General features: G+C 67.7%; 47 protein-coding genes and 2 pseudogenes (1 of these 49 running past the window's edge). 26 read left to right on the top strand and 23 right to left on the bottom strand.

The features are described 5' to 3' along the window. Positions 1-600 (top strand): annotated as a pseudogene (locus tag BMZ25_RS20750) (hypothetical protein); the annotation flags it as partial. Positions 601-682: 82 nt separating this feature from the next. On the opposite strand, the gene mdh reads toward BMZ25_RS20750, so the two are convergent. Further along, on the bottom strand, positions 683-1645 hold the full coding sequence (gene mdh / locus BMZ25_RS05875; RefSeq protein ID WP_092690021.1) for a malate dehydrogenase: 963 nt from the start codon (positions 1643-1645) through the stop codon (positions 683-685). A gap of 154 nt (positions 1646-1799) precedes the next feature. Between mdh and BMZ25_RS05870 the strand changes: the two genes are divergently transcribed. The 11 genes from BMZ25_RS05870 to BMZ25_RS05820 all read left to right on the top strand — a co-directional run bounded on the left by BMZ25_RS05870 (position 1800) and on the right by BMZ25_RS05820 (position 9629). Next, complete coding sequence (locus tag BMZ25_RS05870; protein ID WP_092690018.1) at positions 1800-2552, top strand: sulfite exporter TauE/SafE family protein; 753 nt, start codon at positions 1800-1802, stop codon at positions 2550-2552. Between the two features lie 248 nt (positions 2553-2800). Beyond that, the gene (locus BMZ25_RS05865) at positions 2801-3673 is read left to right on the top strand and encodes an HpcH/HpaI aldolase/citrate lyase family protein (RefSeq protein ID WP_092690015.1); all 873 of its coding nucleotides are present in this window, start codon (positions 2801-2803) and stop codon (positions 3671-3673) included. After that, on the top strand, positions 3673-4233 hold the full coding sequence (locus tag BMZ25_RS05860) for an NnrU family protein (RefSeq protein ID WP_092690012.1): 561 nt from the start codon (positions 3673-3675) through the stop codon (positions 4231-4233). Before BMZ25_RS05865 ends, BMZ25_RS05860 begins: the two co-directional genes overlap by 1 nt. A 4-nt stretch (positions 4234-4237) precedes the next feature. Next, on the top strand, positions 4238-4441 hold the full coding sequence (locus tag BMZ25_RS05855; RefSeq protein WP_092690009.1) for a DUF1737 domain-containing protein: 204 nt from the start codon (positions 4238-4240) through the stop codon (positions 4439-4441). Further along, positions 4441-5475 (top strand): MaoC family dehydratase, encoded by a 1035-nt coding sequence (locus BMZ25_RS05850; protein ID WP_092690004.1) that lies wholly within the window; start codon positions 4441-4443, stop codon positions 5473-5475. The genes BMZ25_RS05855 and BMZ25_RS05850 overlap by 1 nt, the downstream gene beginning before the upstream one ends. A 185-nt stretch (positions 5476-5660) precedes the next feature. Then, the gene (gene sdhC, locus BMZ25_RS05845; RefSeq protein WP_092690002.1) at positions 5661-6044 is read left to right on the top strand and encodes a succinate dehydrogenase, cytochrome b556 subunit; all 384 of its coding nucleotides are present in this window, start codon (positions 5661-5663) and stop codon (positions 6042-6044) included. 11 nt (positions 6045-6055) lie between these two features. Continuing rightward, complete coding sequence (gene sdhD, locus BMZ25_RS05840; RefSeq protein ID WP_092689999.1) at positions 6056-6427, top strand: succinate dehydrogenase, hydrophobic membrane anchor protein; 372 nt, start codon at positions 6056-6058, stop codon at positions 6425-6427. Between the two features lie 12 nt (positions 6428-6439). Beyond that, the gene (gene sdhA / locus BMZ25_RS05835) at positions 6440-8242 is read left to right on the top strand and encodes a succinate dehydrogenase flavoprotein subunit (protein WP_092689997.1); all 1803 of its coding nucleotides are present in this window, start codon (positions 6440-6442) and stop codon (positions 8240-8242) included. Next, a complete protein-coding gene (locus BMZ25_RS05830) occupies positions 8239-8535 on the top strand; it encodes a hypothetical protein (RefSeq protein ID WP_235859795.1) in 297 nt (98 codons plus the stop codon). Before sdhA ends, BMZ25_RS05830 begins: the two co-directional genes overlap by 4 nt. An 8-nt stretch (positions 8536-8543) precedes the next feature. Beyond that, positions 8544-8840 (top strand): hypothetical protein, encoded by a 297-nt coding sequence (locus BMZ25_RS05825; RefSeq protein ID WP_235859794.1) that lies wholly within the window; start codon positions 8544-8546, stop codon positions 8838-8840. Positions 8841-8849: 9 nt separating this feature from the next. Then, a complete protein-coding gene (locus tag BMZ25_RS05820) occupies positions 8850-9629 on the top strand; it encodes a succinate dehydrogenase iron-sulfur subunit (protein WP_092689991.1) in 780 nt (259 codons plus the stop codon). A gap of 5 nt (positions 9630-9634) precedes the next feature. Here the strand turns inward: BMZ25_RS05820 and BMZ25_RS05815 are convergent, their stop codons facing one another. Continuing rightward, complete coding sequence (locus BMZ25_RS05815) at positions 9635-10069, bottom strand: hypothetical protein (protein ID WP_092689986.1); 435 nt, start codon at positions 10067-10069, stop codon at positions 9635-9637. An 81-nt stretch (positions 10070-10150) separates the two neighbouring features. Here BMZ25_RS05815 and BMZ25_RS05810 point away from each other — a divergent pair, with 81 nt between their 5' ends. Both BMZ25_RS05810 and BMZ25_RS05805 read left to right on the top strand, forming a co-directional pair. Further along, a complete protein-coding gene (locus tag BMZ25_RS05810; RefSeq protein ID WP_092689983.1) occupies positions 10151-10348 on the top strand; it encodes a hypothetical protein in 198 nt (65 codons plus the stop codon). Positions 10349-10368: 20 nt separating this feature from the next. After that, complete coding sequence (locus tag BMZ25_RS05805) at positions 10369-11220, top strand: urea carboxylase-associated family protein (protein WP_092689981.1); 852 nt, start codon at positions 10369-10371, stop codon at positions 11218-11220. Positions 11221-11574: 354 nt separating this feature from the next. Here the strand turns inward: BMZ25_RS05805 and BMZ25_RS05800 are convergent, their stop codons facing one another. Beyond that, a complete protein-coding gene (locus BMZ25_RS05800; RefSeq protein WP_092689978.1) occupies positions 11575-11886 on the bottom strand; it encodes an H-NS histone family protein in 312 nt (103 codons plus the stop codon). Between the two features lie 125 nt (positions 11887-12011). Then, positions 12012-13979, bottom strand: coding sequence for a methylmalonyl-CoA mutase family protein (locus BMZ25_RS05795; RefSeq protein ID WP_092689975.1), 1968 nt, complete (start codon positions 13977-13979; stop codon positions 12012-12014). 235 nt (positions 13980-14214) lie between these two features. Between BMZ25_RS05795 and BMZ25_RS05790 the strand changes: the two genes are divergently transcribed. The 8 genes from BMZ25_RS05790 (at position 14215) to BMZ25_RS05760 (ending at position 24216) form a co-directional block, all read left to right on the top strand. Continuing rightward, positions 14215-17238, top strand: a complete 3024-nt coding sequence (locus BMZ25_RS05790) for a calcium-binding protein (RefSeq protein ID WP_092689973.1) — start codon at positions 14215-14217, stop codon at positions 17236-17238. A gap of 104 nt (positions 17239-17342) precedes the next feature. Then, a complete protein-coding gene (locus tag BMZ25_RS05785) occupies positions 17343-18716 on the top strand; it encodes a 1-acyl-sn-glycerol-3-phosphate acyltransferase (RefSeq protein WP_092689970.1) in 1374 nt (457 codons plus the stop codon). Between the two features lie 113 nt (positions 18717-18829). Next, positions 18830-20122 carry a crotonyl-CoA carboxylase/reductase gene (ccrA, locus tag BMZ25_RS05780; RefSeq protein WP_092689967.1) on the top strand — a complete coding sequence of 431 codons (1293 nt, stop codon included), beginning with the start codon at positions 18830-18832 and terminating at the stop codon, positions 20120-20122. A gap of 214 nt (positions 20123-20336) precedes the next feature. Then, positions 20337-20552 carry a hypothetical protein gene (locus BMZ25_RS20745; RefSeq protein ID WP_177190399.1) on the top strand — a complete coding sequence of 72 codons (216 nt, stop codon included), beginning with the start codon at positions 20337-20339 and terminating at the stop codon, positions 20550-20552. Continuing rightward, entirely contained in the window at positions 20497-21210 is a 714-nt protein-coding gene (locus tag BMZ25_RS05775; protein ID WP_328586834.1) for a helix-turn-helix transcriptional regulator, read from the top strand. Before BMZ25_RS20745 ends, BMZ25_RS05775 begins: the two co-directional genes overlap by 56 nt. An 86-nt stretch (positions 21211-21296) precedes the next feature. Beyond that, positions 21297-21926, top strand: coding sequence for an acyl-homoserine-lactone synthase (locus BMZ25_RS05770; RefSeq protein WP_092689964.1), 630 nt, complete (start codon positions 21297-21299; stop codon positions 21924-21926). Positions 21927-21967: 41 nt separating this feature from the next. Continuing rightward, positions 21968-23503 (top strand): ATP-dependent DNA helicase, encoded by a 1536-nt coding sequence (locus tag BMZ25_RS05765; RefSeq protein WP_092689961.1) that lies wholly within the window; start codon positions 21968-21970, stop codon positions 23501-23503. Beyond that, positions 23500-24216: an SDR family oxidoreductase gene (locus tag BMZ25_RS05760; RefSeq protein ID WP_092689956.1), complete on the top strand. Its 717-nt coding sequence runs from the start codon at positions 23500-23502 to the stop codon at positions 24214-24216. The genes BMZ25_RS05765 and BMZ25_RS05760 overlap by 4 nt, the downstream gene beginning before the upstream one ends. Positions 24217-24222: 6 nt before the next feature. Here BMZ25_RS05760 and BMZ25_RS05755 read toward each other — a convergent pair whose 3' ends face one another. The 15 genes from BMZ25_RS05755 to trpS all read right to left on the bottom strand — a co-directional run bounded on the left by BMZ25_RS05755 (position 24223) and on the right by trpS (position 37674). Beyond that, positions 24223-24990, bottom strand: coding sequence for a TIGR02186 family protein (locus BMZ25_RS05755; protein WP_092689953.1), 768 nt, complete (start codon positions 24988-24990; stop codon positions 24223-24225). Continuing rightward, positions 24987-25904: a sulfite exporter TauE/SafE family protein gene (locus BMZ25_RS05750; RefSeq protein WP_092689950.1), complete on the bottom strand. Its 918-nt coding sequence runs from the start codon at positions 25902-25904 to the stop codon at positions 24987-24989. The genes BMZ25_RS05755 and BMZ25_RS05750 overlap by 4 nt, the downstream gene beginning before the upstream one ends. A 78-nt stretch (positions 25905-25982) precedes the next feature. Next, a complete protein-coding gene (locus BMZ25_RS05745) occupies positions 25983-26786 on the bottom strand; it encodes a purine-nucleoside phosphorylase (RefSeq protein WP_092689945.1) in 804 nt (267 codons plus the stop codon). Further along, the gene (locus BMZ25_RS05740) at positions 26770-27735 is read right to left on the bottom strand and encodes an ABC transporter permease (protein ID WP_092689942.1); all 966 of its coding nucleotides are present in this window, start codon (positions 27733-27735) and stop codon (positions 26770-26772) included. The genes BMZ25_RS05745 and BMZ25_RS05740 overlap by 17 nt, the downstream gene beginning before the upstream one ends. 4 nt (positions 27736-27739) lie before the next feature. Beyond that, on the bottom strand, positions 27740-28849 hold the full coding sequence (locus tag BMZ25_RS05735) for an ABC transporter permease (RefSeq protein WP_092689939.1): 1110 nt from the start codon (positions 28847-28849) through the stop codon (positions 27740-27742). Then, positions 28846-30468 carry an ABC transporter ATP-binding protein gene (locus tag BMZ25_RS05730; protein ID WP_092689934.1) on the bottom strand — a complete coding sequence of 541 codons (1623 nt, stop codon included), beginning with the start codon at positions 30466-30468 and terminating at the stop codon, positions 28846-28848. Before BMZ25_RS05730 ends, BMZ25_RS05735 begins: the two co-directional genes overlap by 4 nt. 6 nt (positions 30469-30474) lie before the next feature. Beyond that, on the bottom strand, positions 30475-31473 hold the full coding sequence (locus tag BMZ25_RS05725) for a BMP family lipoprotein (protein ID WP_092689929.1): 999 nt from the start codon (positions 31471-31473) through the stop codon (positions 30475-30477). A gap of 182 nt (positions 31474-31655) precedes the next feature. Beyond that, entirely contained in the window at positions 31656-32075 is a 420-nt protein-coding gene (locus tag BMZ25_RS05720) for a GNAT family N-acetyltransferase (RefSeq protein WP_092689927.1), read from the bottom strand. Continuing rightward, positions 32072-32743 (bottom strand): tRNA (adenosine(37)-N6)-threonylcarbamoyltransferase complex dimerization subunit type 1 TsaB, encoded by a 672-nt coding sequence (gene tsaB, locus BMZ25_RS05715; protein WP_092689924.1) that lies wholly within the window; start codon positions 32741-32743, stop codon positions 32072-32074. Before tsaB ends, BMZ25_RS05720 begins: the two co-directional genes overlap by 4 nt. Next, on the bottom strand, positions 32743-33303 hold the full coding sequence (locus BMZ25_RS05710) for a NifU family protein (RefSeq protein WP_092689922.1): 561 nt from the start codon (positions 33301-33303) through the stop codon (positions 32743-32745). Before BMZ25_RS05710 ends, tsaB begins: the two co-directional genes overlap by 1 nt. Positions 33304-33389: 86 nt before the next feature. Continuing rightward, positions 33390-33845, bottom strand: coding sequence for a universal stress protein (locus tag BMZ25_RS05705; RefSeq protein ID WP_092689919.1), 456 nt, complete (start codon positions 33843-33845; stop codon positions 33390-33392). A 27-nt stretch (positions 33846-33872) separates the two neighbouring features. Next, positions 33873-34970 carry a hypothetical protein gene (locus tag BMZ25_RS05700; RefSeq protein ID WP_092689916.1) on the bottom strand — a complete coding sequence of 366 codons (1098 nt, stop codon included), beginning with the start codon at positions 34968-34970 and terminating at the stop codon, positions 33873-33875. A 1-nt stretch (position 34971) separates the two neighbouring features. Then, on the bottom strand, positions 34972-35835 hold the full coding sequence (locus BMZ25_RS05695; protein WP_092689913.1) for a branched-chain amino acid aminotransferase: 864 nt from the start codon (positions 35833-35835) through the stop codon (positions 34972-34974). A gap of 72 nt (positions 35836-35907) precedes the next feature. Continuing rightward, positions 35908-36387 carry a VOC family protein gene (locus tag BMZ25_RS05690; RefSeq protein ID WP_092689910.1) on the bottom strand — a complete coding sequence of 160 codons (480 nt, stop codon included), beginning with the start codon at positions 36385-36387 and terminating at the stop codon, positions 35908-35910. A gap of 264 nt (positions 36388-36651) precedes the next feature. Continuing rightward, entirely contained in the window at positions 36652-37674 is a 1023-nt protein-coding gene (trpS, locus tag BMZ25_RS05685) for a tryptophan--tRNA ligase (RefSeq protein WP_092689907.1), read from the bottom strand. Between the two features lie 77 nt (positions 37675-37751). Here trpS and BMZ25_RS05680 point away from each other — a divergent pair, with 77 nt between their 5' ends. After that, positions 37752-38438 (top strand): rhomboid family intramembrane serine protease, encoded by a 687-nt coding sequence (locus BMZ25_RS05680; protein ID WP_092689902.1) that lies wholly within the window; start codon positions 37752-37754, stop codon positions 38436-38438. Here BMZ25_RS05680 and murJ read toward each other — a convergent pair whose 3' ends face one another. The 3 genes from murJ to BMZ25_RS05665 are packed head-to-tail and all read right to left on the bottom strand — an operon-like array spanning position 38439 to position 43928. Then, positions 38439-39977, bottom strand: a complete 1539-nt coding sequence (gene murJ / locus BMZ25_RS05675; protein ID WP_092689898.1) for a murein biosynthesis integral membrane protein MurJ — start codon at positions 39975-39977, stop codon at positions 38439-38441. Beyond that, complete coding sequence (locus BMZ25_RS05670) at positions 39977-42784, bottom strand: [protein-PII] uridylyltransferase (protein ID WP_092689895.1); 2808 nt, start codon at positions 42782-42784, stop codon at positions 39977-39979. Before BMZ25_RS05670 ends, murJ begins: the two co-directional genes overlap by 1 nt. Beyond that, on the bottom strand, positions 42744-43928 hold the full coding sequence (locus tag BMZ25_RS05665; protein ID WP_092689892.1) for a penicillin-binding protein activator: 1185 nt from the start codon (positions 43926-43928) through the stop codon (positions 42744-42746). The genes BMZ25_RS05670 and BMZ25_RS05665 overlap by 41 nt, the downstream gene beginning before the upstream one ends. A gap of 94 nt (positions 43929-44022) precedes the next feature. Between BMZ25_RS05665 and rsmI the strand changes: the two genes are divergently transcribed. The 3 genes from rsmI to gshB all read left to right on the top strand — a co-directional run bounded on the left by rsmI (position 44023) and on the right by gshB (position 46253). Further along, a complete protein-coding gene (gene rsmI, locus BMZ25_RS05660; RefSeq protein ID WP_092689885.1) occupies positions 44023-44877 on the top strand; it encodes a 16S rRNA (cytidine(1402)-2'-O)-methyltransferase in 855 nt (284 codons plus the stop codon). Between the two features lies 1 nt (position 44878). Next, positions 44879-45232, top strand: a complete 354-nt coding sequence (locus tag BMZ25_RS05655; RefSeq protein ID WP_092689879.1) for a YraN family protein — start codon at positions 44879-44881, stop codon at positions 45230-45232. A 70-nt stretch (positions 45233-45302) separates the two neighbouring features. Next, entirely contained in the window at positions 45303-46253 is a 951-nt protein-coding gene (gene gshB, locus BMZ25_RS05650) for a glutathione synthase (RefSeq protein ID WP_177190398.1), read from the top strand. Here the strand turns inward: gshB and BMZ25_RS05645 are convergent. Then, positions 46250-46737, bottom strand: a pseudogene (locus tag BMZ25_RS05645) (YifB family Mg chelatase-like AAA ATPase) (its annotated part continues 388 nt past the right edge of the window); the annotation flags it as partial. The gene gshB and the pseudogene BMZ25_RS05645 sit on opposite strands and share 4 nt — an antisense overlap.

The raw sequence follows: 46737 nt of genomic DNA, 5'->3' as shown, positions 1-46737 counted from the left end.
TCGGGCGACGGGTCGCAATCGGGCGATCAGTCGGACCAGCAGTCGTCTGGGTCGGAGCAATCCGGCGAGCAGTCGTCGGACGGCTCGGATGACGGCGCCCAGGCGGGCGAACAGGAAGGCCAGCAATCGGGCGAGCAATCGTCCGGTTCGGACGACGCCCAGCAGTCCAGCGAGGGTTCGGAAGGTCGCGAAGAGGTGCAGGACACCGAGGGAGACGGCAGCGTCATCGAGGGCAACGCCTCGACCACGCCCGAGACCGAGGGCGACACATCGGGCGAGTCGAGCGCTCAGAACGACGGCGCCGTGCTGCCGATCCAGCCGGGCGACTACGCCCAGGGCACGCTGGTGGCGAGCTTTGCCCCCGATGGCAGCTTCGCGATGTCGGGCGGCGACCGGATCAGCGACATCACCGGCAGCTACAGCTTCGAGGGCGACAACATGCTGGTGCTGGAAGACGCGAGCGGGCAGGGCCCGACCGACGCCTTTCCGCTGGAATGCGAGATCACCCCGACCGGGCGCGGCTTCAACGTGATGGGGCCGAACGACGGGTGCGGCCCGCTGTCGGGCCTGGTGTTCGAGCGCGCGGTGGAAGGCCAGTAAGCCCCGGGCGCCGCGCCCCATTCTCAAACGAAAAAGACGCGCCGAGGCGCGTCTTTTTTTTGGTCAGGTCGTACGGGCCGGATCAGGCGAGGGTCTCGTCGATTCCCTTGCAGGCGTCGACAAGCCCGCGGACCGAATCGACGGAGCTGTTGAACATCTCCTGCTCGTCCTTGTTCAGGTCGATGTCGACGATGCGCTCGATCCCCTTGTCGCCGATCACCGCCGGAACGCCGACATAGAGCCCCTTGAGGCCGAACGAACCGTCGCACCATGCCGCGCAGGGCAGGACGCGCTTCTGGTCCTTGAGATAGGCCTCGGCCATCTCGATGGCACTGGTGGCGGGCGCGTAGAAGGCCGAGCCCGACTTGAGCAGGCCGACGATCTCGGCGCCGCCGTCGCGGGTGCGCTGAACGATCGCGTCGAGCCTGTCCTGCGTGGTCCAGCCCATCTTCACGAGGTCGGGCAGCGGGATGCCGGCGACGGTGGAGTAGCGGGTCAGCGGCACCATCGTGTCGCCGTGGCCGCCCAGCACGAAGGCCGACACGTCACGCATCGACACGTTGAACTCGAGGCTGAGGAAGTGGCGGAAGCGCGCCGAGTCGAGCACGCCGGCCATGCCGACGACCTTCTCGTGCGGCAGGCCGCTGAATTCGCGCAGGGCCCACACCATCGCGTCGAGCGGGTTGGTGATGCAGATCACGAAGGCGTCGGGCGCGTGCTGCGCGATGCCTTCGCCGACGGCCTTCATCACCTTGAGGTTGATGCCGAGCAGGTCGTCGCGGCTCATCCCCGGCTTGCGGGGCACGCCTGCGGTGACGATGCAGACATCCGCGCCGGCGATGTCGGCATAGTCGGTGGTGCCGGACATCTGCGCGTCGAACCGCTGGGACGGGCCCGATTCGGCGATGTCCAGCGCCTTGCCCTGGGGGGTGCCGTCGGCGATGTCGAACATCACCACGTCACCGAGTTCCTTGATCGCGGCGAGGTGTGCGAGGGTGCCGCCGATCTGTCCCGAGCCGATGAGGGCGATCTTGGGTCTGGCCATGAAACGGGTCTCCGATCCTGTGTCACATCGGCGCGATGGGTAAGCCGATACAGGCCACCGCGCAAGCGCCGCGGTGCGGCAGCGGGGGTGGCCGCCGTCCGGGAGAGGGGCTATGCACCCCGGACCGCACCGATTTTCCGGGGAATCGCCGTTCATGGAGCTCGACCTCACATTCTTCCTGATGGCTGTTCCGGCGGTGCTGTTCGCGGGAATCTCGAAGGGTGGGTTCGCGTCCGGCGCGGCGTTCGCGGCGTCTCCGTTCCTGGCGCTGATTCTCACGCCCGGCCAGGCGATCGGGGTGATGCTGCCGCTCTTGATGCTGATGGACGTCACTGCGCTGCGCCCGTTCTGGAAGCAGTGGGACAAGGGCGCGGCCCGGCGGCTGATCCTGGGCGGTCTGCCGGGGATCGCGCTTGGCGCGGCGCTGTATCGCGTGGCCGAACCGGACGTGTTCCGCTTGCTGATCGGGCTCGTCGCGGTGGGGTTCGTAGCCTATCAGATCGCGCGGAAACGGGGCTGGATCGCCACGGCCGCGCGCCCGTTCTCGCCCGCCGCGGGGTATGGCTGGGGCGGTGTTGCGGGGCTGACGAGCTTTATCAGCCATGCGGGCGGCCCGCCGGCGGCGGTGTATCTCCTGTCCCTGAATCTGACCAAGACGACCTTCCAGGCGACCACGGTGCTGACGTTCTGGATGCTGAATCTACTGAAATTCATTCCCTATGCCGCGCTCGGCATCTTCAGCCGCGAGACCGTGCTGGCGAACATCTTTCTCGCGCCGGTGGCGCCGTTGGGAATCATGCTGGGCGTCTGGCTGCACCGGCGCATCAGCGAGACGTTCTTCTTCCAGCTGACCTACGCTTTCCTGCTAATCACCGGCGGCAAGCTGATCTTCGACGCCCTGACCTGAGCCGTGTCAAGGAAGGGCCGCCACCACATGCAGCGTGGCGAGCAGCATCGGCCCGATGCCGAGCGAAAGAAGGAAGAAGTGGTGTGTCATGGCGTGGCCCCCTGTCCTGGAGGCCCCAGCGTTGCCGCGCACGGCTTCATGTCCCGTAACCCCACCGTACGGTGGGTCGGCCTTCCGCACCGCAGCGGGTTGCGAAATGCGTCCGTTTCGTGCTGTCTCGCGCAAGAATATTTCGAGGGGGTCGAATCATGAAAGCAGACCAACGCCCCTGGCGGTCGGTTCTCTATATCCCTGGCTCCAAAGAGCGTGCTCTGGAAAAGGCCAAGACGCTGCCGGTGGACGCGATCATCTTCGACCTCGAGGATGCGGTCGCCGCCGTGGAAAAGCCTGCGGCCCGGCACACGCTGGCCCAGACGCTCGGCGCGGGCGGCTATGGCCCCCGCGCGCAGCTTGTGCGGATCAACGGGCTCGAGACCGAGTGGGGGCGGGACGACCTGGGTGCGATCGCCGCGGCGGCGCCGCAGGCGGTGCTGCTGCCCAAGGTCAACTCGGCCGCGGATGTCGCCAATGTGGCCGCCCGGCTGGAAGCGCGGGCCGAGACGGCGGACACCGCGATCTGGGCGATGATGGAGACGCCCGAGGGCATCCTGAACGCCGCCGAGATCGCCCGCGCGCCGCGGATGGCGGGTTTCGTCATGGGCACCAACGACCTTGCCAAGGAGCTGGGTTGCCGGTTCCGGGCCGACCGTCTGCCGCTGATGCAGGCGCTGCAGACCTGCCTTCTGGCCGCACGGGCGGCGGGGATCGTCTGCGTCGACGGGGTCTACAACGCGTTCAAGGACGACGAGGGTCTGCGGGTGGAATGTGCCCAGGGCCGTGACCTGGGGATGGACGGCAAGACCCTGATCCACCCGGCGCAGGTCGGCGTCGCGAACGAGGTCTTTGCCCCCACGCCCGAGGAGATCGACCTGGCAGAACGCCAGATCGCCGCCTTCGAGGCGGCCGAGCGCGAGGGGCAGGGCGTGGCAGTTGTCGATGGCCGCATCGTCGAGAATCTGCATATCGTCACCGCGCGGGCGACGCTGGCAAAGGCCGCCCGGATCGCGGAACTGGAGGGATAATGACGATACTCGTTCTGGGCCTCGTCCTGTGGCTTGCGGCGCATCTTCTCAAGCGGCTCGCGCCCGAGGCGCGGGGCGCGATGGAACGGCGGATGGGCCCGGCCTCGAAAGGGGTGATCGCGGCGGTGCTTCTGGTGGCGCTGGTGCTGATCGTGCTGGGCTATCGCTCGGCAGAGTTCTGGCCGGTCTGGTCGCCTCCGCTGTGGACCCGCCACATCAACAACCTCGCGATGCTGTTCGCCGTCGCGCTGTTCGGGCTTGGACATTCCAAGTCGCGTCTGCGGCGGCGCTTTCGCCACCCGATGTTGTGGTCTGTCGTTGTCTGGGCCGCGGCGCACCTGCTGGTGAACGGCGACGTGGCCTCGATCCTGCTGTTCGGCACGATGCTGCTGTGGGCGCTGGCGGAACGGTCACTGATCAACCGCGCCGAGGCCGCGCCCGCGCCGTATGCCGGCGGCAGCTTGGCGGGCGACATCCGCCTCGCCATCATCACGCTGGTGATCTACGGCGTGATCGCGTACGCGCACGTCCTTCTGGGCGTCTGGCCATTTCCGGGGTGAAGACATGCAGATCTACCGACTTCTGACCGGCGACGACACGTCCGCCTTCTGCCACAAGGTGAGCGAGGCCCTGTCGAAGGGCTGGGTGCTGCACGGCTCGCCGTCCTATGCCTATGACGCGGCCAACGGCGTGATGCGATGCGCCCAGGCCGTGACCAAGGAGATCGACGGCGACTACTCTCCCGACATGAAGCTCGGGGCGCAGTGATGTCCAAGACCGATCCGGGCCGCTTCTTCGAGGATTACCGGCTGGGAGAGGTGATCCGCCACGCGGTTCCCCGGACGGTCGGGCAGGGGGAGCGGGCGCTGTACCATGCGCTCTATCCCGCGCGGGGGGCGCTTCACTCGTCCGACACGTTCGCGCAGTCCTGCGGGCTGCCAGTTGCGCCGCTGGACGACCTGATCGCGTTCCACACCGTGTTCGGTAAGACCGTTCCCGACATCTCGCTCAACGCGGTGGCCAATCTCGGCTATGCCGAGGGGCGGTTCCTGGCGCCGGTCTGGCCCGGCGATACGCTGACCTCGGATTCCGAGGTGATCGGGCTGAAGCAGAACTCGAGCGGGAAGACAGGCGTCGTGTGGGTGCGCACCACGGGTCGCAACCAGCAGGGGCGCCCGGTCCTGAGCTATGTCCGCTGGGTGATGGTGCGCAAGCGCGACCCCGAAGCGCCCGCGCCCGAGCCGGTGGTGCCCGACCTGGCCGAGTCGGTGACGCCCGATCATCTTACCGTGCCCGAGGGGCTGCGGTTCGACGGCTACGATTTCGACCGCGCGGGCGAGCCGCATCGCCTGGGCGACTACGCGCCCGGCGAGATCATCGATCACGTCGACGCCGTGACGGTCGAAGAGGCCGAGCACATGATGGCCACACGGCTGTGGCAGAACACCGCTCGCGTGCATTTCGACGCGACCCACCGCGAGGACGGGCGGCGGCTGATCTATGGCGGCCACGTCATCAGCCTGGCGCGGGCGCTGAGCTTCAACGGGCTGGCCAACGCGCAGATGATCGTCGGCCTGAACGGTGGCGCCCATGCGAATCCGTGCTTTGCCGGCGACACCGTGCGCGCCTGGTCCGAGGTTCTGGACTGCGCCGAGACCAATGTGCCGGGCGTCGGAGCGCTGCGGCTGCGGCTGGTGGCGGCGAAGGACGGACCGGGCGACTACGCGCTGAAGGACGACAAGGGCAAGTACCTGCCGCACATTCTGCTGGACCTGGACCTGTGGGTCCTGATGCCGGTGTGACGGTCGGGCAGCGTCCCCCAGCGGGCGGCGCAATTTGTGATCACGCCGCGTCATCAAGTGATCACAAAGGTCGCGAACCTGCGCCAAAGCCGCCCGTTATCGCTCGCCCCCCGTGACTCGGGCGCAAATCTTGCTATCACTCCCATGAAACGCCCTACACTGGGCGCCAGCGATAGGATGATCCAATGGCAGACGTGAACCGGGGCAACAGGCCCCTGTCCCCGCACCTTCAGATTTACCGTCCGCAGATCACCTCAGCCAGTTCCATCTTTACCCGCATCACCGGCAACGGCCTGCTCGTCGGTTCGCTGCTGATCGTGTGGTGGTTTCTGGCTGCGGCGATTTCGCCCGAGGCCTTCGCCGTGGCCGACGGCGTGATTACCTCGTGGTTCGGCGATGTTGTGATGACGCTGTCGCTGCTGGCGCTCTGGTATCACACGCTGGCGGGCGTCCGGCACCTGGTCTGGGACGCCGGTTACGGGCTGGAGCTCGCCACGGCCGAAAAGCTCGGCTGGGGCTGCATCGGCGGGTCGGTCGTGCTGACCATCCTGACGCTGTTCCTGATCTGAGGAGACGAGACATGGCCTTCATGACCGACCGCAAGCGCGCCATCGGATGGGGCTCGGCCAAGTCCGGGACCGAGCATCACTGGCACATGATCCTCAGCTCGGTCGCGCTGCTGATCCTGATCCCGCTGTTCGTCTTTACCTTCGGGCCGATGCTGGGCGAGCCGCACGAAGAGGTCGTCGCCTACTTCTCGCGCCCGTTCCCGGCGATCGTGGCCGGGCTGACGCTGGTCGTCGGCTTCATGCACTTCAAGAATGGGGTGCAGGTGATGATCGACGACTACGTCGAAGGATTGGCGCGCGAGATCGCGATCATCGCGATGACCTGCGTGAGCTATGCCGCCGCGGCGATCGGGGTGTTTGCCCTGGCCCGTCTGGCGCTGTGAAGGAGTGAGTTGATGGCTGCCTACGAATACGAGACGCATACCTACGACGTTGTCGTGGTCGGTGCCGGCGGCTCCGGCCTGCGGGCGACGCTGGGCATGGCCGAGCAGGGGCTCAAGACGGCCTGCGTCACCAAGGTGTTCCCGACGCGCTCGCACACCGTCGCGGCGCAGGGCGGGATCGCCGCGTCGCTGTCGAACATGGGGCCCGACCATTGGCAGTGGCACATGTACGACACGGTGAAGGGCTCGGACTGGCTGGGCGACACCGACGCGATGGAATACCTCGCCCGCGAGGCGCCCAAGGCGGTCTACGAACTGGAACACTACGGCGTGCCGTTCAGCCGGACAGAAGAGGGCAAGATCTACCAGCGGCCCTTCGGCGGCCACACTACCGAATTCGGTGAGGGCCCCCCGGTGCAGCGCACCTGCGCCGCGGCCGACCGGACCGGGCACGCGATCCTGCACACGCTCTATGGCCAGAGCCTGAAGAACCAGGCCGAGTTCTTCATCGAGTACTTCGCCATCGACCTGATCATGTCCGAGGACGGGCAGTGCCAGGGCGTCGTGGCCTGGAAGCTGGAAGACGGCACGATCCACGTGTTCAACGCCAAGATGGTCGTGCTGGCCACCGGCGGCTACGGCCGGGCCTATTTCTCGGCGACCTCGGCGCATACCTGCACCGGCGACGGCGGCGGCATGATCGCGCGGCAGGGCCTGCCGCTGCAGGACATGGAGTTCGTGCAGTTTCACCCCACCGGCATCTACGGTGCCGGATGTCTGATCACCGAAGGCGCCCGCGGCGAGGGCGGTTATCTGACGAACTCGGAAGGCGAGCGGTTCATGGAACGCTATGCGCCGACTTACAAGGACCTCGCCAGCCGCGACGTCGTCAGCCGATGCATGACGATGGAGATCCGTGAGGGGCGCGGGGTCGGGCCGAACTCTGACCATATCCACCTGCACCTCAACCACCTGCCGCCCGAGACGCTGAACCTGCGCCTGCCCGGCATCTCTGAATCGGCCCGGATCTTTGCCGGCGTCGATGTCACGAAAGAACCGATCCCGGTCCTGCCGACGGTGCACTACAACATGGGCGGCATCCCGACGAACTACTGGGGCGAGGTGCTGAACCCGACCGAGGACGATCCCGACCGGGTTGCGCCCGGCCTGATGGCCGTCGGCGAGGCGGGGTGCGCCAGCGTGCACGGCGCCAACCGCCTTGGCTCGAACTCGCTGATCGACCTTGTGGTGTTCGGCCGCGCCGCCGCGATCAAGGCCGCAGAGGTGGTCGACCCCGAGTCGCCGAACGTGCAGCTGAACCAGGCGAGCGTGGACAAGGCGCTCGACCGGTTCGACAGCCTGCGGCACGCCAAGGGCGGCACGCCCACGGCGGATCTGCGGGCCGAGATGCAGAAGGCCATGCAGGACGACGCCGCGGTGTTCCGCACCGAGGAGACGCTCAAGCAGGGGGTCGAAAAGATGACCACGGTCGCGGGCAAGGCCGACGACCTGCACGTCACCGACCGGTCGCTGATCTGGAACACCGACCTGATGGAGACGCTCGAATTGACGAACCTGCTGCCGAACGCGCTGGCAACCGTCGTGGGGGCCGAGGCGCGCAAGGAGAGCCGGGGCGCCCATGCCCACGAGGATCATCCCGACCGCGACGACGAAAACTGGCGGAAGCACACGCTGGCCTACGTCAACGGCAAGGTCGAGCTGAAGTATCGCCCGGTGCACCTGAACCCGCTCCTGGGGCACAACGAGGGCGGCATCGATCTCAAGAAGATCGCACCCAAGGCCCGCGTCTATTGAACCGCGCGGTCTCGTATATCGTCCTGTCGCTCGGCGCTCTTGCGGCGCTGGCGGGGTGCGGGACGATGTCGCCCGAAGCCGCGGCGCGCCTGTGCGAAGAGCAGGCCCGCCGCGCGACCGGGCCCTTCGGACAGGCTGCGATTGGCATCAACCAGGACGGCCCCGTGAGTGGCCTCGAGATCGGCGTGACCTCGGACTACATCCGGGGCCGCGATCCCATGGTGGTCTACGAGGAATGTGTCCGGTCGCGCTCGGGCCAGGGGCCGATCCGTCCGCCGAGGCTCGAGCCTTGAGGGGCGCGGTGCTGATCGCGCTCGGGCTGGCCGCATGCACGCCGGCGAGCCGCGACGACTTTACCCGCGCGGCGGCCCGCAGCGCCGTGCGCCCGGTCATTGCCGAGCGGTTCCCCGGTGTGCCGCTGCAGCCCGCGGTCGATTGCGTGATCAACGGCGCGACGACCAACGAAATCCTGGGCCTCGCCTCCGACAGCGTGACCGGCCCGACGGCGGCGACCGTCGAGACCGTCACGCGCGTCGCACAGAGGCCCCAGACATTGTCCTGCCTGGCATCCGACGGGGTGCCGGCACTGCTGCAATAGGAGAGCGACATGGTCCAGCTGACCCTGCCCAAGAACAGCACGATCAAGACCGGGAAGACCTGGCCCAAGCCCGACGGCGCGAAGAACGTCCGCAAGCTGCAGATCTATCGCTGGAGCCCGGACGACGAAGAGAACCCGCGTCTCGACACGTACTTCATCGACACCGACGATTGCGGTCCGATGGTTCTGGACGCGCTGATCAAGATCAAGAACGAGATCGACCCGACGCTGACCTTCCGCCGCTCGTGCCGCGAGGGGATCTGCGGATCCTGCGCGATGAACATCGGCGGCATCAACACGCTCGCCTGTATCCACGGCCTCGACGAAGTGAAGGGCGACGTGAAGATCTATCCGCTGCCGCACATGCCGGTGGTGAAGGACCTGATCCCCGACCTGACCCATTTCTACGCGCAGCATGAATCGATCATGCCGTGGCTCGAGACCAAGTCGAACACGCCGCAAAAGGAATGGCGTCAGTCCATCGAGGACCGTGAAAAGCTCGATGGGCTGTACGAGTGCGTGATGTGCGCCTGCTGCTCGACCGCGTGCCCGTCCTACTGGTGGAACGGCGACCGCTATCTCGGCCCCGCCGCGCTGCTCCATGCCTATCGCTGGATCATCGACAGCCGCGACGAGGCCACTGGTGAGCGGTTGGATGACCTCGAGGACCCGTTCAAGCTGTATCGCTGCCACACGATCATGAACTGCGCCAAGACCTGCCCGAAGGGTCTGAACCCGGCGAAGGCGATCCAGAACATCAAGAAGATGATGGTCGAACGCGCGGTCTGACACGCCTAGTCCAGCCGCGCGGCGGCGCCGGTCTGCGGATCGATGCGCCACCGCGCGGTGCCCGTCGGGCAGCACCGTGGCTCTCCCGGTTGCGGCATGGTCGTCGTCACCTCGATCCGGTCCGATAGAAAGGCAGCGTCCCTGGGGCGCGTGCCGAACAGGCCGCTGACGGGAACCGACAGGGCGAACCCGGTCGTTGTGCGCCGGAAGATGCCCGCCCGGATCTCGAAATTGCCGGCCGCGCCGACGATGACCGGATAGATCACGCCAAGCGCCGAACGCGCCTGCGCCGGATCCACGTTGTCGGGCAGCCAGTATCCGCCGGCTGCAAGGGGCCGGCCGTCGCCGAGGCTGCGGTCGAGCAGGCCGTCGAGGTCGCCCCAGTCCTGCGCGGCAGCACAAGTGGTCCAGAGGGCGAGCAGAATGGCGAGCGCACGCATGAGGAGGGCTCCGAGACAGATGCCACAGCATTTTCGGGCTATCGGCGATCCGGTCAATCCCGCCATTGACAGGGGGCGCCCATGCTTCCGGTTCTGATTGTCCTGGCGGTTGGCGCCTATGCCTGGCTCTACTGGCGCTGGTCCCGCACCACATTGACGCGGAACTGCCGCTGGCGCGAGGATCGGCGCAACGGCATCTGGGTCTGCGACTTCTGCGGGGCGACGACCGAGACCGATAATAACAAGCGCCCCCGCGCCTGCCTGCGCAACGGGGGCTGACGACGAGGAGACCCGCCCCGATGACCGACGCCCCGCCCGATGCCGAGGCCCGCCGCGCGGCGGCGCCAGTGATCTGCTATCCCGACGACACGTTGCCGCCTCCCGACATGGCGCTCTATCAACGGGCGCGAGAGGACATGTGGCTGGTCGACAGCGTGACCGTTCCACCGCGCGAGGCGCGTTGCTTCCGTGCCGCGGCGGGGCAGGTGGTGCGCATCGTCTCGACCGAGGGGCCGCAGGTGGGCGACCTGAACCTCTGGTCCGCATCGACGCTGGCCGAGCGGTTCTACTCCGGCAAGACGCGGGCGCTGCACGGCTCGCATGTCACGACCGGTGATCGTCTCTGGTCGTGCTTTCCCTATCTGCGACCGATGGCGACCCTGACCGCCGATACGCTCGACTGGTACGGAATCGACCCGCATGGCGGCGCGGTTCACGACGTCATCGGCACCCGTTGCGATCCCTATACGCACCGATTGCTGTCGGGCGATGCCTATCACCATTGCTGCCATTCGAACCTGACGCGGGCCCTGGCGGACGAGACGGGGCTTCCGCTGCACGAGGTCGAGGCGCATGTCCACGACGTACTGAACGTCTTCATGTGCACCGGTTTCACGCCCGACACCCAGCAGTATTTCATGAAGGCGAGCCCGGTGAGGCCGGGGGATTACCTGGAATTCCTTTCCGAGATCGACCTGCTCGGCGCCCTTTCGGCCTGTCCGGGCGGCGATTGCGGCAGCGAACATTCAAGCGATGCGGCAGCCTGTCATCCTTTGATCGCCGAAATCTACCAGCCCGCGTCTGGCGCACTGGAGGGGTGGGTTTCCCCCATGCCGAACGGTTACGACCGCAGCCACGGCGCTTTCGTTTAGGGGTGGAGAAACAGAAGTTCCGGCGAACGCATGGCCGCGCATGACGCTTTGAATTGCGCGCATTTGCCGCGAAAGCTTGCCCGAAAACGCACGCCATTTGCGGGTGTCATGTCCACGGTCAAACAACTTTGGCGACAGCGTTTCCTGTTGAATTTGGGGAAGAGAAAACGTGCAGACCCAAGTATTGACCGAAAGGGCAGCTCGGGGGTGCGCAATGCACATAGACGTATAAAAGCAGTTAATAGCTGGACGCAAAAGCCAGTCGCTACGGCCCGTTCCGGGCGGGGCGTCAGAGGCGTGCCGGGCCGCAAGGGCCCGGCGCGCCATCTGTGGCGGGCGCAGGGCGCCCGGCGATCAGATGCGGAAGTCCTCGAGCGAGCGTCCGCTGTCGAGCGCTTCCTTGATCCAAGCCGGCTGACGACCGCGGCCGGTCCAGGTCTTTTTCGGATCGTCGGGATTGCGGTATTTCGGCGGGTTCTTCTGGGCGCCCGTGACCTTTCCGCTCACAAGGTCGTCCAGCGAAAATCCGTGTACCTTGGCCGCTTCTTCGGCCGCTTTCCGGGCTTCGGCTTTCTTGCGGGCGTCGTAATCCTTCAACGCCTTGTCGACCGCGGCGCGCAGATCCTCGAGCTCTTTTTTCGACATCGATTGAAGATCGCGGTCCATGATATTCCTCTTTTCGTTGCAATCCGTCTCGGTGAATTATCTAATTCACGTTAGGTCACCGGATTGCAAGCGAAAAGGATTACGCGACCGTTGCGGTCGCGGAATCTTGTGCACGAAAGTGTAATTTATTGAGCGGGGACTTGCATCGTATCAATGAGGCCGACGAGATCGAACATGATGCGGTTCAATTCGAAGTCCTTGGGGCTGTATACTTTTGCAACCCCAAGGCGCTGCAATTCGACCGAGTCGGCATGGGGTATGATGCCGCCGACGATGACCGGAATATCCCGCAGCCCCGCGGCGTCGAGCCGGCGCATCGTTTCCCTGACCAGCGGAAGATGGCTGCCCGACAGGATAGACAGGCCGATGACGTCCGGCTCGATCTCGCGCGCGGAGTCCACGATCGCCTGCGGGGTCAGCCGTATCCCGTCGTAATGGATTTCGAAGCCGCAGTCGCGAGCGCGGGTGGCGATCTGTTCTGCGCCGTTGGAATGGCCATCCAGCCCCGGCTTGCCGACAAGGAAGCGCGGTTTGCGGCCTATCCGACCGGTCATTGCGTCGACCTCTTCGCGAACGTCGTCGAAAGCCTCGGTGCGGTTCGAGGGCGTGGACGAGATGCCGGTGGGGCCGCGGTATTCGCCGAACGCCTGCCGGACCATGTCGCCCCACTCTCCGGTGGTGGCGCCCGCTTTCGCCGCGGCGATCGAGGCGGGCATGATGTTCGCGCCCTCGGCCGCTGCGCGACGCAGGTCCTCCAGCGCCGCGCTGACGGCGGCGTCGTCCCGGTCGGCGCGCCAGGCTTCGAGACGGGCGATCTGGTCCGCCTCGGCGTCGGGGTCGGCCACCATCACGGCGTCCGGTCCCGACGTCAGGGGCGAGGGCTCTCCGGCGGCGTAGCGGTTCACGCCCACCACCGCCGTCTCGCCGCTTTCGATCTTGGCGATACGCTCAGCATTGGCGTCGACGAGGCGGCTCTTCATGTAGCCGATGGCGCTGACCGCGCCGCCCATCGCGTCGATCGTGGCCAGCTCGGCGCGGGCGTCGTCCTTCAGCGCCTCGACCTTCGCCGCCACCACGGGGCTGCCGTCGAAGAGGTCGCCGTATTCCAGCAGGTCGGTTTCGTAGGCGACGATCTGCTGCATCCGGAGCGACCATTGCTGATCCCACGGACGGGGCAGGCCGAGCGCCTCGTTCCAGGCGGGCAGCTGAACGGCGCGGGCGCGGGCGTTCTTCGAGAGCGTGACCGAAAGCATCTCTAGAAGGATGCGGTAGACGTTGTTCTCGGGCTGCTGCTCGGTCAGGCCCAGCGAGTTCACCTGCACCCCGTAGCGGAAGCGGCGATAGCGCGGGTCCTCGACGCCATAACGCTCGCGGCAGATCTCGTCCCACAGTTCCGAGAAGGCGCGCATCTTGCACATCTCGGTGACGAAGCGAATTCCGGCGTTCACGAAGAACGAGATGCGGCCGACCATTTCGGGGAAGTCGGCCTCGTCCACCTTGCCCTTGAGATCGTCGAGCACCGCCGTCGCCGTCGCCAGGGCGAAGGCCAGCTCCTGCTCGGGCGTCGCGCCGGCCTCCTGCAGGTGATAAGAGCACACGTTCATCGGGTTCCACTTGGGCAGATGCTGGCGTGTATAGGCCGCCACATCGGTGATCATGTGCAAAGAGGGCTCCGGCGGGCAGACATAGGTGCCGCGGCTCAGGTATTCCTTGATGATGTCGTTCTGCGTCGTGCCCTGCAGCTGCGAGACATCCGCGCCCTGTTCCTCGGCCACGGCGATGTACAGCGCGAGCAGCCAGGGGGCCGTCGCGTTGATCGTCATGGACGTGTTCATCTTTTCCAGCGGGATGTTGTCGAACAGCATCCGCATGTCGCCCAGATGCGCGACCGGCACGCCGACCTTGCCGACCTCGCCGCGGGCGAGGACGTGGTCGCTGTCATAGCCGGTTTGCGTCGGCAGGTCGAAGGCCACCGAAAGGCCCGTCTGCCCGCGTTCCAGGTTCGTGCGGTACAGATCGTTCGAGGCGCGGGCGGTCGAGTGGCCCGCATAGGTGCGGAATAGCCAGGGATCGTCGCGGTCGGTTTGGGTCATCCGGGGACTGCCTCTGTCAGCGCAATTTTGTTACGTATTTGTCTTGATATGTGGAATATTATGGCTGTGTCAATTCTCTGCATCGCGGCGGAGCGGCGAGATTTTGGGCAACATCACGCCGAAAACACGGTCTGAGCGGACATTTTCAGCAATCGAGAAGTTTATTCGCGAAACCGGCTGAAACTTTTCGGCTCCCCAGTCCGTGTCCAATGGTGCGTAACTAGGGAGAACTTCCATGCCGCAATCTGATCTGACGTATGACACCTTCGCCGGCTCGCTCGCCGAGGCCGAAGGACTCTGGAGTGTCAACCTCGACGCTCTCAACAGCTCCGGCGTGTCCGGGACTGCACTTCTGTCGGTCACGGACGACGGGGACGGCTCGCAGTCGCTCAACGTGTCCGTCTCGGCCCAGGGGCTTGCGCCCGACCAGGTGCATGCGCAGCACGTGCATGGGTTGTTCGACGGTAACGGCAACGCCGTGGACTCTGTGTCGCCGACGATCGCGGACGACGCGGACCGCGACGGGATGGTCGAGGTGCTCGAGGGCGTGGCCAAGTACGGCGACGTGCTTCTCCCGCTGGATGGCGTGAACGGGCAAATGCCCTCGTCGGACGCGAACGGCGACGTCAACTATGTGCAGTCGTTCGACCTGTCGGACAACAGCGAATTCTTCAGCCCGGTGACGAACACCGACTACACGGCTGACGACATCATGCCACTGGCGCTGCGCGAAGTCGTGCTGCACGGCGTGACGGTGCCGGACGGCATCGGTGACGGCACCGAAGGCGAGGTCGATGGCGGTGAGAACGGCTATACCGGGATTCTTCCCGCGGCCGCCGGCACGATCGAGGCCATCGACGCCGACACGGCGGCCCGCATCCTGCAGGACCATGCCGACCAGGCCGCCCCGAACCAGATCGTTCTAGAGGATGGCGGTGACAGCGTCTTTGCCGGCGCGGACAACGACGTCATCGTCGGCGGTGACGGCGACGACGTGGCCTATGGCAACGCGGGCAACGACCAGTTGAACGGCAATGCCGGGAATGACGAGCTTGGCGGAGGCGATGGCATGGACACGATCTATGGCACCGCTGGCGACGACACGATCTTCGGCGGCCAAGGCAACGACGAACTCGGCGGCGGTGCCGGTGACGACCTGGTCGCGGGCAACGGCGGCGACGACAGCGTCTATGGCGGTGAGGGGGACGACACCCTCAGCGGTGGCGCCGGGGCCGACCGCATCTTTGCCGGGGCCGGGCAGGACGTCGCGTCCGGCAGCTTCGGTGACGACAACATCTTCGCCGGCAATGCCGACATGAACATGGAGAACGCCGCCGACGACGGTGCCTCGGGCAGCCTGACCCTGTCGGATTACGACAACGGCTACGCCGGCGGCTATGGCGACGACTTCATCCAGGGTGGTGACGGCGACGACATCATCACCGGCGACTCCGACAGCCGAGTCAGCGCCGAGACGGGCGACGGCTTCGATGCCGACGCGGACGGTTCGGACGTCATCTATGGCGGTGCCGGCAATGACGAGATCCATACCGGCAGCTGGGCCGATGGCGACCAGGGCCTCGACAATGCCCAGACCGGCATGGCCAACGACACCGCCTCGGGCGGCATGGGTGACGACATCATCCGCGGCGCCGGCGGCGACGACCTGCTGCAGGGCGACATGGGCGACGACGACGTGGCCGGCGGTGATGGCGACGACCTCATCTATGGCGGCGCGGGCAACGACGTGCTGGCCGGCAATGCCGGTGACGACACGATCGCCGGCGGCCAGGGCGATGACTCGATGACGGGCGGCACCGGCAGCGATGCCATCGGCGGCAGCGTCGGCGCCGACGTGATCTTTGCCGGACCCGATGACGACAACGCTGAGAACGCCGCCGACGACGGCGCGTCGGGCGCCCTGTCGCTGTCGGATTACGACAACGGCTATGCAGGCGATTCCGGCGATGACGTGGTCTTTGGCGGCGACGGTGACGACATCATCACCGGCGACTCCGACAGCCGCGTGAGCGCCGAGACCGGGCTTGACTTCGACGCGTCCGCCGACGGGTCCGACACGCTGTATGGCGGCGCCGGCAACGACGAGATCCACACCGGCAGCTGGGCTGACGGCGACCAGGATCTCGACAACAGCCATACCGGCATGGCCGACGACACGGCCTATGGCGGTGCGGGCGACGACATCCTGCGCGGTGACGGCGGCAACGACGTCCTCGGCGCCGGAATCGGCGACGACAATGTCGGCGGCGGCGGCGGTGCCGACAGCATCTACGGCGGCGATGGCAGCGACATCCTGTTCGGCGGTGACGGCAGCGACGAGATCTACGGCGGTGCCGACAGCGACGCGCTCAGCGGTGGCAACGGTGACGATCAGCTGTTCGCGGGGCAGGGCGTCCAGAACATCGAGAACGCCGCAGATGACGGCGCCTCGGGAGCCCTGTCGCTGAGCGACTACGATGACGGCTATGCCGGCGGTGCCGGCGATGACGAGATCACCGGTGGTGTCGGCGACGACATTATCACCGGCGACTCCGACAGCCGTGTCAGTGCCGCGACCGGCGAAGAGTTCGACGCCTCGGACGACGGCAGCGACGTGATCTACGGGGGTGCCGGCAACGACGAGATCCACACCGGCAGCTGGGCTGACGGCGATCAGGGCCTCGACGACGCGCAGACCGGCATGGCGGATGACTTCGCCGACGGTGGCGCCGGCGACGACATCCTGCGGGGTGCCGGCGGCGACGACACGCTGCTTGGTGGGTTCGGCGACGACGACATCGGCGCCTCGGGCGGCGATGACGAAGCCTATGGCGGCGACGGCAACGACGTGGTCGCCGGCGGCGACGGTGTCGATACGATCGGCGGGGGCTCGGGCGACGACGAGCTTTCGGGCGGCGCCGGTGTCGACCAGCTGTTCGGCGGCGCGGGGGACGACCTTCTCGACGCCGGCGCTGGGGATGACTTCGTGTTCGGCGGTGCCGGCGCGGATTCGTTCAGCCATGACGGCTCGGCCGGAAACGGGCTCGACACCATCGCCGACTTCATGAGCGACGAGGGCGATGTCCTGGTCTTCACCGGGAACAACTCGGCCGACGGGGACGACTTCTCGGTCGACACCGCCAACGGCGACGCGACCGTCAACTACCAGGGCAGCGCGCTCTGGGAACTGGACGGTGGCGCGGATCTCGACAGCATCACGGTGCAGGTCGGCGATCAGAGCTACGATCTCATGGCCTGAGCCGCGCCTTTCGCGTAACACTTGGAGGCGTCCCGCAAGGGGCGCCTCTTTTTTGTGCGGTCCGCGTTTGCCGGCCCCCCTGGCCGGTGCAAGTATGGAGAGACATGCTCACAACCGTCACCATCCCGGTCTGGCTGCTGATCCTCGTTCTGCTGGTTCCCGGGCTGGCGGTGCTGGACCGTCTCGTCGGTCCGCCAGTGCGCTGGTATCTCCGGCGCCGGATGGAGCGGGTGGTGGCCCGCCTGAACGAGCGGCTCGAGCGTCCGATCCAGCCGTTCAAGCTGGCGCGGCGCCACGACATGATCCAGCGGCTGATCTACGATCCCCGCGTGGCCGAGGCCGTGGCCGACCACGCGCGCGAGACCGGCCTGCGCGAAGACGTGGCCTTCGATCTCGCCCGCCGCTATGCGCGCGAGATCGTGCCCTCGTTCTCGGCCAGCGCCTATTTCGGTGTCGCGATCCGGCTGGCGCGCTGGCTGTCGACGCGGCTCTACCGCGTGCGGCTGGGCTATGTCGACGAGGCCGGGCTGTCGGCGATCGACCGGCACGCGACGGTGATCTTCGTGATGAACCACCGCAGCAACATGGACTACGTCCTGGTGACCTACCTTGCCGCCGAGCGGTCCGCGCTGGCCTATGCCGTGGGCGAGTGGGCGCGGGTCTGGCCGTTGAGCCGGCTGATCCGGGCGATGGGCGCGTATTTCATCCGCCGCAAGTCGCGCAATCAGCTCTACCGGCGGGTGCTGGCGCGCTACGTGCAGCTGGCGACCCGCAACGGCGTGACGCAGGCGATCTTTCCCGAGGGCGGCCTGTCGCTCGACGGTCGGGTGGGGCCGCCGAAGCTGGGGCTGCTGAACTATATCCTCTCGGACCCGCCGACCGAACGTGACGTGGTCTTCGTGCCCGTGTCGCTGAACTATGACCGCGTGATCGAGGACCGCATCCTGACCGAGGCGGCGGCCTCGGGCGAACGGAAGTTCCGCGGGGGCTTCCTGACCGGCGCCGCCTTCGCGCTTCGCTGGCTGCGCCGCCGCCTGACCGGACGGGCCCGCAAGTTCGGCTATGCCGGCGTGGCCTTCGGCTCGCCGATCTCGCTGCAGCGCTTCTCCGAGGGTCGGAGCGGCGACATCACCCGGCCGCTGGCATCCGAGTTGATGGCCCGCGTCCGCGAGAACGTGCCGGTGCTGCCCGTGCCGCTTGTCGCGGCCATCGTCCTGTCCGCGCAGCGGCCGCTGACGCGCACCTGGATCACCCTCAGGGCGCGGACCGTGGTCGAGACCCTGACCGCCGCGGGCCGCCACGTGCACCTGACCGACGGAAGCGCCGATGCCGCGGCCGAGGCCGGGATCGACATGCTGCTGCTGCGCGGTGTTCTGGTCGAGACGTCCGAGGGGCTGGCCGCGGGGCAGGGGCAGGAAGCGCTGCTGCGCTATTACGCTGCGTCAGTCGGTGAGGTTTCGCCGGGCGGCCCGACATAAAATTACAATAGCGGCCTCCAGATGGTTGCATTGTTGCGAAAGGCTGCGTATCCCCGGGGAGACGCCGCGCGATTCTGCGGTGCGGCGTGCGAATTTCGTGGGAGAGCAGTGCAATGGCCCTGGACATCAAGACAGACGTCGTCCGCTACGACGCGCCGGAGAAGGATCTCTACGCGATGGGCGAGATGCCGCCCCTCGGCCACTTGCCCAAGCAGATGCATGCTTGGGCGATCCGGCGAGAGCGGCATGGCGAACCCGACCAGTCGTTCCAGCTGGAAGTGGTGGACGTGAAACGCCCCGACAGCCACGAGGTCGTCGTGCTCGTGATGGCCGCCGGGGTGAACTACAACGGCGTTTGGGCCGGGCTCGGCGTGCCGATCAGCCCGTTCGACGTGCACAAGGCCGAGTATCACATCGCCGGCTCCGACGCCTCCGGCATCGTCTGGGCCGTGGGCGACAAGGTCACCCGCTGGAAGGTGGGCGACGAGGTCGTCATTCACTGCAATCAGGACGACGGCGAGGATGAGGAGTGCAACGGCGGCGACCCGATGTTCTCGCCCAGCCAGCGCATCTGGGGCTACGAGACGCCCGACGGGTCGTTCGCGCAGTTCACCACGGTGCAGGCGCAGCAGCTGATGCCGCGGCCCAAGCACCTGACCTGGGAAGAGAGCGCGTGCTACACGCTGACGCTCGCCACCGCCTACCGGATGCTCTTTGGCCACCATCCGCACGAGCTGAAGCCGGGCCAGAACGTGCTGGTCTGGGGTGCGTCCGGGGGCCTTGGCTCTTACGCGATCCAGCTGATCAACACAGCCGGCGCGAACGCCATCGGCATCATCTCGGAGGAGGACAAGCGCGACTTCGTGATGAGCCTCGGCGCGAAGGGCGTGCTGAACCGCAAGGACTTCGACTGCTGGGGGCAGCTGCCCACGGTCAATACCGACGAGTACAAGACGTGGTTCACCGAGGTCCGCAAGTTTGGCAAGGCGATCTGGGACATCACCGGCAAGGGCAACAACGTCGACATGGTGTTCGAGCATCCCGGCCAGGCGACGTTCCCGGTCTCGACCTTCGTGGTCAAGAAGGGCGGCATGGTCGTGATCTGCGCCGGCACCACCGGCTATAACCTGACGATGGACGCGCGGTACGTCTGGATGCACCAGAAGCGCATCCAGGGCTCGCACTTCGCCCATCTCAAGCAAGCGGCCTCCGCGAACAAGCTGATGGTCGAACGGCGTCTCGATCCGTGCATGTCCGAGGTCTTTGCCTGGGACGAGATCCCGGCGGCGCATACCAAGATGCTGCGCAACCAGCACAAGCCCGGCAACATGGCGGTGCTGGTCCAGTCGCCGCGCACCGGCCTGCGCACCTTCGCCGACGCGCTCGAGGCCGGGCCGAACACCTGAACAAACTGTCCCTTACCGGGAAACGAGAGGCCCCGCGCGCGTCCGGCGTTCGCGGGGCCTCGTGTTTTCGAGGCCGGTATCAAGCGAAAACAGTGGGTTAAGGCCCGCACCCTCGCCATTTCTGGGGAGGTGCATAAAGCGAATTCACGCGACGGAATGTGTGGTGGTAGTCTGCAATTAATGCACGATTAACCCCTCTTCGAAAGGCTCTGCCATGGTGAACGACTGGTTGCTCCACGTACTCGCGGATCTCAGGACGTTCGCCGAAAAAAACGACTTTCGTGCGCTCGCGCAGCAACTCGACGACACCGCGCTCGTCGCCGCCTGCGAGATCGCCACGAAGGAAGGGCAGGGAAGTATCGGGGCTGGGACGAGTGCAGGCGAGATTGGATGCCTTCATCGCGCAGGTGCAGGCCGCAGGCTGTCTTGACGAATTGACACGATGCGTGGTCGCGCTGCGCGACGCGTTCGAGATCGATCATCTCGTCTATCACTCGGTGAATTCGGCCGCGGGGCAATACGCCGCCCACACCTATCGCGAGAGCTGGGTGCAGCAGTACGTGGCCGAGGATTACGCCCGCATCGACCCGGTGGTTCAGGGCTGCCTGCGCGGGTTCCACCCGATCGACTGGAAGGACCTCGACTGGTCCGGCAAGGTCTCGCGCGCCTTCCTGGGCGAGGCGATTTCGGCAGGCGTCGGCAACCAGGGATGCTCGGTCCCGATCCGGGGGCCGTCGGGGCAGTTCGCCCTGTTCTCCGCCAGCCACCGGGGCAGCGACAGGGAATGGTCGCTGTATCGGCAGGAGAATCTCGGCGCCCTGATCCTTGCGGCCCATTATCTCAATCAGAAGGCGCTGGAGCTTGAACGGGGGAGTGACCGGATCGACGCGGCCCGGTTGTCGCCGCGCGAGGTGGATGTGCTGTGCCTTCTCGCCTTGGGGCAGAGCCGTGCGCGCGCCGCCGAGGCGCTGTCGATCTCCGAGCACACATTGCGGGTCTACATCGAAAGCGCGCGGCTCAAGCTGAACGCGGTCAACACGACGCAGGCCGTGGCGCGGGCGATGTCGTCGGGGCTGCTGCTTCTGTGACGGTAAACACGACGGACGGTGACGAAGCGCGGCGGTAACTCCATGCGGCGAAGACTCCGGCGATCCACAGGCCAGGAGGTGCCCCGATGATCCGATTTCTCTATGCCGGCGGCCTGAACCGGTATCCGCGGTTGCGCGACAGCATGTTCCGCGACCGCGCCGCGCAGTTCGCCGACCGCTTGGGGTGGGAGGTCCATGTCGACGACACGGGGGCCGAGCGGGACGCCTACGACGCCGAAGACCCGCTCTACGTCATCTGGGAGGGGCCCGATGGCCGACACGCCGGATCGATGCGTTTCCTGCCGACCACGGGGCGGACCATGCTGTCGGATCATTTCGCGCATCTTCTGCCCGACGGCCCCGTCTGCAGTCCGCGGATATGGGAATGTACGCGGTTCTGCATCGCGCCGGGGGCCGCGGCGCATGTGCCGGCGGCGCTGCTGCTGGGCGCTCTGGAGATGGGGCTGGAACTGGGGCTCAGCCACGGCGTCGGCGTGTTCGACGCGCGGATGCTGGCGGTCTACAGGCGGCTGGGCTGGCCGCCTGCGCCGCTGGGGACGGCCGGGCCGGGACGCGCGGCGATCTCGGCGGGGATGTGGCGGTTCGCGCCCGAAGTTCGGCCCCGCCTGCTGCGCCGGGCGGGCATTTCACCCGCCGTGTCGCGCCATTGGGTCGAACGCGGATTCGGGCGCGGCAGACTGGTTCTCGCGGCCTGAACCTGCTGGGCAAGCGCGGGACGGACCGATATGGTCCGCTCATGACGCTGCCGCAGGTCACTTTTTCAGACGATCAGGCCGAGGCCTACGACCGCGTGACCGAGGTGCTGCGCGCGGCCGGGGTCGATCTCGACAACGAGGCCTTGCGCCGCATGAACGAGGATCGCCGCGCGGTCATGGCGGTGATCGGCAAGGCGGGGTCGGGTAAGACACTGCTCCTTGCACGCCTCTGGAAGGCGCTGGCCGAGGCCGGCGTCGATATCGTGTCGGGCGATTGGGAAGGCCGCCGCAAGAAGGATCGCCGGACGCTGGCGATTCTGGCGCCCACCAACAAGGCGGCCAGTGTCCTGCGAAACCGCGGCGTACCGGCCACCACCATTCATCGAATCCTGTATACGCCGGTCTACGACCCGGAATACGAGAAGATCGCCGAGTGGCTGGCGGGAACGGGCGATCGTCCCGATGTCGAGGGGCTGGACGACACCGCGCTGGACCGGGCCTGGGCGTTTTATCAGACCCATTCCTCGGTTCCGGGGGCGCTGGCCGCCGCCGGTCTGCGCGGATCGGACTTCATCAATGGCTGGAAGAGGCGGGACGAGCCGCTGGACATCGGGTTTGTGGACGAATCCTCGATGCTGGACACCAAGCAGTTCGAGGACCTCAAGGAAATCTTCCCGACGCTTCTGCTGTTCGGCGATCCCGCGCAGCTGGCCCCGGTGAACCAGTCGGGAGAAATGGTGTTCGACCAGCTGGCCGAGGATCGCCGCCTGATTCTGAACCGCGTCCACCGGCAGGACGAGGGCAGCCCGATCCTGGACCTCGCCCACGCGCTCGCCGACGAGTCGCTCACCTTCGAGGGGTTCGAGCGGATGGTCGAGGAAAAGGCGCGGGAGGACGATCGCGTGGTCGTGGGCCAGCGCGTGCAGGCCGACCTGATGGCCCGCTCGCCGGTGCTGGTGTGGCGCAATGCCACCCGTATCCGCCTGATCCATGCCTTCCGCGCCGCCTACCAGGCGCCGGGCGACGCGCTGTTGCCCGGCGAGCCGCTGATCTGCGACGGGCTCGAACTGCCGCTGAAGCACCGCAAGAAGCGGATCGACCTCGAGGCGCGCGGTCTGATCAAGGGGGCGCAGGTCGTCTACCTCGGGCCTGGCAAGAAGCCGGGTTTCTCGCGCCTTCACGTCGTCGGCGCCGAGGAGCCGCAGGTCAGCGCCGCCAGTATCGTGAAGATCGAGATGCCCGACGAGGAAGAACCCTTCATCCCCTTCGCGGCGCGGATGGGCGCGACCTTCCTGCACGGCGCGGCGGTCACGATCCACAAGGCGCAGGGCTCGCAATGGCCCGAGGTGCAGGTCTTTGCGCCCGATCTCTGGGCCGCGGCGCGGGCGGGCCGGACCGAGGCGGGGGTGCCCTTGTGGAAGCGCCTCGCCTATGTTGCGATCACGCGGGCCGAGACGCGGCTGCACTGGGTCGTGCGCAACCGCCTCGCCCGGCCGTCCGAGCCGCTGAGGACCGACGACCTCAAGGCCGATCCCGCGCCACTGGCCCTGGCCGCGCAAGGAGAGGAGGACGCATGAGCCGCACCATGCTGATCACCGGGGCAAGTTCGGGCATCGGAGCCGAGACGGCGCGCCGGGCGATGGCGGCGGGCTGGCGCGTTGGGCTGTTCGCCCGGCGTCGCGCACCGCTGGAAGAGATCGCCGCGGGCTCGGACGACGCGCTGGTGCTGCCCGGCGACGTGACCGACCTCGGCGCCCTGGAGGGTGCGGTTGCCGAGATGGCCGCGAGATGGGGGCGGCTCGACGTCCTGTTCAACAATGCGGGCATCTTCGCGCCCGCGGGCCTGATCGACGAGATCGACATCGCGGACTGGACGCGGTCGCTGGACGTCAACCTGACGGGCATGTTCCACGGCGCCCGCGCGGCCTTCGCCCAGATGCGGCGGCAGGAACCGCAGGGCGGGCGGATCATCAACAACGGCTCGCTCTCGGCGCATACACCGCGGCCCGGATCGGTCTGCTACACCTCGACCAAGCACGCGATTACCGGCCTGACCAAGACGCTCAGCCTGGACGGGCGGCCCTTCGACATCGCCTGCGGCCAGATCGACATCGGCAACGCCCGGACGCCCCTGGTCGAGGACCTGATCGCACGCGGCGGAACACCCGAGGTGATGGATGTGGGCGACGCGGCCCGCTCGGTGCTGCACATGGCCGATCTGCCGCTGGAGGCGAACGTGCAGTTCATGACCGTCATGGCGACGAAGATGCCGCATATCGGTCGCGGCTAGGTCGGCTCAGCGCAGCCAGCGGAACGCGGCCGACGCGCCCCAGCCCGCGATCGCCGCCAGTGCGAGCGACAGAAGCCCGTAGATCAGTGGCTGCTCGTGGGCGAGATTGTAGAGCAGCCGCTCCAGCCCGACCTTGCGGACATAGATTTCGGTGCGGTGCTCGGTTACGACACGCCCGCCGCGGGTCAGGAAAATCCGGGCCAGGTACTCGCCCTCGGTCAGGTTCGCGGGCAGCGAGATCGAGGTGTTGAACAGCGTGCTTTCGGTGATCTCCACCGTGCCGGGGTTCATCTGGTAGAGGCCCGCGCCCTTGCGGATGCGGATCAGGGCGTCGGTGAAGTTGGTGGGATCCTCGACCAGGCCGGCCGCGCCGACTGTGCGGATTGCCCGGCGGATCGAGATCCGGTTCCGCAGGTCCTCGGTGTCGTTGAGGATGTCCTCGAGCGGCGCGCTCGTGGCGACGGCATAAAAGCTCGGCGCAGCATCCACCTCGACCGAGTTCTGGTTGACCCAGATGCCCGCCAGCCGGTCCTTGCGTCGCACGGTGACGGCGCCCGAAGGCCCCACGACCGCGACGATCACGCCCAGTGGCGGCTGGCTGCGGATCGGGCTTTCCCGTTTGACGGCGCCGAAGACGAGGATTTCGGAGCCGTCGAAATTGGCGCTGATCGAGATGCGGCTCTGACTGAGGCCGGCCACGACCTCTTCGTCGTCCTCCTGCGCGGCGGCCGGGACGGCGAAACAGAGCGCGAGCACGAGCGTCCGCCAGCTCATGCCGCGACCGGCGCCAGCGAATAGAGCTCGGAGGGGCGCAGCAACAGGTCCAGCGCCAGCTTGCCGCAAACCAGCAGGACGAGCGCGGCCAGGAGGATGCGCAGTTGTTCGGCTTTCATCAGCAGGCCCACGCGCGTCCCGAGCTGTGCGCCCAGCACGCCGCCGAGGATCAGGAGCAGCGCCAGCAGCATGTCGACGGTATAGTTCGTCGTGGCATGCAGCAGGGTGGTGAAAGCGGTGACGAAGATGATCTGGAACAGCGACGTGCCGACGACGACCTTGGTGGGCATGCCCAGCAGATAGATCATCGCGGGCACCATGATGAACCCGCCGCCCACACCCATGATCGCCGACAGGACGCCGACCGACAGCCCCACCAACATCGGCGGCAGGACCGAGATATACAGCCCCGAGGTGCGGAACCGCATCTTGAGAGGCAGGCCGTGGACCCAGTTGTGCTTGTGCCGTTTCACCGGGCTCGAGGTGCCCTTGCGCGTCCGGCGCATGGCCTGGAGACTTTCCAGGAACATCAGGCCGCCGATGATGCCCAGGAAAACCACGTAGCTGAGCCGCACGAGCAGATCGACCTGCCCGAGGTCGCGCAGGATGTTGAATACCTGCACGCCGATCCCCGCGCCCAGCAGGCCCCCGGCCAAGAGGACGAGTCCCATTCGGAGATCCACCGTCCGTCGCCTGAGATGCGCGAGCACGCCCGAGACCGACGAGGCGACGATCTGGTTGGCCGAGGTCGCGACGGCAACCGCCGGGGGGATGCCGACGAAGAACAGCAGCGGCGTGATCAGGAAACCGCCGCCGACGCCGAACATGCCCGAAAGCACGCCGACGAGCCCGCCCAGCCCCAGAAGGAGGAACGCGTTGACGGAGACTTCGGCGATCGGAAGATAGACTTGCATCGGTGTTCCGCAGGCTGCAGGTCACAGTTGACCACCGGCGGCGCCGGAATGAAAGTCGGAAGGCGGCTGGCGCCGGCGCTAGAGACCGCCGAGGAAGTGCCGCAACACCTTCTCGAGCTTGGCGGCCCCCACGGGCGCCATCGCCTTGGTGTGGTCGTGGCTGATCGCCTCGTCGCTAAGCCCGGCTGCCATGTTGGTGATCGTCGAGATCGCGGCCGCCCGAAGCCCCAGGAACCGCGCCAGGATCACCTCGGGCACCGTCGACATCCCGACCGCGTCGGCGCCGAGGGTGCGGATCGCCCGGATCTCGGCCGGGGTCTCGAACGAGGGGCCGGAATACCAGGCATAGACGCCCCGGTGCATCTCGACCTCGGCAGCCTTGGCCGCCGTGTCCAGCCGCTGCCGCCAGTCGGGATCGTAGGCGTTCATCATCGGCACGAAGCGGGAATCCGTCGGCTCTCCGATCAGGGGGTTGAGGCCGGAGAAGTTCATGTGGTCCGTCAGGCACATGATCGAGCCCGTGGGCATCTCCGGGTCCAGCGAGCCGGCGGCGTTGGTGGCGATCAGGCCCTCGGCGCCGAGCGCGGCCAGCACCTCGAGCGGCAGCCGCATCCCGTCCGGCCGGCCGGATTCGTAGTAGTGCGACCGTCCACCGAAGACCGCGACACGCGTGCCTTCGAGCGTGCCGATCGTCAGGCTCGCCGCATGGCCGCTGACGCCGGTGCCTGGAAAGCCCGGCAGCTGGGCATAGTCGATCGATACCCCCTCGATCGCGTTGGCCAGACCTGAAAGGCCCGAACCCAGGATCAGGCCCAGGCGCGGCGGCTCGGCCCCGGCGCGGTCGCGGATGAAGGACGCGAGGTCGTCAGCGTTCCTTGACATAGGGCGTTCCTCCGGCGCGGGGCGGCACGGCGCGGCCGACGAAGCCGGCCAGGATGACCACCGTGAGAATGTAGGGCAGGGCCAGGACGAAGGCGTTCGGGATCTCGAAGAGGATGAGGTCGATCGAGTTGAAGCGGTTCGACACCGCCTGAAGGAACCCGAACAGCAGGCACGCGCCAAGCGCCTGCCACGGCCGCCACTTGGCGAAGATCAGCGCCGCCAGCGCGATATAGCCGCGCCCGGCCGTCATCTCCTGCGTGAAGCCGGCGGCGAGACCGGTCGACAGATAGGCGCCGCCCAGCCCCGACAGCAGGCCGCAGATCAGCACCGCGCCATAGCGCAGCCGCTTGACCGACACGCCCGCGGTATCGACCGCGCCGGGGTTCTCGCCCACGGCGCGCAGACGCAGGCCGAAACGCGTGCGGAACAACACGTACCACGTCGCCGGCACCGCCAGCAGCGCGACATAGACCAGGATCGTGTGGCCCGAGAGCATGTCGGAATAGATCGGCCCGAGGATCGGAACGCCGGAGAGTGCCTCGGCGAAGGGCAGGTCGAGCGAGGCGAACCGCGCATCGCCCGACAGGGAGGGCGTGCGGCCACCCTGGGCGAAGATGTCCTGCGCGATCAGCACCGACATCCCCGAGGCGAGGAAGTTCAGCGCCACCCCAGAGATCAGCTGGTCCCCCCGGAAGGTGATCGAGGCGAGCCCGTGGATCAGCGAGAAGATCACCGCTGCGGCGACCCCCGCCAGCAGGCCCAGCCACACCGAACCGGTCAGCGCCGCGACCGCGGCCGAGAAGAACGCCGAGATCAGCATCTTGCCCTCGAGCCCGATGTCGATGATGCCCGAGCGTTCCGAGAACAGCCCCGCGAGGCAGGCCAGCAGCAGCGGCGTCGCCAGGCGGATCGTGGAATCGCCGATCTGGATGATGGTCAGGAAATCCATGTCGTCACTCCGCCGGGGTGCCGGGCGCGGGTTTGCGTTTGCCGTAGCGCAGGAACAGGCCGGTCACGGGCTCTCGCACCATGTTGTCGAGCGCGCCGGTGAACAGGATCACGAGCGCCTGGATGACGATGATCATCTGCCGCGGCACGCTCGTCTCGAACTCGAGCTCGGCCCCGCCCTGGTAGAGCGCACCGAACAGGATGGCGGCCAGCAGCACGCCCACCGGATGCGAGCGCCCCATCAGCGCCACGGCGATGCCGACGAAGCCGGCGCCGAGGACGTTGTCCTGCAGCAGCCGCTCCTGTTCGCCCATCACGGCGTTGACCGCCATCAGGCCCGCCAGGGCGCCCGAGATCAGCATCGCGATGATGACGATCCGCGGCGGCGAGATGCCGGCATAGCGGGCGGCGGGCTCCGAGTGGCCGAGCGCCCGGATCTCGTAGCCCAGCCGCGTGCGCCACAGCAGCAGCCAGACCAGCCAGCAGGCGAGCAGCGCCACCAGGAACGACACGTTCAGCGGCGCGCGCGAGAACTCGATCCCGATCGAGGCGAACAACTCGCGCGCCGAGGGCAGCCACGCACCTTCGGGGAAGCGGGCCGACTCCGGCGCCATGCCCGGCGCCTTCAGCGTGCTCACCAGAAGGTAGACCAGCAGCGACGAGGCGATGAAGTTGAACATGATCGTGGTGATCACGATGTGGCTGCCGCGCTTGGCCTGCAGGTAGGCGGGGATGAAGGCCCAGGCGGCGCCGAACACCGCGCCGCCCACGATCGCCGCCGGCAGTGCCAGCAGCCAGTGCGGCCACGGCACCGCAAGGCAGACCAGCGCGACGCCCAGGCTTCCGAGCTGCGCCTGTCCCTCGCCGCCGATGTTGAACAGCTTGGCGTGGAAGGCGACGGCCACGGCGAGGCCGGTGAAGATGAAGTTCGTCGCGTAGAACAGCGTGTAGCCCCAGCCATAGGTCGAACCGACGGCGCCGCGCACCATGATCTGCAGCGCCTCCACCGGGTTCTGCCCGATGAACAGCAGCACGATCCCGGCGACGAGCAGGGCGAGGGCCAGGTTGATCAGCGGGATCAGGGCGATATCCGCCCAGCGAGGCATCTTGGTCATGTCATCACCTTGCCGCCGGAATGGGCGAGGTTCTCCTCGACCTCCTTGATCGAGTGCTCGCGGCTGGTGTCCGAGATGCCGGCCATCAGCAGGCCCAGTTCACGCTCTGACGTCTCGGAGGGCAGGCGCTCGCCCATGATGCTGCCGTCGAACATGACGGCGATGCGGTCGGACAGCGCCATGATCTCGTCGAGCTCGACCGAGACGAGCAGGACCGCCTTGCCCTCGTCGCGCAGGGCGACGATCTGCTGGTGGATGAACTCGATCGCGCCGATGTCGACACCGCGCGTCGGCTGGCCCACCAGCAGAAGGTCGGGGTTGCGCTCCAGCTCGCGGGCGATGACGAGCTTCTGCTGGTTGCCGCCCGAAAAGCTCTTGGCCGCAAGATCGGCATTCGCGGGGCGCACGTCGAATTTCTCGATCTTGCGCTCGGTGTCCTTCCGAAGCGCCGCGTTGTCCATGAACATCCCGCGGCAATAGGCGGGGTCGTCGTGGTAGCCGAAGCCGACATTCTCCCACGCCTGGAAATCCATGATCAGCCCTTCGCGCTGCCTGTCCTCGGGGACGTGCGCGATGCCGCGGCGCCGCCGCGTGCGGGCGTCGGACTTCGTGCCGCTGAGGTCCAGCTCCTGCCCGTTGAGCTGCACGCTGCCGCGCCCCTCGCGCATGCCGCCCAGCACTTCGAGCAGCTCGGACTGGCCGTTGCCGGCCACGCCCGCGATGCCGAGAATCTCGCCCTTGCGCACGTTCAGGGACACGCCGCGCAGGCGTTCGACACCCTTGGAATCGGTGACCTTGAGGTTGTCGACCTGAAGCACGGTCTCGCCCGGTCTCGCCGGGGCCTTGTCCACGCGCAGCAGGACTTTGCGGCCGACCATCAGCTCGGCCAGCTGTTCGGGGCTGGTTTCGGGCGTCTTGACGGTGGCCGTCATCTCGCCCAGGCGCATGACGCTGACGGTATCGGTGATTTCCATGATCTCGCGCAGCTTGTGCGTGATCAGGATGATCGTCTTACCCTCGCGCTTCAGCCCCTCGAGGATGCGGAACAGGTGGTCCGCCTCCGCGGGGGTCAGCACGCCGGTCGGCTCGTCCAGGATCAGGATGTCCGCCTGCCGGTAGAGCGCCTTGAGGATCTCCACCCGCTGCTGCATCCCGACGCCGAGATCCTGGATCAGCGCGTCGGGATCGACGTGCAGTTCGTATTCTTCGCTCAGCTGTTTCAGCAGCTTGCGCGCCTTTGACAGTGACGGTGTCAGGCGCGCGCCCTCCTCGGCGCCGAGCACCACGTTCTCGAGGACGGTGAAATTCTCGACCAGCTTGAAGTGCTGGAACACCATGCCGATGCCGGCGGCGATGGCGGCCTGGCTGTCGGGGATCTCGCGCCGCGCGCCGTGGACCCAGATCTCGCCCGCATCCGCCTTGTAGAAGCCGTAGAGGATCGACATCAGTGTCGACTTGCCGGCGCCGTTCTCGCCGATGATGCCGTGGATGGTGCCGGGCATCACGCGGATCGATATATCCTTGTTCGCCTGCACCGGGCCGAAGGCCTTCGAAATGCCTTTCAGCTCGATCGCGGGGGCGGCCGTATCCGGCCGCCCCGTATCGTCATGCGCCGCCATGCGGGATTACATCTCCACCGGGCAGCTGTCGGTCTCGGTGTAGTCGTGCACCTCGATCTCCCCGGCGATGATCTGCTGCTTCGCCTCGTCGATGGCGGTGCGCATCTCTTCGGTCACGAGGTCCTCGTTGTTCTCGTCCATGGCCAGGGCGACGCCCTCGGATTCCAGGTCCAGCACTTCCAGCCCGGTTTCGAGCGTGCCGGCCTCGGCGGCCTCGAACGCGTCGTAGACGGCATTGTCCACGCGCTTGACCATCGAGGTCAGCATCGTCTCGGGGTGCATGTAGTTCTGGTTGCTGTCGACGCCGATGGCATAGATGCCCTCGTCGGCCGCGGCCTGCAGGACGCCCACGCCGGTGCCGCCCGCCGCGGCATAGACCACGTCAGAGCCCTGCGAGATCTGCGAGCGTGTCAGTTCGCCGCCCTTCACCGGGTCGTTCCATGCCGCCGGCGTGGTGCCGGTCATGTTCTGGATGACCTCGATATCCTCGTTCACCGCCTTGGCGCCCTGAGCATAGCCGCAGGCGAACTTGCGGATCAGCGGCACGTCCATCCCGCCGACGAAGCTGACCGTGCCGGTTTCCGAGGCGATCGCCGCCATCATCCCGGCGAGGTAGCTGCCCTCGTGCTCGGCGAACTTGATCGACTTGACGTTCGGCTGGTCGACCTGCTCGTCGATGATTACGAAGTTGGTGTCGGGATAGTCCGGGGCGACCTTTTCCAGCGTCGAGGCGTTGGCGAAGCCCAGCACGACCACCGGGTTCGCGCCGCGTTCGGCCATGCGGCGCATGGTCTGCTCGCGCTGCGCCTCGGATTGAAGCTCGGTCTCGACATAGTCGCCGCCGGTCTCTTCGACCCAGCGTTGCGCGCCGGTATAGGCGCTTTCGTTGAAGGATTTGTCGAACTTGCCGCCGAGGTCGATGATGAGGCCGGGTTCGGCCAGCGCGGCGCCGGCGCTGAGCGCGAGGGTCGCAGCGGCACCGAGTATCTTGGACATGGACGTCATGGTGTCTCCCTGATTGAGAACGGGGCGTCCGCGCAGCCGTGAGCGGCGCCCGTGAAAACGGCGGATCTCTCATGGATCATGGGCGATTAAGGGCGCAGCAGGTCCAGAGGGTCAACCGCTTTCTCAGTCCCGATTGCCGCGTGACGGGGCGTCTGCCGGAGATTTGAGCGGCTGACGCGCGGTCACCCCGCGGCGAGCGTGCGCCGCATCAGGATGGCGTCGATCCGAGTGCCGTCGGGGGTGCGGTAATAGCGGGGGCGGCGGCCCGAAACCTCGTAGCCCGCGCTGTCGTAGAGCGCCCGCGCCGCTGCGTTGTCGGCGGCGACTTCCAGGTGCAGGATCACCGCGCCGCGCTGGCGGGTGGTCGCCTCGAAATCGGCGAGCAGGCGGCGCCCGCGGCCCTGCCTCTGGACGTCCGGCGACACCGCCAGCGTCAGCAGTTCTGCCTCGTCCGCGACGGTGCGGCCGAGCGCAATGCCGGTCGCGTCGCCTTCCAGGTAGACGCCCGGCATCAGCAGCAGGGTCGAGAAATCCCGCGCCGACCACGGGGCCGGCACCCGCATCGTGCGTGCGTGCAGGTCGGCAAGCATGTCCGGCGTCATGCGAGGATTTCGGGCGGGGCGTCGCGCGACGGCGCGGCGTCGGCCGGCCGGACGTAGAGCGGGGCAGGGCGCTTGGCCGGGGCACCCTCGGCCGCCTTGCGGGTCAGGACCGCGGCGAGGCGCGCGGGCAGATCGTCGATCTCGGCCTCGTCCCCGGTGGCGCCCGTCGCCCGCGCGATCGCCTGGGCCTCGTATCCGACCACCCGCGTCTCGGGCGGCAGTGTGAACTCGGTCGGTGTGCCGAGGTCGATCAACTCCGGCCCGTCCACGGGGCGCCCGTGGGCGAAACGCTGGACGTAGGCCCGGTCGCGCGGGGCGGCCACGCTCACCAGGTCGCTGGCCGACGGAAGCCCTGCGCCGTCGAGCATCAGTTCGAACGTGGACAAACCGATGGCCGGCACGCCGAGTCCCAGCGCGAGGCCCCGTGCCGCCGAGACCGAGATGCGGATGCCGGTGAAGTTACCGGGACCGATGCCCACGCCGATCGCGCCAAGGTCGCGCCACGCAAGCCGCTCGGCCTGCAGCAGCCGTTCGAGCAGCGGCATCAGCGCCTCGGCCTGGCCCCGCGCCATCGGCTCGAACGCCTGTTGGACGACGCGGCCCTCTCGCACGACAACGGCCGCGCAATGCGCGGCCGAGGTGTCGAAGGCCAGAAGCGGAGCGTCCATCACACGGTGACGGGTCGTACCTCGACCACTTCGGGAATGTAGTGGCGCAGCAGGTTCTCGATGCCCATCTTCAGCGTCAGCGTGGACGAGGGGCAGCCGGCGCAGGCCCCCTGCATGTGCAGGTAGACGATGCCGCGGTCGAAGCCGTGGAACGTGATGTCGCCGCCGTCCTGCGCCACCGCCGGGCGCACGCGGGTATCGAGCAGTTCCTTGATCTGACCGACGATCTCGCCGTCGGCCCCCTCATGGATGACGTGCTCCGTCTTGTTCTGTTCGCCTTCCATCACGGGCTGGCCCGACTGGAAGTGCTCCATGATCGCGCCCAGGAGGGCGGGCTTGATGTGGTCCCACTCGACGGGCTCGTCCTTGGTGACGGTCACGAAGTCGTTGCCGAAGAACACGGCCTTTACGCCGTCGACGGCAAAGAGACGTGCGGCGAGCGGCGACTTGTCCGCCGCCTCGGGCGCCGGGAAGTCTGCGGTGCCGCCGTCCAGAACCGTCTGGCCGGGCAGGAATTTCAGCGTCGCCGGGTTCGGCGTGGATTCGGTCTGGATGAACATGCGTAGCCTCCGTTGCCATCTCTACATGCGCCTTGCGGCAAGAAGCGTCAAGAGTTTGGAACTGTTCTAAAGTGCCGGCATCGCGGTCAGGTGATCGACTCGAGCCGCTCCTTCGACAGCTGACCGGGCACGATGGTCACCGGCACGGGAAGGCTGCCCGCGTTGCGCGACAGCTGCGAGACGAGCGGGCCGGGGCCGCCCTTCTCGTCGCTCGCGCCCAGCACGAGCACACCGATCGCGTCGTCGGCCTGCACCTGGTCGAGGATTTCCGGCACCGCCTCGCCCTCGCGGATGACGAGTTCGGGGTCGATGCCCTGGCGGTCGCGCATCCACTTGGCGAACACCTCGAAATGCGCCTCGATCCGCTCGCGAGCCTCCTGGCGCATGATCTCGCCCACGCCGATCCAGTGATTGAACTCTTCGGGCGGGATCACCGACAGGATCTGCACGCCCGCGCCCGTCTTGGCGGCGCGCATGGCGGCGAACCGCATCGCGTTCAGACATTCGCGGCTATCGTCGAGGATCACCAGAAACTTGCGCATGGACGCTGCCTTCCCGTTGCCGCGCGATCATGGACGAGGGGGTGCGGGCTGTCCACCGGGGCGCACCGTCGGTTCGATCCGGCGGCGCGGGCGGCGGCGAGCCGGCTTCGGCAACGCCCGGCGCAGGGCGAAGAGCACGAGCGAGAGAAGCTGCGCCAGCAGCAGGCCGATCAGCCCGATAGCCAGCAGCGCGAGGTCGGACAGCCGCGTCATCAGGCGGAACACCCGCGCCTTGCCGAGCGCGTGCAGCGCGGGCCGCGTCCCTTCGCCCACCGCGTCGGACACGCGGGCAAGCCGGGCCACGTCGTCGGGCCCGTCGGCATACCGCATCAGTGCCAGCGCGTCGGCGCGCGACGTGTTGCCGGCGAGACGGACCACGTCGTCGGCCATGCGCCCCAGGGCCGCTGCCCGCGCGGTGTCGATCAGCGCCTCGGCCGGGGCCCGGCCGGTCGCGACGCGGGGCAGCGCGTCCAGGTGCAGAAGGGCGGGCAGCGTGCGGGCCAGGTAGGCCTCCATCGGGCGGCTCAGGGCCCTGGCCCGGCGCGCGGTCCGCAGGGTCGCGCTGCCGGCCTTGACCGTCAGGCTGCTGCCGCCCGAGACGAGCGCGAGCGCGCTGGCGCTGAGCCCGGCGGTGGCCAGCGCCACGTCCACGCGGTCGATCTTGTCCCCCGTGGCCCAGTCGCGGCCCGCGCGGGCAAGGGCGCCGATATCCCCGAGCGGTGTAAGCTCGACCGGCAGGTTGCACTTGAGCACGAGGTCGAGGTCGGGGCAGGTCGCCGGATCGGCTGCGCAGCCTGCGCAGGCGGCAAGGCCGGTCTCGGCACGCTCCAGCGCGTCCAGCGCAGCGGCCTGTTCGGGGGCGATCGGCAGGTCGCGCTGCCGGGCCAAGGCCGCCGTCTGACGGGCGCCTTCGAGGTCCGCTTCGGACAACTCCCGTTCAAGCCGTCGCGCGATCCAGTCGGCATCCACCTGCCGCGCCAGGGCGGCGTCGACGGCCAGGTCGATTTCGTGGCTGCCCCGCTCGACGAAGGGCTGCGCGAAGGGATGCGTCGCCAGCACCGTCCAGTTCGCCCAGCCCGTTCCCAGCGCGATGCAGGCAAGGCAGGCACGGGCGAGGGCGATCATGTCACGGCTCCGAGTGGGCCCAGTCCCAGTAGAGGTCGCGCACGCGGCGGCTCATGGCACCGACCTGATACCGGGTGCCGTCGAACTCGGACACCGGCGTGACCTTCATCAGGTTGCCGGTCAGGAAGACTTCGTCGGCGGTGCGGAAATCGTCGAAGGTCAACACCGCCTCGTGCACCGTCACGCCGTCAGCGCGGAGGTTGGCGATATGGCGCGCGCGGGTGATCCCGGCCAGGAAGGTGCCGTTCGGGATCGGCGTGAACACCTCGCCGTCGCGCGCCATGAAGACGTTCGCCGTGGCGGCCTCGGCCACGTTGCCGAGCGCGTCGGCCACGAGCGCGTTCGCGTATCCCTTGCGCCGCGCCTCGGCCAGCATCCGCGCGTTGTTCGGATAAAGGCAGCCCGCCTTGGCATTGACGACCGCGTCGTCCAGAACCGGCCGGCGGAACCTGGTCGTGGTGAGATTGGCTGTCGCGTCGTCGGGCGCCATCGGCACCTCTTCGAGGCAGATGCAGAACCCGGCGGGCGCGTCGCCCGGCATCACCGCCAGGTGCCCACCCTCGATCCCCCAGTACATCGGGCGGACATACACGGCCGCCTCGCGCGGATACTGCGCGAGCCCGTCCCAGACGATCGCCTCCATCTCTTCCGGCGAGACGCTGGGCGTCATCATCAGGGCCTCGGCCGAACGGTTGGTCCGCGCGCAGTGGGCGGCAAGGTCGGGGGCCAGCCCGTTCACGTAGCGGGCGCCGTCGAACACGGTGGTGCCCAGCCATGCGCCGTGGTCGGCCGCCCGCATGACGGGAACGTCGCCCTCATGCCAGCGCCCCTCGAAATAGGTCCGGATGTTCTTGCCTGTCGCCATGCCGTCGCTCTCTTGCCCTTGGAGAGTGGTTAAACCACCGGCGGGCAATCGCGTCCAGCGGGGCCGTGCGGCTCAGGCGACCTCGGCCAGCAGGGCGGCGAGGTCCAGCCGCCGGGTGACCATCGCGAGGCCGCCATCGGCATCCGTCGGCCAGGCGGCACGCGCGCGGTCACGGTAGAGCTCTACGCCGTTGCCGTCCGGATCGCGCAGGTAGACGGCTTCGCTGACGCCGTGGTCGGACGCGCCGTCCAGCCGGATCCCGGCGTCGAGGACGGATTGCACCGCGCGGGCCAGCGCGGCGCGGTCGGGATACAGCACCGCCAGGTGAAACAGGCCCGTATGGCCCGGCGGCGGCGGCGTGGCGCCCTCGCTCTCCCACGTGTTCAGGCCGATATGGTGGTGATAACCGCCGGCCGAGAGAAACGCTGCCCGATCTCCCATGCGCTGCATGAGCTCGAAGCCCAGCACGTCGCGATAGAACGCGACCGCGCGGTCGAGGTCGGCCACCTTCAGGTGGACGTGGCCGATACGTGTTTCTGCCGGTGCTGACATCTAAGCGCCCTCCTGGGATGCGATGCCAAGGAAATTACACCTCTTGGCTCGCGCATAAATATCCGGAAAAGGCCATCTTCTGTGCGCCAGTGCGCAAAAGGCCCCCGGCCGGAGCCGGGGACCATGTCTCGGGGCCGTCCGTCCGCGCGGGACGGTTGCGCAGGGTGGGGACCTTCGGCCCTGTCGCGCGCCCTTGGGACGCTGGGGAGAGCAGGGCGCGCCGTACTCACCCCTACCGGACGGAGACGTCAGTTTCGTGACGCGTCAGGCGCCGACGAGGCCGACGATGCGATAGGTCTCCTTCAGGATCGGCTCGGCGATCCCGCGGGCGCGTTCGGCGCCGCGGGCGAGGATCGCGTCGATCTCGTCGGGCTGTTCCATCAGGCGGGCCATCTCGTTCGAGATCGGCGCCATCTTCTCGACCGCGAGTTCGGCCAGCATCGGCTTGAACTGGCTGAACTGTTGCCCGGCGACATTGGCGATGGCCCGTTCGGCCGAGATGTCGCTGAGCGCGGCGTAGATGTTGATGAGGTTCCGCGCCTCGGGCCGACCCTCGAGCCCGTCGAGCGTCTCGGGCAGGGGATCGGGATCGGTCCGCGCCTTGCGGATCTTCTTCGCGATCGCGTCGGCGTCGTCGGTCATGTTGATCCGGCTGGCGTCGGACGGGTCCGACTTCGACATCTTCTTCGAACCGTCGCGAAGCGACATCACCCGCGTCGCGGCGCCCTCGGTGACGGTTTCGGTGATCGGGAAGAACTCGGTCTCGTAGTCGTAGTTGAACTTCAGCGCGATGTCCCGCGTCAGCTCGAGGTGCTGTCGCTGATCCTCGCCCACGGGGACGTGGGTGGCGTGGTAGACGAGGATGTCCGCCGCCATCAGCGCCGGGTAGGCGAACAGCCCGAGCGAGGCGTTCTCTGCGTTCTTGCCGGCCTTGTCCTTCCACTGGGTCATCCGGCCCATCCAGCCCATGCGGGCCACGGTGTTGAAGATCCAGGCAAGCTGGACGTGCTCGGGCACCTGGCTCTGGTTGAACAGGACCGCCTTTTCCGGGTCGATGCCGCTGGCGATGAACCCGGCGCACAATTCGCGGGTGTTGCGGGTCAATGCCGCCGGATCCTGCCAGACGGTCATCGCGTGGAGGTCCACCATGCAATAGATGCACTCGTAGCCGCCCTCGTCCTGCATCTCGACGAAGCGACGGATCGCCCCGAGATAGTTGCCAAGGGTCAGCCCGCCCGAAGGCTGGATGCCGGAAAACACGCGCGGGGCGAAGCTGCGCTCGGCCATGGGGGACTCCCGTGCTGGAAAATACTGTCCGGCTCGCTTACCCATGCGCCCGGAAAGCGTCAAGAAAGGCCGCGCCGATGAGCCAACCGCATACAGCGCCCCCGTTCAACCCGATGCCGCCCGTGGTGGTGGCGCTCGCGGTGGTGATCTTCGGGATCGAGGCCGTCCTGTCGCTCGCCTCGCGCGGGCTTCTGGGCGGGGCCGAGGCGATCGGCTGGCGTGTCGACCTGATCAATCGCTTCGCCTTCTCGCCGCAGATCTTCGACCGGATGCTCGAATCCGGCACCTGGCCACTCGACCAGGCGATGCGGATGGTGACCTATCCGTTCATCCACCTGGCGTTCACCCACGTGCTGTTCGTACTGGTCTTCCTGCTGGCGCTCGGCAAGATGGTGGGCGAGATCTTTCATCCGCTCGCGCTCCTCGCGGTGTTCTTCGGCTCGGCCGCGGCCGGGGCGCTGGCGTATGCGCTGCTGATGAACGATCCCAATGCGCTGGTCGGGGGATACCCGGCGGTCTACGGCCTGATCGGCGCCTACACGTTCCTGATGTGGACTGGGCTGGGCGCGGCCGGTGAGAACCGGTTGCGCGCCTTCACGCTGATCGGCGTGCTGCTGGGGCTGCAACTGGTCTTCGGGCTTCTGTTCGGAGCCTCGAACTGGTGGGTGGCCGAGGTCGCCGGCTTCGTCACCGGCTTCCTGTTGTCGTTCGTTGTCAGCCCCGGCGGCTTCGGCCGCGTGATGCAGAAGCTGCGGCAGCGCTGATCAGCGGCGCACCGCCCCGCGGATGTCCGAGAGGGCGAAGGCCCCCATACGCGTGCCGAGCAGGTAGTAGACGCCCATGCCCAGCGTCACCAGCAGCGCCAGCGCGCCATAGCGCCAGGCGTCCGATTCGAGCAGCGGCGCACCGGCGCGGGCCACGAGGCCCAGCACGACGGCCATTCCGACCGAGGCGGCGAGGATGCGCCAGACGCGGCGGCGGAAACGGTCGTCCGGCATCGCCGCCGGGCCCATCGCGCGGCTGCCGCGCCACAGCAGAACCGCCATCGTCCATCCCGCCAGCGTCGTGCCGATCGCGGCGGCGACGAAGCCCAGCACCGGCGCCAGTCCGATGGCAACGACGGCATTCACCGTCAGCCCGACCAGCGCATACCTGAACGGCGTCGTGGTATCCTCTCGCGCGAAGTAGAGTGGCTGCAGCACCTTCTGTAGCACGAAGGCGGGCAGGCCGGCACCGTAGACTGCCAGCGCGATTGCCGTCGCCTGCGTGTCGGAGGCGTCGAACTGCCCCCGTTCGAACAGGACCGAGACCAGCGCCGCCGGGACCGCCAGGAAGGCCAGCGCGGCCGGCACGGTCAGGGTCAGCGCCATCTCGGCGGCCCGGTTGAAGGCGTGTCGGCCGCCCTCGGTGTCGTCGGCGCGCAGGCGGCGGGACAGGTCGGGCAGCAGCACGACCCCGATGGCGATGCCGATCACCCCCAGTGGCAACTGGTAGAGCCGGTCGGCGTAGCTGAGCCACGCGACGGCGCCCTCGAAGAAGCTCGCCACCTGCCGGCCGACCAGCAGGTTCACCTGCATCACGCCGCCGGCGAGCGCCGCGGGACCCGCGATCACCACCAGCCGGCGCATCTCGGGCGTCCAGCGCGGCCGTTGCAGGCGCATGCGGAATCCGGCGCGGGCGGCAGAGACCCAGACGAGCGCCAGCTGCGCCACGCCAGCCACGGGCACCATCCAGACCAGCGCGTCGCCCACGGGCCAGCCGCGCCACCCGGCCACCAGCATCGAGCCGACGAGGAGGATGTTCAGCAGGACCGGCGCTGCCGCCGCCGCGACGAAACGGTTGACCGAGTTCAGGACCCCCGACAGCAGCGCCGCGAGCGAGATGAACAGGACATAGGGGAAGGTGATCCGGCCATAGAGCACGGCGAGGTCGAAGCGCTGGTCGTCGACGAAGCCCGACGCCATCGCCAGCACCAGGACCGGCATCGCCACCTGCGCGGCCAGCGTGAACACGATCAGCACCGTGCCCAGCCCTGCGAACGCCTCCCGCGCGAAGCCCTCGGCATCCTCGCCGGCCTCGATCTTTTTCGAGAACATCGGGACGAACGCCATGTTGAACGCGCCCTCGGCGAAGAAGCGGCGGAACATGTTGGGCAGGGCGAAGGCCACGAGGAACGCCTCGGCCACCGGACCGGTGCCCAGCGTCGCCGCGATGATGATGTCGCGCGCGAAGCCCAGCACACGACTTGCAAGCGTCCAGACCCCGACGGTCAGGAAGCCCCGGATCAATCTGATTGGCTGCATCAGCGCCGCGCCCTTTCGGCCCCCTTGTCGATCGCCTCGCGCAGTTTCTTCTCGAGGCTCTGGCGTTTCTGCGCCGAATGGATCTTTAGACCGAACATGTCTTTCACGTAGAAGCTGTCGACCACCTGCGCGCCATAAGTCGCGATGACGGCCGACGATATGGAAATGTTGGCATTCGCCAGCGTGCGCGTCAGGTCGTAGAGCAGCCCGGCGCGGTCGCGCGTGTCGACTTCGATGATCGTGTAGATCTCCGAGCCGTCATTGTCGAACGTGATCGAGGTGGGCACCCGGAACGGGCGCTCGCGCTTCTTCATCTTGTCGCGGCTCTCGAGCGCCTCGCTCGCCACGACTTCTCCGTGCAGCGTGCGCTCGATCATCGAGCGCAGGCGCGGCAGACGGTCCTCGTCGTAGGGGCTGCCCTCGATGTCCTGCACCCAGAAGACCGCCGTGGCAAAGCCGTCCTTCGTCGTGTAGGTCCGCGCGTCGACCACGTTCGCCCCGACCAGCGCCAGGGCCCCGGCGAGGCGCGAGAAGATGCCGGGATGGTCGACCATGGCAAAGCAGACGCGGGTGGCGTCGCGGTCCTCGTCGGGGGTCAGGTCGATGCGGATGTCGCCGTTGCCCAGCCCCCGCAGCATGTGCGCGAAGGTGACGTGCGCCACGGTGTCCATGCCCTGCCAGTAGGGCGGGTAGTGCCGCTTGGTCTCGCGCTTGACCGTCGCGCGGTCCCAGTCTGAAAGCGCCTCGCGCAGTTGGCGCCGCGCCTCGGCGCCGCGCGTCTCGCGGTTGAGCGCCTCGAGCCCGTTCTCGAGCGCATGGGCGGTCTCGGAATAGAGCGTGCGCAGCAGCTGCGCCTTCCAGTTGTTCCAGGTGCCGGGGCCGACGCCGCGGATGTCGCAGACGGTCAGCACCGTCAGCAGGTCCAGCCGCTTGGTCGTGCGCACCGCCTTGGCGAAGTCGCGGATCGTGCGGGGATCGGCCAGGTCGCGCTTCTGCGCCATGTCGGACATCAGCAGGTGATACCGCACCAGCCATTCGACGGTATCGGTGTCGGCCTGCTTCATGCCGAGGCGCGGGCAGACCTTGCGCGCGATGCGGGCGCCCACGACCGAGTGATCCTCGGTCATGCCCTTGCCGATGTCGTGCAGCAGTAGCGCGATATACATGACCTTGCGATCGACGCCGTTCTTGAGGATGCGGCTGGCGATCGGCAGCTCTTCGACCAGTTCCTCGCGCTCGATCTGCGACAGGGTCGAGACGCACTGGATGATGTGTTCGTCCACCGTGAAGTGGTGGTACATGTTGAACTGCATCATCGCGACGATGCGCTCGAATTCCGGCAGGTAGGCGCCCAGCACGCCGATCTCGTTCATGCGGCGCAGGCCGCGCTCTGGGTTGCCGTACTTGAGCAGCAGGTCGAAGAAGATACGCGCGGCGTCGGGATCTCGGCGGACCGGATCGTCGATCAGCCGGAGGTTGGCGGCGATCTGGCGCAACGCGTCGGGATGGATGAAGAGCCCGGTCCGCAGCGCCTCTTCGAAAATGCGCAGGATGTAGAGCGGGTCGTCGAAGATCCGGCTGTCGGAGTCGAAGGCGAGACGGTTCTGCAACCGGCGGAAGCCCTTGCGCGTCCGTGGCGGGCGGCGAAGGATGCTCTTGAGCCTGGGCGCCTTGCGGACGTGGTCGGCCTCGAGCGCGCTGAGAAAGATGCGCGTCAGCTCGCCCACCGTCGTCGCGTGACGGAAATAGGCCTGCATGAAATGCTCGACCCCGCGGCGGCCGCCCTTGTCGACGAAGCCCATGCGCTCGGCCACCTCGATCTGCATGTCGAAGGTCAGCTGATCCATTGCGCGCCCGGCGATGAGGTGCAGGTGGCAGCGCACGGCCAGCAGGAAGTTCTCGGCCTCGATGCACTCGTCGAACTCGTCCTGTGTGAACAGGCCCTTGTCCACGAGGTCGGCCGCGTCCTGGACGTGGTTCACGTACTTGGCGATCCAGAACAGCGTCTGCAGGTCGCGCAGGCCGCCCTTGCCCTCCTTGACGTTGGGCTCGACGATATAGCGCTGTCCCCCCTGCTTGCGGTGGCGCTGCTCGCGCTCGGCGAGCTTCGCCTCGACGTAATCCGAGCCGGTGCCCTCGAAGAGATCGGACCACAGCTTCTCGCTCAGATCGGTGTCGAGCGCCGCGTCGCCGCCGAGAAAACGATGCTCTAGCAGGGCGGTCCGGATGGTGTAGTCGTCGCGCCCCAGCCGCAGGCATTCCTTCACCGTCCGGCTGGAATGGCCAACCTTCAGGTGCAGGTCCCAGAAGATGTAGAGCATCGATTCGATGACGCTCTCGGCCCACGGTGTCAGCTTCCACGGTGAGACGAACAACAGGTCCACGTCCGAGAACGGCGCCATCTCGGCGCGGCCATAGCCGCCCACGGCGAAGACCGACAGGTGCTCGCCCTCCGTCGGCGTGGGATTGGCGTGCAGCCGGGTCGTGGCCAGCTCGAACACCAGCGCGACGACGCGGTCCGTCAGGTAGGAATAGGACGAGACCGCCTCGCGCGCCGCGAAGGGGCGGGCGGCGAAGGCGGTCGCGATCGCCTCGCGTCCCGCCGCGAGCGCGTCGCGCAGATGCGCGACCGCGGCCTGCCGTACCGGCGTACCGTCGGCCGCGTCGCGGTCGATGGCCGCGGTCACGGCTGCGGTGTCGAAGATGTGGCGCGCCGGACAGATCAAGCTGTCCGGCGCGCGATGGGTGTCGTCCGGGGGGGCCGGTTCAGAAACCGGCGCTGCCGAAGCCGCTTGGGGCAGGGTCAATGACAACCACCTGATTGTTCTGGATCTGGGCGACGGCGAGGGCCCGTTCGACGGTACCGTTCGGCTGCAGGCGGAATGCGCCGCCGGCGCCCTGGAAGCCCTGGCGCTGGGTCAGCGCCCGGCGGGACAGCGCGTTCGCGTTCCCCTGGGCGACGAGGCTGCCGACGGCGGCCACGGCATCATAGGCGACCGTGCCGAGTGCGGGATTCGGGACGCTGCCGTAGGTGTCGGCATAGCGCTGCTCGAAGGTGCGGACGCGGCCCGGATCGGGCAGCGCGAACCACGCGCCCTGCAGGCCGTCGAGCCGCAGCGCGCTGGACGGCACGTCGAGCCGTTGCAGGCCGATGTAGCGCGTGGTCTGCGGCGACAGTCCCGCGGCGGGCAGCTGGTCGGCGAGGAACGGCAGCGCGCCCTCGCTGCCCGAGGTCAGGAACACCGCGTCGGCGCCTGCGTCCTGCGCCTCTTGGGCGAGGCGGGGCGCGGCGTTCTCGACACCCTGCTGGCTCAGCGGGAAGCTGCCGGTGCCGGCGAGATTGGCGCGCGAGGCGTTGATCGCCTGCACGATCGCGTCGCGGCCCTGGATCTCGGCCGAATCCTCGCCGTGGATCACGTAGATGTTCGAGCGGCCGTTCTGCGCGGCATAGCTGACCAGCCGGTTCGCCGTGTTCGCGAAGGTGTTGCCCAGGACGAACACGTTGCCGCCGGCGATGGCGGTGTTGTTCGACAGCGACAGGATGTTCACGTCACGGTTGGCCAGGGCGACGCCCGCGGCGTTCGCCGCCTGCGAGAAGACCGGGCCGATGACGATCTTGGCGCCCTCGTCGGCGGCGCGGGTGGCGGCCGCGCTGGCGGTCGAGGGATCGCCGGCGGTGTCGTAGACTCGCAGGTCGACCTGCGCGCCGTTCAGGTCCGAGACCGCCATCCGCGCGGCGTTCTCGACCGATTGCGAGATCGAGGCCCCGCCGTTCGACGCGCTCTGCGGGACCAGCAGCGCCACCTGCACCGGCGCGCCAGGGTCGATTCTCTGCCCCGAATTGCCCCCCGTCATCGGCGCCATCGGCGTACAGGCGGCTGCTGCGAGGAAGGACAGCAGCAAGGCGAGGCGGCCCAGCGGGTTGCGAAGGGCGGCGAAAGAGGCGAACATCTGCGGGCTCCGAGACAAGGGGCGTTCAAGCGTCGGTGAAGAGCCTATGCCGACGATCCGCCGGTGTAAATCGACCCCCGAACAGGACCAAGCGATGCCCGCCGAAATCCGCCCCCTCGCGCCGGGGCTCTATCTCGTGGCGACTCCGATCGGAAATGCACGTGACGTGACGCTGCGCGCCCTCGACATCCTCGCCTCGGCCGACGTCATCGCCGCCGAGGACACCCGCACCACGCGCAAGCTGATGGACATCCACGGCATCCGCCTGAGCGATCGTCCACTGATTGCCTATCACGACCACAACGGCCCCTCGGTGCGCCCGCGGCTGCTGGAGATGATCCGCGAGGGCCGCTCGGTTGCCTATGCCTCGGACGCCGGGACGCCACTGGTGGCCGATCCGGGCTTCGTCCTGACGCGTGAGACGGTGGCGGCCGGTCTGCCGGTGACCGGGGCGCCGGGGCCCTCGGCCGCGCTGGCCGCGCTCAGCCTGTCCGGCCTGCCGAGCGACCGGTTCCTGTTCGCGGGCTTCCTGCCAAGCGCCGCCGGTCCGCGCCGCGCGGCGCTGACCGAACTGCAGGACGTGCCGGCGACGCTCGTGCTGTTCGAGTCGCCGAAACGGTGTTCACGAACGCTTATGGAAATGAGCGATATCCTCGGGGAAGAGCGGCAGGCGGCGCTTTGCAGGGAACTGACAAAGAAGTTCGAGGAAGTGCGCCGCGGGTCGCTGGCCGAGCTGGCGGCGGGCGTCTCGGACGACCCACCCCGTGGCGAGGTCGTGCTGGTCGTCGATCGCAACCGCGCCGCGGCCAGCGCTGAGGACATGGAAGCGGCGTTGAAGGAGGCCCTGCAGACGATGCGTGTGAAGGATGCGGCGAACAGCGTGGCCGAGGCGTTCGGCCTGCCCAAGCGCGAGGTGTATCAGGCCGCGCTCAGACTGGGGGAGATGTAGGATGCCGGGCGGGGCTGTAGGATACCATGCCGGGCTCTCTGCCGAAGAGCAGGTCGCCGCGCACTACCGGCGCAGTGGCCACGAGATAGCCCATCGCCGCTGGCGCGGCCGTGGTGGCGAGATCGACATCGTCGCGCGGCAGGGCGACACGATGGTCTTTGTGGAGGTGAAGGCGGCCTGCAGCCACGGCCGGGCAGCCGATCGGATCGGACGCCGCCAGATCGAGCGGATCTACGCGGCGGCCGGAGAATACGTCGCCGGAAACGAGCGCGGCCTCGACACCGACATGCGGTTCGAGGTGGCGCTGGTCGACGGCGCGGGACGGATCGAGATCGTCGAGAACGCGTTCCTCTGATCGCGCGCATTGCATTGCGCGCGCCCGGCGGCTGGGCCATGTAGGTCGCGCCGAAGAGAGAGGATGCGCCATGGCCCTGAACGTCGCTTTCCAGATGGATCCGATCGAGTCGGTCGACATCGACGCCGACAGCACGTTCCGGCTGGCGGAAGAGGCCCAGTCCCGCGGGCACAGCCTGTTCGTCTACGGACCGCAGGCGTTGAGCTGGCGCGAGGGCCGGGTCGTCGCACGCGGACGGGACGTGCAGCTGCAGCGGGTCCGCGGTGACCATGTCAGCTTCGGCGCGTGGCGCGAGGTCGACCTTGCCGACATGGACGTCGTCTGGCTGCGGCAGGACCCGCCGTTCGACATGGGCTATATCACCTCGACCCATCTTCTGGATTTCGTCGCCGACGAGACCCTGATCGTGAACGAGCCGTTCTGGGTCCGGAACTTCCCCGAGAAGCTGCTGGTCCTGCGCTTTCCCGACCTGATCCCGCCGACCCTGATCGCGCGGGATCTGGGCACGCTGCGCGACTTCAAGGCCGAGCATGGCGACATCATTCTCAAGCCGCTCTACGGCAACGGCGGCGCGGGCGTGTTCCGCCTGACCGACAGCGACCGAAACCTCGCCAGCCTTCACGAGCTGTTCTCCGGCATCAACCGCGAGCCGCTGATCGCGCAGGCCTACCTGCCCGCTGTGACGAAGGGCGACAAGCGGGTGATCCTCGTCGACGGCGAGCCGGTGGGCGCGATCAACCGCGTGCCGGCCGAGGGCGAGACGCGGTCGAACATGCATGTGGGCGGCAAGGCGATGAAGGCCGAACTGACTGACCGCGACCGCGAGATCTGCGCCGAGATCGGGCCGATCCTGCGCGAGCGAGGGCAGGTCTTCGTCGGGATCGACGTCATCGGCGACCGGCTGACCGAGATCAACGTCACCTCGCCCACGGGCATCCAGGAGATGGAGCGGTTCGATGGCAGCAACGTCGCCGGCCGCATCTGGGAGGCGATCGAGGGCCGACTCGACTCGCGCGGTTAACCCTCGGCGGAAAACCGATAGCTGATCGCCTCGGCCAGGTGCGGCACCTCGACCGCGTCTGCACCTTCGAGATCCGCGATCGTGCGCGCCACGCGCAACAGGCGGTGATAACCGCGGGCCGTCAGCCCGAACCGATCGGCGGCGCGGGACACCAGCGTGCGCCCTTCGTCCGACGGCGCGGCGACCTCTTCCAGCAGCGGCCCGGTCGCATCCGCGTTGACCGCGCAGCCCTCGATCCCCTCGAAGCGCCGTGCCTGCAGGCGCCGCGCCACTGCGACCCGGTCCGCTACCTCGGCCGAGGTCTCGCCGCTCGCCGGGAGATCTAGGTCGGCAAAGCTCACCGGGGGCACGTCGACCCGGAGATCGAAGCGGTCCAGCAGGGGGCCCGATATCCTTGCCATGTATTCCTCACCGCAGGCCGGGGCGCGGGCACAGGCGCGGGCGGGATCGGTTAGATAGCCGCACCGGCACGGATTGGCGGCCG

The sequence above is a fragment of the Tranquillimonas rosea genome (assembly GCF_900111315.1).
In the GTDB taxonomy this organism is placed as follows: Bacteria; Pseudomonadota; Alphaproteobacteria; order Rhodobacterales; family Rhodobacteraceae; genus Tranquillimonas; species Tranquillimonas rosea.
The sequence above is the reverse complement of the archived record's forward strand: the minus strand, read 5'-3'. Positions and strand labels throughout refer to the sequence as shown.

Excerpts from the sequence above, each read along its gene's own strand:
- mdh (WP_092690021.1), bottom strand. The coding sequence starts at position 1,645 with ATGGCCAGACCCAAGATCGCCCTCATCGGCTCGGGACAGATCGGCGGC.
- BMZ25_RS05870 (WP_092690018.1), top strand. The coding sequence starts at position 1,800 with ATGGAGCTCGACCTCACATTCTTCCTGATGGCTGTTCCGGCGGTGCTG.
- BMZ25_RS05865 (WP_092690015.1), top strand. The coding sequence starts at position 2,801 with ATGAAAGCAGACCAACGCCCCTGGCGGTCGGTTCTCTATATCCCTGGC.
- BMZ25_RS05860 (WP_092690012.1), top strand. The coding sequence starts at position 3,673 with ATGACGATACTCGTTCTGGGCCTCGTCCTGTGGCTTGCGGCGCATCTT.
- BMZ25_RS05855 (WP_092690009.1), top strand. The coding sequence starts at position 4,238 with ATGCAGATCTACCGACTTCTGACCGGCGACGACACGTCCGCCTTCTGC.
- BMZ25_RS05850 (WP_092690004.1), top strand. The coding sequence starts at position 4,441 with ATGTCCAAGACCGATCCGGGCCGCTTCTTCGAGGATTACCGGCTGGGA.
- sdhC (WP_092690002.1), top strand. The coding sequence starts at position 5,661 with ATGGCAGACGTGAACCGGGGCAACAGGCCCCTGTCCCCGCACCTTCAG.
- sdhD (WP_092689999.1), top strand. The coding sequence starts at position 6,056 with ATGGCCTTCATGACCGACCGCAAGCGCGCCATCGGATGGGGCTCGGCC.
- sdhA (WP_092689997.1), top strand. The coding sequence starts at position 6,440 with ATGGCTGCCTACGAATACGAGACGCATACCTACGACGTTGTCGTGGTC.
- BMZ25_RS05820 (WP_092689991.1), top strand. The coding sequence starts at position 8,850 with ATGGTCCAGCTGACCCTGCCCAAGAACAGCACGATCAAGACCGGGAAG.
- BMZ25_RS05815 (WP_092689986.1), bottom strand. The coding sequence starts at position 10,069 with ATGCGTGCGCTCGCCATTCTGCTCGCCCTCTGGACCACTTGTGCTGCC.
- BMZ25_RS05810 (WP_092689983.1), top strand. The coding sequence starts at position 10,151 with ATGCTTCCGGTTCTGATTGTCCTGGCGGTTGGCGCCTATGCCTGGCTC.
- BMZ25_RS05805 (WP_092689981.1), top strand. The coding sequence starts at position 10,369 with ATGACCGACGCCCCGCCCGATGCCGAGGCCCGCCGCGCGGCGGCGCCA.
- BMZ25_RS05800 (WP_092689978.1), bottom strand. The coding sequence starts at position 11,886 with ATGGACCGCGATCTTCAATCGATGTCGAAAAAAGAGCTCGAGGATCTG.
- BMZ25_RS05795 (WP_092689975.1), bottom strand. The coding sequence starts at position 13,979 with ATGACCCAAACCGACCGCGACGATCCCTGGCTATTCCGCACCTATGCG.
- BMZ25_RS05790 (WP_092689973.1), top strand. The coding sequence starts at position 14,215 with ATGCCGCAATCTGATCTGACGTATGACACCTTCGCCGGCTCGCTCGCC.
- BMZ25_RS05785 (WP_092689970.1), top strand. The coding sequence starts at position 17,343 with ATGCTCACAACCGTCACCATCCCGGTCTGGCTGCTGATCCTCGTTCTG.
- ccrA (WP_092689967.1), top strand. The coding sequence starts at position 18,830 with ATGGCCCTGGACATCAAGACAGACGTCGTCCGCTACGACGCGCCGGAG.
- BMZ25_RS20745 (WP_177190399.1), top strand. The coding sequence starts at position 20,337 with ATGGTGAACGACTGGTTGCTCCACGTACTCGCGGATCTCAGGACGTTC.
- BMZ25_RS05770 (WP_092689964.1), top strand. The coding sequence starts at position 21,297 with ATGATCCGATTTCTCTATGCCGGCGGCCTGAACCGGTATCCGCGGTTG.
- BMZ25_RS05765 (WP_092689961.1), top strand. The coding sequence starts at position 21,968 with ATGACGCTGCCGCAGGTCACTTTTTCAGACGATCAGGCCGAGGCCTAC.
- BMZ25_RS05760 (WP_092689956.1), top strand. The coding sequence starts at position 23,500 with ATGAGCCGCACCATGCTGATCACCGGGGCAAGTTCGGGCATCGGAGCC.
- BMZ25_RS05755 (WP_092689953.1), bottom strand. The coding sequence starts at position 24,990 with ATGAGCTGGCGGACGCTCGTGCTCGCGCTCTGTTTCGCCGTCCCGGCC.
- BMZ25_RS05750 (WP_092689950.1), bottom strand. The coding sequence starts at position 25,904 with ATGCAAGTCTATCTTCCGATCGCCGAAGTCTCCGTCAACGCGTTCCTC.
- BMZ25_RS05745 (WP_092689945.1), bottom strand. The coding sequence starts at position 26,786 with ATGTCAAGGAACGCTGACGACCTCGCGTCCTTCATCCGCGACCGCGCC.
- BMZ25_RS05740 (WP_092689942.1), bottom strand. The coding sequence starts at position 27,735 with ATGGATTTCCTGACCATCATCCAGATCGGCGATTCCACGATCCGCCTG.
- BMZ25_RS05735 (WP_092689939.1), bottom strand. The coding sequence starts at position 28,849 with ATGACCAAGATGCCTCGCTGGGCGGATATCGCCCTGATCCCGCTGATC.
- BMZ25_RS05730 (WP_092689934.1), bottom strand. The coding sequence starts at position 30,468 with ATGGCGGCGCATGACGATACGGGGCGGCCGGATACGGCCGCCCCCGCG.
- BMZ25_RS05725 (WP_092689929.1), bottom strand. The coding sequence starts at position 31,473 with ATGACGTCCATGTCCAAGATACTCGGTGCCGCTGCGACCCTCGCGCTC.
- BMZ25_RS05720 (WP_092689927.1), bottom strand. The coding sequence starts at position 32,075 with ATGACGCCGGACATGCTTGCCGACCTGCACGCACGCACGATGCGGGTG.
- tsaB (WP_092689924.1), bottom strand. The coding sequence starts at position 32,743 with ATGGACGCTCCGCTTCTGGCCTTCGACACCTCGGCCGCGCATTGCGCG.
- BMZ25_RS05710 (WP_092689922.1), bottom strand. The coding sequence starts at position 33,303 with ATGTTCATCCAGACCGAATCCACGCCGAACCCGGCGACGCTGAAATTC.
- BMZ25_RS05705 (WP_092689919.1), bottom strand. The coding sequence starts at position 33,845 with ATGCGCAAGTTTCTGGTGATCCTCGACGATAGCCGCGAATGTCTGAAC.
- BMZ25_RS05700 (WP_092689916.1), bottom strand. The coding sequence starts at position 34,970 with ATGATCGCCCTCGCCCGTGCCTGCCTTGCCTGCATCGCGCTGGGAACG.
- BMZ25_RS05695 (WP_092689913.1), bottom strand. The coding sequence starts at position 35,835 with ATGGCGACAGGCAAGAACATCCGGACCTATTTCGAGGGGCGCTGGCAT.
- BMZ25_RS05690 (WP_092689910.1), bottom strand. The coding sequence starts at position 36,387 with ATGTCAGCACCGGCAGAAACACGTATCGGCCACGTCCACCTGAAGGTG.
- trpS (WP_092689907.1), bottom strand. The coding sequence starts at position 37,674 with ATGGCCGAGCGCAGCTTCGCCCCGCGCGTGTTTTCCGGCATCCAGCCT.
- BMZ25_RS05680 (WP_092689902.1), top strand. The coding sequence starts at position 37,752 with ATGAGCCAACCGCATACAGCGCCCCCGTTCAACCCGATGCCGCCCGTG.
- murJ (WP_092689898.1), bottom strand. The coding sequence starts at position 39,977 with ATGCAGCCAATCAGATTGATCCGGGGCTTCCTGACCGTCGGGGTCTGG.
- BMZ25_RS05665 (WP_092689892.1), bottom strand. The coding sequence starts at position 43,928 with ATGTTCGCCTCTTTCGCCGCCCTTCGCAACCCGCTGGGCCGCCTCGCC.
- rsmI (WP_092689885.1), top strand. The coding sequence starts at position 44,023 with ATGCCCGCCGAAATCCGCCCCCTCGCGCCGGGGCTCTATCTCGTGGCG.
- BMZ25_RS05655 (WP_092689879.1), top strand. The coding sequence starts at position 44,879 with ATGCCGGGCGGGGCTGTAGGATACCATGCCGGGCTCTCTGCCGAAGAG.
- gshB (WP_177190398.1), top strand. The coding sequence starts at position 45,303 with ATGGCCCTGAACGTCGCTTTCCAGATGGATCCGATCGAGTCGGTCGAC.